The 55,719-nt window shown below is 71.7% G+C and carries 57 protein-coding genes, 1 tRNA gene and 1 pseudogene (1 of these 59 only partly in view); 24 read left to right on the top strand and 35 right to left on the bottom strand.

The genetic code is table 11. The features are described from left to right. Nucleotides 1-129: 129 nt before the first annotated feature. The 5 genes from ABZS40_RS20935 to ABZS40_RS20955 form a co-directional block, all read right to left on the bottom strand. Nucleotides 130-585: a DUF4383 domain-containing protein gene (locus tag ABZS40_RS20935; RefSeq protein ID WP_354944970.1), complete on the bottom strand. Its 456-nt coding sequence runs from the start codon at nt 583-585 to the stop codon at nt 130-132. 100 nt (nt 586-685) lie between these two features. After that, nucleotides 686-2,491, bottom strand: coding sequence for an ABC-F family ATP-binding cassette domain-containing protein (locus ABZS40_RS20940; protein ID WP_354944971.1), 1,806 nt, complete (start codon nt 2,489-2,491; stop codon nt 686-688). 120 nt (nt 2,492-2,611) lie between these two features. Beyond that, a complete protein-coding gene (locus ABZS40_RS20945; RefSeq protein ID WP_354944972.1) occupies nt 2,612-3,559 on the bottom strand; it encodes a 4-(cytidine 5'-diphospho)-2-C-methyl-D-erythritol kinase in 948 nt (315 codons plus the stop codon). Between the two features lie 86 nt (nt 3,560-3,645). Continuing rightward, on the bottom strand, nt 3,646-4,515 hold the full coding sequence (gene rsmA, locus ABZS40_RS20950; protein WP_354944973.1) for a 16S rRNA (adenine(1518)-N(6)/adenine(1519)-N(6))-dimethyltransferase RsmA: 870 nt from the start codon (nt 4,513-4,515) through the stop codon (nt 3,646-3,648). Beyond that, nucleotides 4,509-5,408: a TatD family hydrolase gene (locus ABZS40_RS20955; RefSeq protein ID WP_354944974.1), complete on the bottom strand. Its 900-nt coding sequence runs from the start codon at nt 5,406-5,408 to the stop codon at nt 4,509-4,511. The genes rsmA and ABZS40_RS20955 overlap by 7 nt, the downstream gene beginning before the upstream one ends. A 129-nt stretch (nt 5,409-5,537) precedes the next feature. On the opposite strand from ABZS40_RS20955, the gene ABZS40_RS20960 reads away from it, so the two are divergent. Continuing rightward, on the top strand, nt 5,538-6,785 hold the full coding sequence (locus ABZS40_RS20960) for a hypothetical protein (protein WP_354944975.1): 1,248 nt from the start codon (nt 5,538-5,540) through the stop codon (nt 6,783-6,785). 46 nt (nt 6,786-6,831) lie between these two features. Here ABZS40_RS20960 and metG read toward each other — a convergent pair whose 3' ends face one another. Further along, a complete protein-coding gene (gene metG, locus ABZS40_RS20965; protein WP_354944976.1) occupies nt 6,832-8,634 on the bottom strand; it encodes a methionine--tRNA ligase in 1,803 nt (600 codons plus the stop codon). 158 nt (nt 8,635-8,792) lie between these two features. Here metG and ABZS40_RS20970 point away from each other — a divergent pair, with 158 nt between their 5' ends. After that, nucleotides 8,793-9,890 carry a hypothetical protein gene (locus ABZS40_RS20970; protein ID WP_354944977.1) on the top strand — a complete coding sequence of 366 codons (1,098 nt, stop codon included), beginning with the start codon at nt 8,793-8,795 and terminating at the stop codon, nt 9,888-9,890. Nucleotides 9,891-9,921: 31 nt separating this feature from the next. Here the strand turns inward: ABZS40_RS20970 and rsmI are convergent, their stop codons facing one another. Beyond that, entirely contained in the window at nt 9,922-10,770 is an 849-nt protein-coding gene (gene rsmI / locus ABZS40_RS20975; protein WP_354944979.1) for a 16S rRNA (cytidine(1402)-2'-O)-methyltransferase, read from the bottom strand. 209 nt (nt 10,771-10,979) lie between these two features. On the opposite strand from rsmI, the gene ABZS40_RS20980 reads away from it, so the two are divergent. The 3 genes from ABZS40_RS20980 to ABZS40_RS20990 all read left to right on the top strand — a co-directional run bounded on the left by ABZS40_RS20980 (nt 10,980) and on the right by ABZS40_RS20990 (nt 14,988). Continuing rightward, nucleotides 10,980-12,563, top strand: a complete 1,584-nt coding sequence (locus tag ABZS40_RS20980) for a phospholipid carrier-dependent glycosyltransferase (protein ID WP_354945096.1) — start codon at nt 10,980-10,982, stop codon at nt 12,561-12,563. 365 nt (nt 12,564-12,928) lie between these two features. Next, on the top strand, nt 12,929-14,206 hold the full coding sequence (locus tag ABZS40_RS20985) for a VWA domain-containing protein (protein WP_354944980.1): 1,278 nt from the start codon (nt 12,929-12,931) through the stop codon (nt 14,204-14,206). Then, nucleotides 14,206-14,988: a peptidase gene (locus ABZS40_RS20990; protein WP_354944981.1), complete on the top strand. Its 783-nt coding sequence runs from the start codon at nt 14,206-14,208 to the stop codon at nt 14,986-14,988. Before ABZS40_RS20985 ends, ABZS40_RS20990 begins: the two co-directional genes overlap by 1 nt. Before the next feature lie 46 nt (nt 14,989-15,034). Here the strand turns inward: ABZS40_RS20990 and ABZS40_RS20995 are convergent, their stop codons facing one another. Continuing rightward, nucleotides 15,035-15,304 carry a hypothetical protein gene (locus tag ABZS40_RS20995; protein ID WP_354944982.1) on the bottom strand — a complete coding sequence of 90 codons (270 nt, stop codon included), beginning with the start codon at nt 15,302-15,304 and terminating at the stop codon, nt 15,035-15,037. Between the two features lie 198 nt (nt 15,305-15,502). Here ABZS40_RS20995 and ABZS40_RS21000 point away from each other — a divergent pair, with 198 nt between their 5' ends. Beyond that, a complete protein-coding gene (locus ABZS40_RS21000) occupies nt 15,503-16,159 on the top strand; it encodes a 4'-phosphopantetheinyl transferase superfamily protein (protein WP_354944983.1) in 657 nt (218 codons plus the stop codon). Between the two features lie 202 nt (nt 16,160-16,361). After that, nucleotides 16,362-17,132 (top strand): hypothetical protein, encoded by a 771-nt coding sequence (locus ABZS40_RS21005; RefSeq protein WP_354944984.1) that lies wholly within the window; start codon nt 16,362-16,364, stop codon nt 17,130-17,132. 9 nt (nt 17,133-17,141) lie between these two features. Here ABZS40_RS21005 and ABZS40_RS21010 read toward each other — a convergent pair whose 3' ends face one another. Next, nucleotides 17,142-18,227, bottom strand: coding sequence for a Gfo/Idh/MocA family oxidoreductase (locus ABZS40_RS21010; protein WP_354944985.1), 1,086 nt, complete (start codon nt 18,225-18,227; stop codon nt 17,142-17,144). A gap of 59 nt (nt 18,228-18,286) precedes the next feature. Here ABZS40_RS21010 and ABZS40_RS21015 point away from each other — a divergent pair, with 59 nt between their 5' ends. Continuing rightward, nucleotides 18,287-19,021, top strand: a complete 735-nt coding sequence (locus ABZS40_RS21015; RefSeq protein ID WP_354944986.1) for a hypothetical protein — start codon at nt 18,287-18,289, stop codon at nt 19,019-19,021. A 151-nt stretch (nt 19,022-19,172) separates the two neighbouring features. Here ABZS40_RS21015 and ABZS40_RS21020 read toward each other — a convergent pair whose 3' ends face one another. The 7 genes from ABZS40_RS21020 to ABZS40_RS21050 form a co-directional block, all read right to left on the bottom strand. Continuing rightward, nucleotides 19,173-22,469 carry an RHS repeat-associated core domain-containing protein gene (locus tag ABZS40_RS21020; RefSeq protein ID WP_354944987.1) on the bottom strand — a complete coding sequence of 1,099 codons (3,297 nt, stop codon included), beginning with the start codon at nt 22,467-22,469 and terminating at the stop codon, nt 19,173-19,175. Nucleotides 22,470-22,787: 318 nt separating this feature from the next. Continuing rightward, nucleotides 22,788-22,861, bottom strand: a tRNA-Ala gene (locus tag ABZS40_RS21025). A 264-nt stretch (nt 22,862-23,125) separates the two neighbouring features. Continuing rightward, nucleotides 23,126-23,908: a hypothetical protein gene (locus ABZS40_RS21030; protein ID WP_354944988.1), complete on the bottom strand. Its 783-nt coding sequence runs from the start codon at nt 23,906-23,908 to the stop codon at nt 23,126-23,128. A gap of 200 nt (nt 23,909-24,108) precedes the next feature. Then, nucleotides 24,109-24,759 (bottom strand): GNAT family protein, encoded by a 651-nt coding sequence (locus ABZS40_RS21035; protein WP_354944989.1) that lies wholly within the window; start codon nt 24,757-24,759, stop codon nt 24,109-24,111. Between the two features lie 111 nt (nt 24,760-24,870). Further along, nucleotides 24,871-26,184, bottom strand: coding sequence for a gephyrin-like molybdotransferase Glp (gene glp / locus ABZS40_RS21040; protein ID WP_238680433.1), 1,314 nt, complete (start codon nt 26,182-26,184; stop codon nt 24,871-24,873). Beyond that, nucleotides 26,181-27,143: a UTP--glucose-1-phosphate uridylyltransferase gene (locus tag ABZS40_RS21045; protein WP_354944990.1), complete on the bottom strand. Its 963-nt coding sequence runs from the start codon at nt 27,141-27,143 to the stop codon at nt 26,181-26,183. The genes glp and ABZS40_RS21045 overlap by 4 nt, the downstream gene beginning before the upstream one ends. Nucleotides 27,144-27,152: 9 nt before the next feature. Further along, nucleotides 27,153-29,507: a diguanylate cyclase gene (locus ABZS40_RS21050; RefSeq protein WP_354944991.1), complete on the bottom strand. Its 2,355-nt coding sequence runs from the start codon at nt 29,505-29,507 to the stop codon at nt 27,153-27,155. A gap of 85 nt (nt 29,508-29,592) precedes the next feature. Between ABZS40_RS21050 and ABZS40_RS21055 the strand changes: the two genes are divergently transcribed. Beyond that, nucleotides 29,593-30,270 (top strand): 5-formyltetrahydrofolate cyclo-ligase, encoded by a 678-nt coding sequence (locus ABZS40_RS21055; protein ID WP_354944992.1) that lies wholly within the window; start codon nt 29,593-29,595, stop codon nt 30,268-30,270. After that, nucleotides 30,267-30,473 (top strand): annotated as a pseudogene (locus ABZS40_RS21060) (FmdB family zinc ribbon protein); the annotation flags it as partial. The gene ABZS40_RS21055 and the pseudogene ABZS40_RS21060, both read left to right, overlap by 4 nt. A 14-nt stretch (nt 30,474-30,487) precedes the next feature. Here ABZS40_RS21060 and ABZS40_RS21065 read toward each other — a convergent pair. Beyond that, nucleotides 30,488-30,769 carry a hypothetical protein gene (locus ABZS40_RS21065; protein WP_354945103.1) on the bottom strand — a complete coding sequence of 94 codons (282 nt, stop codon included), beginning with the start codon at nt 30,767-30,769 and terminating at the stop codon, nt 30,488-30,490. 233 nt (nt 30,770-31,002) lie between these two features. On the opposite strand from ABZS40_RS21065, the gene ABZS40_RS21070 reads away from it, so the two are divergent. Next, nucleotides 31,003-31,245, top strand: coding sequence for a hypothetical protein (locus tag ABZS40_RS21070; RefSeq protein ID WP_354944993.1), 243 nt, complete (start codon nt 31,003-31,005; stop codon nt 31,243-31,245). 119 nt (nt 31,246-31,364) lie between these two features. Here the strand turns inward: ABZS40_RS21070 and ABZS40_RS21075 are convergent, their stop codons facing one another. Further along, entirely contained in the window at nt 31,365-31,547 is a 183-nt protein-coding gene (locus ABZS40_RS21075; RefSeq protein ID WP_145787501.1) for a hypothetical protein, read from the bottom strand. Between the two features lie 141 nt (nt 31,548-31,688). Here ABZS40_RS21075 and ABZS40_RS21080 point away from each other — a divergent pair, with 141 nt between their 5' ends. Further along, nucleotides 31,689-32,060 (top strand): hypothetical protein, encoded by a 372-nt coding sequence (locus ABZS40_RS21080; RefSeq protein ID WP_354944994.1) that lies wholly within the window; start codon nt 31,689-31,691, stop codon nt 32,058-32,060. A 34-nt stretch (nt 32,061-32,094) separates the two neighbouring features. Here the strand turns inward: ABZS40_RS21080 and ABZS40_RS21085 are convergent, their stop codons facing one another. Next, the gene (locus ABZS40_RS21085) at nt 32,095-32,577 is read right to left on the bottom strand and encodes a hypothetical protein (protein WP_354945097.1); all 483 of its coding nucleotides are present in this window, start codon (nt 32,575-32,577) and stop codon (nt 32,095-32,097) included. A gap of 201 nt (nt 32,578-32,778) precedes the next feature. Between ABZS40_RS21085 and ABZS40_RS21090 the strand changes: the two genes are divergently transcribed. Further along, entirely contained in the window at nt 32,779-33,207 is a 429-nt protein-coding gene (locus ABZS40_RS21090; protein WP_112581661.1) for a Fur family transcriptional regulator, read from the top strand. Nucleotides 33,208-33,285: 78 nt separating this feature from the next. Next, nucleotides 33,286-34,149 carry an oxygenase MpaB family protein gene (locus tag ABZS40_RS21095; RefSeq protein ID WP_354944995.1) on the top strand — a complete coding sequence of 288 codons (864 nt, stop codon included), beginning with the start codon at nt 33,286-33,288 and terminating at the stop codon, nt 34,147-34,149. Between the two features lie 20 nt (nt 34,150-34,169). Here ABZS40_RS21095 and ABZS40_RS21100 read toward each other — a convergent pair whose 3' ends face one another. The 11 genes from ABZS40_RS21100 to ABZS40_RS21150 form a co-directional block, all read right to left on the bottom strand. Continuing rightward, complete coding sequence (locus tag ABZS40_RS21100; RefSeq protein WP_354944996.1) at nt 34,170-35,090, bottom strand: PD-(D/E)XK nuclease family protein; 921 nt, start codon at nt 35,088-35,090, stop codon at nt 34,170-34,172. A 43-nt stretch (nt 35,091-35,133) separates the two neighbouring features. Then, the gene (locus tag ABZS40_RS21105) at nt 35,134-35,748 is read right to left on the bottom strand and encodes a MarC family protein (protein ID WP_091394729.1); all 615 of its coding nucleotides are present in this window, start codon (nt 35,746-35,748) and stop codon (nt 35,134-35,136) included. A gap of 41 nt (nt 35,749-35,789) precedes the next feature. Then, the gene (locus ABZS40_RS21110; protein ID WP_354944997.1) at nt 35,790-36,662 is read right to left on the bottom strand and encodes a PHP domain-containing protein; all 873 of its coding nucleotides are present in this window, start codon (nt 36,660-36,662) and stop codon (nt 35,790-35,792) included. A gap of 62 nt (nt 36,663-36,724) precedes the next feature. Continuing rightward, a complete protein-coding gene (locus ABZS40_RS21115; RefSeq protein WP_354944998.1) occupies nt 36,725-37,987 on the bottom strand; it encodes a hypothetical protein in 1,263 nt (420 codons plus the stop codon). Continuing rightward, a complete protein-coding gene (locus ABZS40_RS21120) occupies nt 37,984-38,754 on the bottom strand; it encodes a SigE family RNA polymerase sigma factor (RefSeq protein ID WP_354944999.1) in 771 nt (256 codons plus the stop codon). The genes ABZS40_RS21115 and ABZS40_RS21120 overlap by 4 nt, the downstream gene beginning before the upstream one ends. Nucleotides 38,755-38,857: 103 nt before the next feature. After that, nucleotides 38,858-39,733: a PH domain-containing protein gene (locus ABZS40_RS21125; protein WP_088951386.1), complete on the bottom strand. Its 876-nt coding sequence runs from the start codon at nt 39,731-39,733 to the stop codon at nt 38,858-38,860. Nucleotides 39,734-39,739: 6 nt separating this feature from the next. Continuing rightward, on the bottom strand, nt 39,740-39,898 hold the full coding sequence (locus ABZS40_RS21130) for a hypothetical protein (RefSeq protein WP_007455302.1): 159 nt from the start codon (nt 39,896-39,898) through the stop codon (nt 39,740-39,742). 116 nt (nt 39,899-40,014) lie between these two features. Continuing rightward, nucleotides 40,015-40,761, bottom strand: a complete 747-nt coding sequence (locus ABZS40_RS21135; RefSeq protein ID WP_354945000.1) for a DUF6758 family protein — start codon at nt 40,759-40,761, stop codon at nt 40,015-40,017. 11 nt (nt 40,762-40,772) lie between these two features. Then, entirely contained in the window at nt 40,773-41,396 is a 624-nt protein-coding gene (locus tag ABZS40_RS21140) for an RNA methyltransferase (RefSeq protein ID WP_354945098.1), read from the bottom strand. A 51-nt stretch (nt 41,397-41,447) separates the two neighbouring features. Then, entirely contained in the window at nt 41,448-41,984 is a 537-nt protein-coding gene (locus tag ABZS40_RS21145) for a hypothetical protein (RefSeq protein WP_354945001.1), read from the bottom strand. A gap of 93 nt (nt 41,985-42,077) precedes the next feature. Then, nucleotides 42,078-42,593, bottom strand: a complete 516-nt coding sequence (locus tag ABZS40_RS21150; protein ID WP_030486570.1) for a MaoC family dehydratase — start codon at nt 42,591-42,593, stop codon at nt 42,078-42,080. A 548-nt stretch (nt 42,594-43,141) separates the two neighbouring features. Between ABZS40_RS21150 and trxA the strand changes: the two genes are divergently transcribed. The 3 genes from trxA to ABZS40_RS21165 all read left to right on the top strand — a co-directional run bounded on the left by trxA (nt 43,142) and on the right by ABZS40_RS21165 (nt 45,066). Next, nucleotides 43,142-43,504 carry a thioredoxin gene (trxA, locus tag ABZS40_RS21155; protein ID WP_354945002.1) on the top strand — a complete coding sequence of 121 codons (363 nt, stop codon included), beginning with the start codon at nt 43,142-43,144 and terminating at the stop codon, nt 43,502-43,504. Nucleotides 43,505-43,657: 153 nt separating this feature from the next. Beyond that, complete coding sequence (locus tag ABZS40_RS21160) at nt 43,658-44,098, top strand: hypothetical protein (RefSeq protein WP_354945003.1); 441 nt, start codon at nt 43,658-43,660, stop codon at nt 44,096-44,098. Next, on the top strand, nt 44,095-45,066 hold the full coding sequence (locus tag ABZS40_RS21165; protein WP_354945005.1) for an HTTM domain-containing protein: 972 nt from the start codon (nt 44,095-44,097) through the stop codon (nt 45,064-45,066). The genes ABZS40_RS21160 and ABZS40_RS21165 overlap by 4 nt, the downstream gene beginning before the upstream one ends. Here ABZS40_RS21165 and ABZS40_RS21170 read toward each other — a convergent pair. Further along, entirely contained in the window at nt 45,030-45,449 is a 420-nt protein-coding gene (locus ABZS40_RS21170; RefSeq protein WP_354945007.1) for a DUF393 domain-containing protein, read from the bottom strand. The two genes, ABZS40_RS21165 and ABZS40_RS21170, sit on opposite strands and share 37 nt — an antisense overlap. Before the next feature lie 93 nt (nt 45,450-45,542). On the opposite strand from ABZS40_RS21170, the gene ABZS40_RS21175 reads away from it, so the two are divergent. Continuing rightward, nucleotides 45,543-47,609, top strand: a complete 2,067-nt coding sequence (locus ABZS40_RS21175; RefSeq protein WP_354945008.1) for an intein-containing Rv2578c family radical SAM protein — start codon at nt 45,543-45,545, stop codon at nt 47,607-47,609. 19 nt (nt 47,610-47,628) lie between these two features. Continuing rightward, a complete protein-coding gene (locus ABZS40_RS21180) occupies nt 47,629-48,036 on the top strand; it encodes a CoA-binding protein (RefSeq protein ID WP_354945009.1) in 408 nt (135 codons plus the stop codon). Between the two features lie 103 nt (nt 48,037-48,139). Here the strand turns inward: ABZS40_RS21180 and ABZS40_RS21185 are convergent, their stop codons facing one another. After that, nucleotides 48,140-49,336: an acyl-CoA dehydrogenase family protein gene (locus ABZS40_RS21185; protein ID WP_354945100.1), complete on the bottom strand. Its 1,197-nt coding sequence runs from the start codon at nt 49,334-49,336 to the stop codon at nt 48,140-48,142. 177 nt (nt 49,337-49,513) lie between these two features. On the opposite strand from ABZS40_RS21185, the gene ABZS40_RS21190 reads away from it, so the two are divergent. After that, nucleotides 49,514-50,053 (top strand): DUF4190 domain-containing protein, encoded by a 540-nt coding sequence (locus ABZS40_RS21190; RefSeq protein ID WP_354945010.1) that lies wholly within the window; start codon nt 49,514-49,516, stop codon nt 50,051-50,053. 27 nt (nt 50,054-50,080) lie between these two features. Here ABZS40_RS21190 and ABZS40_RS21195 read toward each other — a convergent pair whose 3' ends face one another. Then, nucleotides 50,081-50,986, bottom strand: coding sequence for an SDR family NAD(P)-dependent oxidoreductase (locus ABZS40_RS21195; RefSeq protein WP_354945011.1), 906 nt, complete (start codon nt 50,984-50,986; stop codon nt 50,081-50,083). Between the two features lie 118 nt (nt 50,987-51,104). Here ABZS40_RS21195 and ABZS40_RS21200 point away from each other — a divergent pair, with 118 nt between their 5' ends. Beyond that, nucleotides 51,105-51,662 carry a DUF4190 domain-containing protein gene (locus tag ABZS40_RS21200; RefSeq protein WP_354945012.1) on the top strand — a complete coding sequence of 186 codons (558 nt, stop codon included), beginning with the start codon at nt 51,105-51,107 and terminating at the stop codon, nt 51,660-51,662. Nucleotides 51,663-51,737: 75 nt separating this feature from the next. Here ABZS40_RS21200 and ABZS40_RS21205 read toward each other — a convergent pair whose 3' ends face one another. Continuing rightward, entirely contained in the window at nt 51,738-52,694 is a 957-nt protein-coding gene (locus ABZS40_RS21205; protein WP_238680411.1) for a CoA ester lyase, read from the bottom strand. Between the two features lie 128 nt (nt 52,695-52,822). On the opposite strand from ABZS40_RS21205, the gene ABZS40_RS21210 reads away from it, so the two are divergent. Both ABZS40_RS21210 and ABZS40_RS21215 read left to right on the top strand, forming a co-directional pair. Next, complete coding sequence (locus ABZS40_RS21210; protein ID WP_354945101.1) at nt 52,823-53,647, top strand: SDR family NAD(P)-dependent oxidoreductase; 825 nt, start codon at nt 52,823-52,825, stop codon at nt 53,645-53,647. Next, nucleotides 53,640-53,933: a hypothetical protein gene (locus tag ABZS40_RS21215; protein ID WP_354945013.1), complete on the top strand. Its 294-nt coding sequence runs from the start codon at nt 53,640-53,642 to the stop codon at nt 53,931-53,933. Before ABZS40_RS21210 ends, ABZS40_RS21215 begins: the two co-directional genes overlap by 8 nt. A 65-nt stretch (nt 53,934-53,998) precedes the next feature. On the opposite strand, the gene ABZS40_RS21220 is transcribed toward ABZS40_RS21215, so the two are convergent. Beyond that, the gene (locus ABZS40_RS21220; RefSeq protein ID WP_354945014.1) at nt 53,999-54,943 is read right to left on the bottom strand and encodes a DMT family transporter; all 945 of its coding nucleotides are present in this window, start codon (nt 54,941-54,943) and stop codon (nt 53,999-54,001) included. 107 nt (nt 54,944-55,050) lie between these two features. Here ABZS40_RS21220 and ABZS40_RS21225 point away from each other — a divergent pair, with 107 nt between their 5' ends. Further along, nucleotides 55,051-55,719, top strand: the 5' portion of a protein-coding gene (locus tag ABZS40_RS21225; protein WP_354945015.1) for an HAD family hydrolase. The gene runs 51 nt beyond the window's last position; the window shows 669 of its 720 coding nt (coding positions 1-669); it begins with the start codon at nt 55,051-55,053; its stop codon lies off the right edge, out of view.

A 55,719-nucleotide genomic window follows, 5' to 3' on the forward strand; every position in this document is an offset into this window, starting at 1 on the left:
GCGTCGTCGGTGACCGGGTCGGCGGGGTCACGCCGCCGCTCGGCGCCGAGCTGCGCAGGGATCAAGCCTGACCGCCCGGAGCAGCTCGGGCTCCGGCGGAAAATCCACGACCGCAACCAAGGAAGAAGATCAGAGGACCAGGCGAGCCTTGTGGAACGCCTCCGCCTCATCCTCAGAGCCGACCTTGCCGTACATGCCGACCATCAGCAGCACCAGGGCGGCCGTCATCACCACGACCACTGTGGTGATGCTGAAGTTGAAGATGTTGGCGTCGGTCCGGATGAACGCGAGACCGGCCAGGCTGACCACCATGAGGCTGTACGCCAGCCACTGGTTGATCGCTACGTCGATGTTGCGGCCGAGCGCGGTGCCGACCAGCACGACGATCCCGAGCAGCACGCTGAGCAGCGAGAAGCCGAGGTTGGTGCCCTGACCGAGGACGCGGGTGTCGTCTTGGGCGAGGATCTCGTTGCCGGTGCTCGCGATGATGCCGAGCACACCGAAGACGACCAGGTACAGACCGGTCAGCCCGCCGATCGCCCGGTAGATCGGCCGCGCGGGGTGGTTGACGGGGGTGTGTGCCATGTCTGTCTCTCCAACGCCGTGGGGTAGGTGTCGCCGACGATTGTCTCGCATGTGGTGGTGTGACGCCGCACACGGGGCCCGGGCCGGCGCGCCCGACCGGTCAGCTCTCGGGCAGGTCCTCGGCGAGGGTCATCCAGCTCTCCTCGATCCGCTCCCGTTCGGCGCGCAGATCCTTGAGCTGGGTGTCCAACTCGGCCACCCGGGCGTAGTCGGTGGCGTCCGCCGCGAGCTGACCGAGCAGCGTGGTCTCGCGCTGGTCGAGCTTGCTGAGTTGCCGCTCCAGCCGGGTCAGCTCCTTGCGGGCCTGCCGGACCTCGGCGGCGGACATGCCACCTCCCGAGGGGGCAGCGGGCGCGGAGGTCGAGGTGACGCCCGGCCGGGGAGAGCCGGCCCGCTCGGCGGTCCGCGTGAGGTACTCGTCCACGCCGCCCGGCAGGTGCACCAGCCGACCGTCGCCGAACATCGCGTACGCCGTGTCGGTGACCCGCTCGATCAGGTACCGGTCGTGGCTGGCCACGATGATCGTGCCGGGCCACGAGTCGAGCAGGTCCTCCAGCGAGGCGAGGGTGTCCGTGTCCAGGTCGTTGGTGGGCTCGTCGAAGAGCAGCACGTTGGGCTCGCCGGCCAGCAGCCGCAGCATCTGCAACCTGCGGCGTTCGCCACCGGAGAGGTCACTGACCGGGGTCCAGAGGCGGCGGTCGTCGAAGCCGAACACCTCGGCGAGCTGCGAAGCGGAGACCTCCCGGTCGCCGAGCTGAACCCGGCGGGCGACCTCCTCCACCGCCTCCAGCACCCGCAGGTGCCCGGGCAGCTCGGTGAGCTCCTGGGAGAGGAACGCGGGCCGCACTGTGGAGCCGGTGCCGAGGCGGCCGCCATCGGGGCGGGTGATGCCGGCGAGCATCCGCAGCAGCGTGGTCTTGCCGGCGCCGTTCGCACCGAGGATGGCGATCCGGTCGCCGGGGCCGACCTGCCAGGTGACGTCGCGAAGGATCTCCTTCGGGCCGGCGTGCAGCTCGACGTTCTCCAGGTCGTACACCTGCTTGCCCAGCCGGGAGGTGGCCATGCGCTGCAGCGACATGGTGTCGCGCGCCGGCGGCACGTCGGCGATCAACGCGTTCGCTGCGTCGATGCGGAACTGCGGCTTGGAGGTCCGCGCGGGCGGGCCACGGCGCAGCCAGGCGATCTCCTTGCGGAGGAGGTTCTGCCGGCGGGCCTCGGTGGCGGCGGCGACCCGCTCGCGCTCGGCGCGGGCGAGGGTCCAGGCGGCGAAGCCACCCTCGTAGGCGCGGACGGTCTGGTCGGCGACCTCCCAGGTGTTGGTGCAGACCGCGTCCAGGAACCACCGGTCGTGGGTGACCACGACCAGGGCGCCCTTGCGGCCGACCAGGTGCCGGGCCAGCCAGTCGACCCCGCCGACGTCCAGGTGGTTGGTGGGCTCGTCGAGGATGAGCAGGTCGGAGTCGCGGACGAGCAGTGCGGCGAGCGCCACCCGGCGGCGTTCGCCACCGGACATCGGACCGACCGGCTGGTCGAGGCCGAGGTGCGGCATGCCGAGGCCGTCGAGGATGGCCCGCACCCCGGAATCGCCGGCCCACTCGTGCTCCGCGCCCATGCCCTCGGCGAGCCAGGCGGTGCCGAGCACCACGTCCCGGACGGTGGCCTCGGGGGCGAGGGTGAGCTGCTGCGGCAGCCAGAGCACACGCAGGTCACGGCGGTGGGTCACCCGACCGTCATCGGGGTCCTCCTGCTTGGTGAGCAGCCGCAGCAGGGTGGACTTGCCGGCGCCGTTGAGGCCGACCACGCCGATCCGGTCGGCGTCGTCCAGGCCGAGCGAGACGTCCGTGAGCAGCCGCCCGGCGGCGCCGTACCCCTTGGACACCCGGTCCAGATTGACGATGTTCGCCACGTTCCACCCTTCATGATCAAGGCGCCCCGGTGCCGGCGGGCACCTGGACGCCTGCCCCAAGGGTACGCGGAAGCCCTGAACGCCCGCGCCGCGCGCCAGCAGCTCCGGTGGAACGCGTCGTCAGCCGACGCGGGCGCCGGCTACCGGACCGTGCGCGACCCACGCCTCCCGGCAGACGCCCGCGGCGGTCAGCTCGGCCGCGATCCGCTCCGCGTCGGCCGCGTTGGCGGCGAGAAAAACGCAGGTCGGGCCGGAGCCGGAGACGATGCCGGTGAGCGCGCCGGCCGCCTCACCGGCCTTGAGCGTGTCGGCCAGCGCCGGGCGCATGGCCAGCGCGGCGTCCTGGAGGTCGTTGCCGAGCGTACGGGCGAGCACCCGGGGGTCACGCTGGCGCAGCGCGCCCAGCAGCGCGTCGGTGCTGCCCAGCGGGGCGCCGGCGGCACCGGAGTCGCGGAGCCGATCCAGCTCCCGGTACGCGGCCGGGGTGGACAGGCCGCCGTCGGCGATCGCCACCACCCAGTGCCAGGAGGTGGGGCGGGCCAGCACGGGGCTGATCGCCTCACCCCGGCCGGTGCCCAGCGCGGTGCCACCGTAGATCAGGAACGGCACGTCGGAGCCGAGGTCGGCGGCAATGCCGGCCAGCTCGTCGCGGGACAGACCGGTGCCCCAGAGCGCGTCGCAGGCCACCAGCGCGGCGGCCGCGTCGGCGCTGCCACCGGCCAACCCACCGGCGAGCGGGATCTGCTTGCGCAGGTGCAGTCGGGCGTGCGGCAGCACCCCGGCGTACCCGGCGAGGGCGTGCGCGGCGCGGATCACCAGGTTGGTGTCGTCCAGGGCCAGCTCGCCGGTGCCCTCACCCTCCATGGTCAGGGCGAGGGTGTCGCCCCGGCGGGCCGTCAGCTCGTCGTAGATCGAGATGGCGTGGTAGATCGTGTTCAGCTCGTGGTAGCCGTCCCGACGCAGCGGGCCCACCCCGAGGTGCAGGTTGACCTTCGCGGGCACCCGCACCCGCACCGGGCCGATGGCCCCGCGTCGCTCGTCGTCGTCCGATCGCCAGGCCTCGGTCACGGGGTGACGTCCCGGACGCGCAGACGGATGTCGAACGGCTTGGCCACGATCAGCTCCTCAGCGTCCTGGGCGGGCACGGCGTCAGCCTACTTCCCGGCCGGCGTACCGACCGGAGCCGACGCGGCGATGGCGGCGAACTGCTCGACGGTCAGTGACTCCCCGCGGGCGCCGGGGTCGACGCCGGCGGCGGTGAGCGCCGCGGCGGCCCGGTCCGCGCCACCGGCCCAGCCCGCCAGCGCGGCCCGCAGCGTCTTGCGCCGCTGCGCGAAGGCCGCGTCCACCACGGCGAAGACCCGCTCCCGCGGTACGTCGGTGCGGGGCGGCTCGTGGCAGGTGAAGGAGACCAGGCCGGAGTCGACGTTGGGCACCGGCCAGAACACGTTCGGTGGCACCTTGCCGGCGCCCCGGGCCTGGGCGTACCAGGCGAGCTTCACCGACGGAATGCCGTACACCTTGGAGCCGGGACCGGCGACGAGCCGGTCGGCGACCTCCTTCTGCACCATCACCAGACCGTGTCGCAGGGTGGGCAGCACGGCGAGCAGGTGCAGCACCACGGGCACGGCGACGTTGTAGGGCAGGTTCGCCACCAGCGCTGTCGGTGCCGGGTCGGCCAGCTCGGCGGCGGCGATACGCAACGCGTCCGCGCGGTGCACTGTGAGCCGGGCGGCGTCGGCCCCGGCGTGCCGCGCGGCGGTCTCCGGTAGCGCCCCGGCGAGCACCGGGTCGATCTCCACGGCGTGCACGTGCCCGGCGACCGGCAGCAGCCCCACTGTCAGCGAGCCGAGCCCGGGCCCCACCTCCAGGGCCACGTCGTCGGGGGTCAGGCCGGCGGTGGTCACGATCCGGCGCACGGTGTTCGGGTCGTGCACGAAGTTCTGGCCCAGCTTCTTGGTGGGCGCGACGCCCAGCCGGGCGGCGAGTTCCCGGATCTCCGCCGGGCCGAGCAGGCTCACCATGGGCCGAAGGCCCGGTCGCCGGTGGCGGAGATGGCCGCGCACAGCTCGTCCAGGTCGCTGCCGGTGGTCGCGGCGAGCGCGCGGACGGTGAGCGGAATCAGGTACGACGCGTTCGGCCGGCCCCGGTACGGCATCGGGGTGAGGTACGGGGCGTCGGTCTCCACCAGCATCTGGTCCACCGGGGTGAGCGCGGCGGCCTCGCGCAGCGCCGTCGCGCTGCCGAAGGTGACGGTGCCGGCGAAGCTCAGCAGGTAGCCGCGGCGGACGCACTCGCGGGCGAAGTCGGCGTCGCCGGAGAAGCAGTGCAGCACCACCCGGTCGGGAGCGCCGTCGTCGTCGAGGATCCGCAGCACGTCGGCGTGCGCGTCGCGGTCGTGGATGACCAGCGTCTTGCCGTACCGCTTGGCGATGGCGATGTGCGCCCGGAAACTCTGCTCCTGCGCGGCGCGCCCCTCGTCGCCGGTCCGGAAGAAGTCCATTCCGGTCTCGCCGATTCCCCGGACCCGGTCGCGGGCGGCGAGTGACTCGATCTCCCGCAACGCCTCGTCGAGGTCGCCCAGCCGGGGTGCCTCGTTGGGGTGCAGCGCCACGGTGGCCAGCACGGCGGGGTACCGGTCGGCGGTGTCCGCGCCCCACCGGGAGGAGGCGACGTCCACGCCCACCTGGACCAGCCGGTCCACGCCGACCTTCGTGGCCAACGCGATGGCCACGGCGACCGGGTCGTCGGCCGGCCCGCCGCCGGGCACACCGGCCTCCCTGACAGTGATGTCCAGGTGGGTGTGGCTGTCCAGCACCGCCCGGGGCAACGACTCGGGGGCGGGCGGAAACTCTCCGGCCCGCCGGGCGGCACGCTCGCGGCGGGATTCAGTGGGCTCGCTCATCAGCGACAGCATCACACACCGGGCCTGTCCATCTGCCCGCCACCCGACGTTCACCTCGACTACGTCGCGCGACTCTACGGTCGCTCACGAGCGGACGCGACAGCGTGCGAACCCCATCCCACCGAGCAGGGAGGCGACGGCGTGAGCGTCACCCCCCAGGCCGGCGGCAGCGCCGGCGAACGGACCGGACTGCACGTGGCGTTCGACGGCGGCGTGTACCCGGCCGAGGAGATCGCCCGAGGCGCCGCGTACGAGTTGTTCAGCGCCGACGAGGTGGCCGGCTTCGAGTGGGCGCCCCGCCCGGGTAGCGCCCTGCCGTGGCGCCGGTTCGTGCACGTCACCGAGGTGAGCGCTGTGCACGGGGCCACGGAGCCGGCCGACGAGCCGGAGACGCCGCTGCTGATGCCCGCCCACCGCGAGCGGGGTTGGGCGTACCTGCACCAGCTCAGCCAGCAGCCGGCGGCGGCGGGCGACCCGATGCTGGCGGCGGCGCGCGCGTCGGCTTTGGTCCGAAGGGGCACCCGGATGATGAAGGTGCTCTCGGCCCAGCAGCTCGCCGGCTTCGTACGGGGTTGGCTGCCGCACGGCTTCTGCTACCGCGAGCACGATGTGGCGCACCTGCGTACGCCGGCGGCGACGACGGTGCTGCGTACGGATGGCGACGCTGGCCGGGAGGGCCCGGACGTCGCGTACGCGCTGCGCTGGCGCGCGTCCGACCCGGGTGACTACGACGTGCCGGTGGGCCCGGCACACCGCGGCCTGACCGCGCTGGCCTCCCGGGACCGGCTCGGCGCCCCGGTGCTCGGCACCGGCTTCGTGCCCAGCAACGGTCAGCTCATCCCGGAGTTCATCACCCGGGACTTCGCCGACCTGCCGATGCCGGCGAACGCCTCCCTCATCGCGTACCCGGCCGAAGGGTTGGAGGTGGTGCTGTACACCTACCAGGCCGAGCAGCGCGGGTGGCTGCGGATGGTGGGCCCGCAGTGGCGGCACCTGCTGGCCGCGGCGCCGGACCTCTCCCCGGACCAGGAGTACGTGCCGAACGCCGACGCCCCCCGCTCCACCCAGCTGGTCGGCATGTACGGCGACACCGAGTACGAGGCGGTCGCCGACCTACCCGGCGGGTTCCGGGTGCTGGCGATGACCCGGGCGGCCCGCTACCCGGTGGACGCGGTGGCCCGCCGGGTCCGGTTCGCCCAGTGGCGGGGGGTGCCGTGCCTGGTACTGCGGGAGGAGGCCGGCTGGCTGCGGCTGCGCCTGCGCTACCCGAACCCGGACACCGTGGTCACGACCGGCGCGCAGTGTCAGGAACGTGGCGTCTACGAGGCCTGGGCGCCGGGCGCCGAGGTGACCGACGACCAGGTGATGGACACCCGGTACGCGATGTGACGACGCGCGGCGGCAGGGCATCCGGCCGCCGCGCGTCGTGGTGTGCTCAGTCTGCGAGCCGGGCCAGCTCCTCGTCGACGATCGACGGGTCGAGCTTGCGGAACACCGGCTTCGGCGCGGCCAGTGGGCGACCCGCCTCGATCGACACCGACTCCCAGCGCGCGCCGACTGTGTAGTCCCCGGTGAGCACTGGGTACGCCGGACCGCCGTCCAGGTCGTCGACCTGCTCGATCACCGGCATCGGCGCGTGCACGCCGGTGCCCCCGAGCAGGTCGTGCACCTGCTGCGCGGAGTGGGGCAGGAACGGGGTGAGCAGCGTGTTGGCATCGCTGATCACCTGAAGGGCGACGTGCAGGATGGAGCCCATCCGGGGCTTGTCGGCCTCGTCCTTGAGCTTCCAGGGCGCCTGCTCGGAGAGGTACCTGTTGGCCTCGGCGACCACCTTCATGGCCTCACCGATCGCCTGCTTCTGCCGGTGCCGGCCGATCAGGTCGCCGACAGTGGTGAAGCCGGTCCGGGAGACAGCGAGCAGCGCCTCGTCGGCCTCGGTGAGACCGGCCGGATCGACCGGCGGGATCGCCCCGAAGTTCTTCGCGGCCATCGAGACGCACCGGTTGACCAGGTTGCCCCAGCCGGCGACCAACTCGTCGTTGTTGCGGCGCAGGAACTCGGCCCAGGTGAAGTCGGTGTCGTTGCTCTCCGGGCCGGCGGCGGCGATGAAGTAGCGCAGCGCGTCGGCGTCGTAGCGCTCCAGGAAGTCGCGGACGTAGATGACCACCTTGCGGGACGAGGAGAACTTGCGCCCCTCCATGGTCAGATACTCGCTCGACACCACCTCGGTGGGCAGGTTGAGCCGACCCAGCTCGCCCGGCTCACCGTCGCGGGAGCCCTCGCCGGAGTAGCCGGAGAGCAGCGCCGGCCAGATCACCGAGTGGAAGACGATGTTGTCCTTACCCATGAAGTAGTAGGACTGGGCGTCCTTCCCCGCGCCGTCGGCGGACCAGTACCTCCGCCACGCGTCCGGGTCGCCGGACCGGCGGGCCCATTCGATCGAGGCGGACAGGTAGCCGATCACGGCGTCGAACCACACGTAGATCCGCTTGTCCGGCCGGTCGCGCCAACCGTCGAGCGGGATCGGTACGCCCCACTCCAGGTCCCGGGTGATCGCCCGGGGCTGGAGGTCGTCGAGCAGGTTGCGGGAGAACCGCAGCACGTTGGGCCGCCACCCCTCGCGGGTGTCCAACCACTGCCGCAGCACCTCGGCCAGGGCCGGCAGGTCCAGGAAGAAGTGCTCGGTCTCGACGAACTTCGGGGTCTCCCCGTTGATCCGCGACTTCGGGTTGATCAGGTCGATCGGGTCGAGCTGGTTGCCGCAGTTGTCGCACTGGTCACCGCGGGCGCTGTCGTACCCGCAGATCGGGCAGGTGCCCTCGATGTAGCGGTCGGGCAGGGTGCGCCCGGTGGACGGGGAGATCGCGCCCATGGTGGTCTTCGGCACGATGTAGCCGTTGCGGTACATCCCCTCGAACAACTCCTGCACCACCGCGTAGTGGTTGCGGGTGGTGGTGCGGGTGAACAGGTCGTAGGAGAGACCGAGGCCGTGCAGGTCCTCGACGATCACCCTGTTGTACCGGTCGGCCAGCTCGCGCGGGGTCACCCCGTCGGCGTCGGCCTGCACCTGGATCGGGGTGCCGTGCTCGTCGGTGCCGGAGACCATGAGCACGTCGTGGCCGGCCATCCGCATGTACCGGGCGAAGACGTCGGAGGGAACGCCGAAACCGGAGACGTGGCCGATGTGGCGGGGGCCGTTGGCGTACGGCCAGGCCACTGCCGCGAGAACGTGACTCATGAGCAGTGAGCCTAGTGACCCGTGCGGGGCGTCCGCGAACCAATGGGGGGTGCCCGACCGGCGGACCGGGTCAACCACCTCGCCCGTTGGTCCGATTTGTCGTCGACACGCGGCTCAGCTGCCGGTTTCACCTCCTGGTGCGGTGTGCAATGAACGTCGTGACGGGCAGAGGAGCGGCGCGGGACCACGAGGACCGTCCCACCGGGCCGGCGGTCGGCGACGACCCGGGGCCCGAGCCCGCCGCGCCCCGGGTGGCCGGGGTCGCGCCGCAGCCCCGGCTGGTGCCCAGCGCCGACCCGGGTGCGCAGCGGCCCACCCCGGCGGGGAGGTCCGCCGCCCCGGCCCGCCCCACGCCGGCGGCGCCGTCGCCCACCCCGACCCGGCCGACCCCGGGGGCACCCGTACCCAGCCCGGTCCGGCCCGGCTCGTCGGGCCCGCCGGCCGGCGCGGCACCCGCCGGCGCGGCACCCGTCGAGGTGGAGCCCGTCGAGGTGGAGCCCGTCGAGGTGGAGCCCGTCGAGGTGGAGCCGACCACCGGCGCGCCGGTGGACGCGGTGCCGCGTCGGGTGCCGGTCCGGCAGCAGGGTCGCCGGCAGCGGGACCATGGGCCCGACGGCGACCCGCCGGACGACGACGGCGGCGCTTTCTGGGCCCCGATCGAGCAGGTGCACTGGGACGGCACCCCGGTCCGCAAGGACGCGGCACCGGCCCGGCTTCGCGGCTTCCGACTGGCGCGGCGCCGGGCACCCAGCCGCACGCCCCCACCGCCGGATCCGCTGCCCGGGCTCGCCGCGCTGGTGGTGCTGAGCCTTGTCGCTGCCTTCTTCGCCTGGGTCAGCGCCGGCCCGTTCTGGCTCGCGGCCGGGCACGCCCGGACGGGCACTGTGGTGATCGACGACTGCTCCGGCGGCGGGCTGACCCAGCGGTGCCGGGGGATCTTCACAGCCGAGAACGGGCGGTTCATCGCCCATGGTGTCCGGGTCAGCGGCGTGCCCGACGAGGGGAGCGCGGCCGGCACCTCGCTGCCGGCGCGGATGACCGGCCCGGACAGCGGCACCGCGTACGCGGACGTCGGAGTGGGCCGGCACCTGCGGTGGCTGCCCGGTCTGCTGGCCGTGCTGGCCTGTACCGCCGGCATCGTCCGGTGGACCGGGTCGGCCCGGCTGCCCGGTCGCCGACACCGTCACTGGGCGGTGGCCGCCGCCGTCGCCGGCCCCACGCTGATCACCGTCGGCTTCCTGGCCGCCGCGTGGTGAATTCGCCGTCCGGCGCGCCGGACCACAGTGGTCAGCTGTGCACGATCGTGTAGACGTCCCGGCGGCGCATCGCGTACTCGGTGGCGACGTCGGTGACGGCGTCCCGGCGGGACCGGCCGGCGGCCTCCCGCTCGGCGACGGCGGCGCGCAGGGTGTCGTCGTCGGGGCGTTCGGCCGCGGTCACCGGGGCTCCGGCCACCACCAGGGTGATCTCTCCGCGCGGGTCCCCCTCGGTGGCCCACCGGGCCAGCTCGCCGAGGGGGCGGCGGAGCACCTCCTCGTAGGTCTTTGTGAGTTCGCGGCAGAGCGCGGCCGGCCGGTCCGCCCCGAACGTGTCGGCCAGGTCGGTGAGCGTCGCCCCGATCCGGTGCGGTGCCTCGAAGAAGACCAGGGTGCGCTCCTCGGCGGCGAGCGCGCGCAGCCGGGATCGACGCCCGCCGGGGGTGCGGGGCAGGAAGCCCTCGAAGCAGAACCGGTCGCAGGGCAGCCCGGAGACGGCCAGCGCTGTGGTGACCGCGCTGGGCCCGGGGGCGACGGTGACCGGCGCCCCGACATCCAACGTGGCACGGACCAGGCGGTAGCCGGGGTCGGAGACGCTGGGCATCCCGCCGTCGGTGACCAGCGCCACCACGTACCCGCCGAGGATGGCCTCGACCAGCTCGGGGGTGCGCCGCTCCTCGTTGCCCTCGAAGTAGGAGACGATTCGACCGCCGACGGTGAGGTCGAGATCGCGGGCCAGCCGGGTGAGCCGGCGGGTGTCCTCGGCGGCGACCACGTCGGCGCTGATCAGCACCTCCCGGAGCCGGGCCGACGCGTCGGAGGGGTTGCCGAGTGGAGCACCGAGCAGAATCAGGCGCCCAACTTCGGACATTTCACCCACGGATTCGTCTCCTTCATTGCTGGGAATACCGGTATCAGGGACGACGGACGCCACCGGACACCTTGGCAGCCTACGATCGCCCGGTGACGAGTGCGTCGACAGCGCAGAGCCCGAGCGCGGATCCGGACAAGATGATCCAGGTGACGGGCGAGCCCAGTGCCACCCAGGAGCCGACGGCACCGAGCGCCGAGGGCGGCGGGGTGGCCGCCATGGTCCGGCGACGGTTCGCCACCGTCGACACCCAGGTGGACCGGTTCTCCTGGCTGGCCACGGCAGTGGTGGTGGCCATCGCGGCGATCCTGCGCTTCGTCGGGCTGTCCAGCCCGAAGGGCAAGATCTTCGACGAGACGTACTACGCCAAGGACGCCTACGGGCTGATCTCCCGTGGCGTGGAGTGGAACTACAAGGACAACGTCGCGTCGTACGTGGTGCACCCGCCACTGGGCAAGTGGTTGATCGGCGTCGGCGAGTGGGCCTTCGGCTATCAGGACGCGGATTCCAAGGTCTCCGTCCCGGGCCACCTGATGACCACCGCGCCGGAGTTCGGCTGGCGATTCTCGGCGGCGGTGATCGGCACGCTGTCGGTGCTGCTGCTGGTCCGCATCGGTCGGCGGATGTTCCGCTCGACGGTGCTCGGCTGCGCGGCCGGCCTGCTGCTCGCCCTGGACGGCTTCCACCTGGTGCTGTCCCGCGCGGCCCTGCTCGACATCTTCCTGCTCTTCTTCGTGCTGGCGGCGTTCGGAGCGCTGGTGCTCGATCGGGACGCCCGCCGTCGGCGCTGGGCTCGGGCTCTGGACGACGGGCTCGATCCGAGCCGGCCGGGCCGGGCCGGCCGCCCGCCGGCCGGTTGGCGCACCTGGCCGTGGTGGCGGCTGGCGGCCGGGGTGCTGATCGGCTGCGCCTGTGCGGTGAAGTGGAGCGCCCTGTACTTCGTGCCGGCCTTCGCGCTGCTGGTGCTCTTCTGGGAGGTCGGCGTCCGCCGCTCGGCGGGGGTCCGCCGGCCCTGGCGGGACACGCTCGTCGACGAGCTGCCCTGGCTGGTGCTCGCCGGCGTGGTCATGGTGGGCACCTACCTCGCCACCTGGTCGGGCTGGCTGCTCACCGACGACGGTTACTACCGGCTCGCGTCGGCCCACCCCGGCGCCCCGCTCAGCGACCGCCCGGTGATCGGCCCGCTGATCAATCTCTTCGAATACCATCGCGCGGCGTACGGCTTCCACGCCCAGCTCGACGACTCGCACAAGTACCAGTCGTGGCCGTGGCAGTGGCTGCTGTTGGGCCGGCCGGTCGCCTTCCACTACGCCCAGAACGGCGTCTGCGGCGCAGCGACCTGCTCCTCGGAGATCCTGCTGCTCGGCACCCCGCTGCTCTGGTGGTCGTTCCTGCCCGCCCTGGTGGCGCTGGCCTGGCTGGGTGTGGCCCGTCGGGACTGGCGGGCCGGCGCGATCCTGCTCACCGTGGCCGCCGGGCTGCTGCCGTGGTTCTGGTTCGCCCTCGACGGCCGGACGATGTTCTCGTTCTACGCCGCGCCGGTGGTGCCGTTCCTGGTGCTGGCCGTGGTGTATGTGCTGGGCGCGCTGATCGCGCCCGCCGGGGGTGACGTGGGTGCTGTGGCGCCGCTGGTGCCCGGTGACCCGAGTTATGAGCGCCGACTGGTGGGCAGCATCGCGGCGGGGGCGTACGTGCTGCTGGTGGCGCTCTGCTTCGCGTACTTCTATCCGATCTTCGTCGGCCGGGTGATTCCGTACTCGGACTGGCTGTCCCGGATGTGGCTCGACGGTCGGTGGATATAAGCATCGACAGGCGACGCGCCGTGTAGCGCGACGGAAGAAGGGCCCGCACGCCGAAGCGTGCGGGCCCTTCTTGACAAAGACGCGCGCCCCGATCGCCTGCCACGGGGGAAGCGGGCGATTGGGGCGCGCATGAAGAGCTTAACCACCGCGCACCACCGGCACAACGGGTCGACTTGGGTCAGATTTCCGACGGATGCTGGCCGAACCGACACCTCCCCTCGCGCAGTTGACCGAGGGTGACCCGGCGTGGACCCTGAGCGCGGGCACGGCCGGTCAGAGGCGGTCCCCGACCCGGCTGGAGCCGTCGGTCCCGCTCCCCCGCACCCGAACGATCATCCAAAGTGGATCTCACTACACTGCGGATCGTGATCAACTTCAGACGATCGACGGCGGTCCTTCTCGGACTGCTGGCGACCACCGCGCTGACCGGGCCGGCGCAGGCCGACGAGGAGCCGGCACCCGAGCCGCCCCGGGTCGAGCTGGTGCTCGACGTCAGCGGTTCGATGCGCGCCGCCGACATCGACGGACGCACCCGGATCGCGGTCGCCCAGCAGGCCTTCAACGAGGTGGTGGACGCGCTGCCCGAGGAGACACAGCTCGGCATCCGGGTGCTCGGCGCGACCTACCGCGGCAAGGACAAGAAGGTCGGTTGCCAGGACACCCAGCAGATCGTGCCGGTCGGCCCGGTGGACCGGTCCGCCGCCAAGGCGGCGGTGGCGACACTTCGGCCGACCGGATTCACTCCGGTCGGGCTGGCGCTGCGCTCCGCCGCGCAGGACCTGGGCACCGGCACCACGACCCGGCGAATCGTGCTGATCACCGACGGCGAGGACACCTGTGCTCCGCCGGATCCGTGCGAGGTGGCCCGGGAACTGGCCGCCCAGGGCACCAGCCTTGTCGTCGACACCCTCGGCCTGGCCCCCGACGAGAAGGTTCGCCGGCAACTGCTCTGCATCGCCAGCGCGACCGGCGGGACCTACACCGCCGCGCAGAGCGCCGAGGAGCTGATCGACCGGATCAAACAGCTCGTCGAGCGGGCCGCCGACACGCACACCCGAGCCCCGACCGTTGTCGGCGGCACGAACGCCTGCGACTCGGCGCCACTGCTCGCCCCCGGCGTCTACGCCGACCGGGAGGCGTTCTCCGAGCATCGCTACTACCGGGTGCCGATCCGCCCCGGGCAGGAGCTGCGGGCCTCGGTGAGCATGGCGTTGGACCGGGCCGTCAACCGGGACTACGGGGTGCTGCTGCGGGCCACCGCGGCCGACGGCCGGGAACTCGTCCGGGGCGCCGATGCCGGCAGCGGACGAGCCGACGTGCTCTCCGCCGGGCTGCGCTGGTCGGCCGCCGCCGACGACGAGGATGCCGCCGAGACCGAGGAGAGCGCGGCGCCGGTCATCGAACCCACCACCGTCTGCCTGGTGGTCAGCAACTCGTTCGCCCCGCGTCCCGGCACCGCGGCCACCCCGGGCATGCCGGTGGAGCTGACCATCGACGTGGTCGCCGCGGCACCCGCACCGGACGGGCCGGACCTCGGTCGGGGCTGGGTGCTGCTCGCCCTGCTCACCATCGCCGGGCTGATCACCGGTCTGCTCGCCGGTCTGCTCACCCGCTGGTGGGTCGCCACCTGGAGGGAGAACTGATGGGTACCGCACTCTTCCGGTCGATGGCGGCGCTGCTCGCTGCCGGCGGGGCCGCTCTGTTTCCCGCTGCGGCCATCGCCGCACCGACCCCCTCCCCGGGTGCCACGCCGGTGAACCGTGCCGGCACGTCGTTCCTCACCGCCACCCCGATCACCGCCGGACAACCGGTACGGGTGGACGCGTCGATCGGCGACCACCTCTACTGGTCGTTCCCGGCGACGGCCGGCCAGGTGCACGAGATCAACGCCACCGTCACCTTCCCGAAGGGACGCAGTGGCGCGTCAACGTGGACGGTGGACGTCTTCGACGGGTTGCGCCGGCGCCAGGCGTGCACTGCGGGAGCCCAGACCCCGACCGTGGACGCGAAGGCGTCGAACGTGGTGCTGGGCTGCACGCTGCGCGAGGTGCGGCCGTGGGCCGAGCCCTGGTCGGCCGACCCACTGCCCGGCACGTACGTCGTCCGACTCTCCGTGATCGAGCTGCCCGAGCCGGATCTGGGTGCGCCGATCGACGTCGACCTGCTGGTCGGCACCGTCGCCGACCGTGGCGCCTCGGCTGACGACGGCGAGTTGGCCGCCCCGCTCGTGCCGAACACCAAGGCCGGCACTGTGCTCAACGCCGTACCCCCGGTGGACGCGGAGGCCGACGACGAGAGCGGCTCGCTGACGGGCTGGTTGCCGGATCTGGGCTCGCGCTGGGTCTGGACCGGCATCGGCGGCGCGCTCGCCGCGGTGGCTGGCGTGTTCGGCTTCGCGGTGACCCGGCGGCCTCGACGTCGCTGAGGCGCCTCCTCTGGTGGCCCCGCCCAGCGGCGGAGCCACCAGAGGCTCAGCTACGCCGGGAGCCGCGCGGCAACCAGCCGATGAACCGGTTCTGGAGCGACATCACCGGGGCGGCGCGCAGATCCTCGGTGGCGGCGGCGAGACAGGAGCCCAGATAGACGCTGAGCATTGCGCGGTCACCCCCGTACTCCGCCAGCAGCCGGGTGCGCTTCGTCGCGCACGGCCACTCGTCGCCGCAGGAGCCACAGCTCCAGCAGGGGGTCTTCGGGGCGTGTTCGTCAGCCCGCACCCCCGGCCGTTCCAGGCCATCGGTCATCGCACGTCCTTCCAGATGTCCACGGGACTGGCGGCTGCCGTGCCGGCCAGCATTGATGGTGGTCCCCCCGGAGCCATCAGGGAGGGCGCTGCGCGTCCCTCCGGTGTTACATCTTTGCGGTACCGTCGGCGGTCGTGGGAGTCGGAAATTTGACGGTTGACTCGATGCGTCATTCCTACCGACCAGTAGGTCGCCGGAATGCGTGACCTGCTGCCATCGACGGTCGCGGTCGCCGTCGCCGGGCCCGCGGACTGGACGGGCGAACTGCTCCCCGCTGAGCAGGCATGTCTCGGTGAGCGGGCCGTGCAGACCCGTCGGCGGGACTTCGCCGCGGGAAGGATCTGCGCCCGCAGGGCATTGCGCGACCTCGGCCTGCCGGCGACCGCCGTGCCGGCCGCGGCCGACCGCGCGCCGGTCTGGCCGGCCGGGGTGGTCGGCAGCATCACCCACACCGCCGGCTATTGCGCCGCCGCGGCGGCGCACACCACCGACATCCGGTCCGTCGGGATGGATGCCGAGCAGCACCGCGAGGTCAATCCGGGGGTGCGCAGACTCGTGCTGCTGCCCGAGGAGGAGGCCGCCTGCGCACGCCTGCCCACCGGCATCTGCTGGCCGGTGGTGCTGTTCAGTGCGAAGGAAACCGTCTACAAGGTGTGGTACCCGATCGTTCGCGGCTGGTTGGACTTCCACGACGCCCGACTCGACATCGATCCGGATGCCGGCACATTCACCGCCCAGATCGCACCGGCCCGGCTCGACGCGGCGGGGGTCGACGACGCGCCGGCATCGATCAGCGGCCGATTCGTGATCAGCGACGGGCTGGTCCGCACCGCCGCCACGCTTCCGGCGCGTTGACCTCGCACGGTTACTCATGGCTATGAATGGAACACCGATCCACATTGGCGTTCGGTGACCATCTGAACACCGTCCACGCTGGCCAGAGCGGTTTCGCGCCCTCGTGGTGGGAAGCCCTCCGCCGTGGCGGCTGGACGTTCCGCCACCCACGGTAACGTCGAAGAGTTCCCGCACCGCACGTACCGAAGCGTCAAGGAGTACGGTGACCCACCCCCAGCCCCCCGTCAGGCCGCACGACCCCCGACAGCCGAACTCGCAGCCGCCGACCCGCTCGTTCGCGGCGACACCGCAGCCGCCGTTCTCGGGGGCTGCGTACCCGGCGGCCAGCGGGTACGCGGACGCTGGCGGCGGATATCGGGCACCCGGTGGCCCCGGCTACCCGATCATCGCACCGCCACCGGCGCAGACAGAGCGCGCCAAGAGGTCTGTCGTGGTCGTCGCGGTCACCGCGGCCGTACTCACCCTGCTCTCCTGCGCCGGTGGCATCGTGGCGGTCGTCATCGGCACCAAAGGCACCTCGACCACTGTGAGCGAGGCGCGGGCCACCCCGCCGACGCCACCGTCGACGAGCGGCGACACCCGTGGCATGTCGCCGGGCGACACGCTGGTCGTCAACAGCGACGCCGGCACCGTCGAGATCACCGTGACGAAGTTCAGCAGCGCCACCAAACCCTGCAAGTCCCACGGACTGAGGCCCGGCGAGGGCATGTACGTGATCGCCGACGTGACGGTGGCCGTCACCAAGGGCACCGCGTCGACGAACCCGCTCTACTTCCGGTGGGTCGCCGCCGACGGCACCAAGACCACAGCGATCGGTGGGGCCTTCTCCGGTTGCGGCAAACCGATGCCGGCCGTCGACGATCTGACCGCCGGCACCAGACGCACCGGCAGCGTGGTGTTCGACGTGCACGACACCTCGGGCGCGTTGGAGTACCAGGACCAGTTCCAGACCGCCGGTTCCTGGAAGCCGTGACCGTCCGGGCTAGCGCCCCCACGCCTCGGTGGCGGTGACGACCGGCCGGCCGGTGCGTACCGATTCTTCGATGGCGAGGCTGACCAGGTGGTCCTGGCAGGCCTCGGCGAGCGGGTACGGCGCAGGACCCTCCTCCCGCGCCCACGCCCCGGCGCGGGCGACGATGTCGGCCACCGCGATGTCGTCGTCGGACATCCCACTGCCGACGAACGGGTTGCGGTAGACCACGTCGCCGTCGAAGCTGATGTGCTTCAGGTCTAGCCCCTCCAGGTTGAGGTCGAGACCCGTCTGGCGTCGCACGAGCGATGACTCCACCGGCGTGGTCGGGTCGACCAGGCGGACCACCCGGTCGTCCACCAGCTCACCGCGCGAGCCCCGGACCACCAACCGGCGGGTACGCAGCGGATTCCACCACTGGTTGTCGGTGAAGTCGTACAACCCCATCCGCCCGCCGAAGTCGATGCTTGCCAGGGTGGTCGTGAGCTGCTGTGGGGTGTCGTCGCCACTCCAGCCGGCCGGCGAGAGCGGGTTGGCCAGCGGCGCGACGAAGGCACGCGCGCTCACCTCGGCGCTCTCGTGACCGACGCCGAGCAGACCCCGGATCAGTGAGACCGCGTGGTATAGGTGGGTCGAGGAGATCTGCACCGAGGTCGGCTCACCGAGCACCCCGGCGCGGACCAACGCCAGGCGCGCGGCGTGCCCGGGCATCAGCAGGTACTGCTCGGCGACCTGCACCAGGCCGCTGCCTCCGACGTCGGTCCAGAGCGAGCGCAGACCCGCCAGGTCGGGGGCGGGCGGCGTCTCGGCGAGCACCGGTACGCCGGCCGCCACCAACTCCCGGGTCACCTCGGGCGTCGCCGGCCACGGCACCGACACGAGAACGAAGTCCGGCCGCTCGTGGGCGAGCAACTCCGCCGTCGTGCGGTAGGTCGGCACTCCCCATTCGGCCGTCACGGCAGTTCCCCGCGATTCGGTTCGCGTCACCACCCCGGTCACCCGGAACCGCTCGGGGAGCAGCCGGGCCAGGCGAAGGAAGAACTCACCTCGCCAACCGCTGCCGACGATGCCGAACCGGGTCTGGGCCACCGAAGTCATCTGGGCTCCTCACGTAGAGGTCCGGATGCTAACCGTTCTCCTTCGCTACGGTTGAGTTGATGACCACCGACCCGTTGCGCGCTGTGCCCGTGCTGGTGACCGACGCGGGACCGCGCCTGGACTACTACCTGGTCCTACCTCCACTCGGCGACCGTGACCCGGGCACCACTGTGGAGGGAATCGTGGTCGAGGAGTTCACTCGCCACCACGACTTCTCGACGACAGGGCTGGGCAGCGCTGGCTGGACGCCGGAGACCGGCTGGTGGAGTTCCGCCGCGCTGAGCCGCGGCATGCGCACCGACCCCGAGGTGTTGGCGCGGGTGGTGCCCACCTCGCGCCGCGAGGCCGAGAACGTCTACCGCGCGCGCGGTGGTGGGCAACTGCCGGACGAGTCGGTGCTGCGTACGCACTTCCTCGACCATCAACCGATCGCCATCGCCCCGCCGCTGCGGCTCGGCCCCGCGCAGGCATCGGCCGGCTTCCACGAGCGGCGCGTGTACCGCGTCCTCTTCGCCGGGGATCTCCGCGCCGAGCCGGTGGCCAGCCTCCGGACGGCCTGGCGAACACCGGCGGGCGGCACGAGTACTGCCGCCGCGAGCGGTCGGCTCGACAGGGGTCTCGACCGGATCACCTGGGACCTGCGACGGGTTGGCGGCCGCCTCGCCTGGGGTCTCGACGTGAGAGTCCTGCTGGGCACCGACGCGGCCGACACGGTGGGCTCGACCCTGACCGACCTGACCAATGTCCTGCGCGAGTACGGTCTGATACCCGTGACAACCGAACGCTTCTCCTAGCACGGGCGTTGCTCTCACCTCGCTGAGCACCGCAACAGCGCAACGGAGGGATCGGTGAACACTCACCACTCCCTCCGCGGCCTTGGCACCTACCTCCTTGTCAGCAGATGACGCGAGCCGTCTCACTGACGGCGCACGGCCGCCGGCTCGGTCAGGAACATGCCTCCTTGATCTCGGCCGCTGAAGCAACTCCCGCGATACCGGTGAACCAGAGGGAGGCGGACGCCAAAGCGGCGACGCTCGCCCCACCGGTCGGAACAGCTAGGGCGACGCCTGTCACGGTCGCACCGGCTGCGGCGAGCGCAGTGATCACGGTGGTCGCGCAGTCCAAGCCAGTGGGATCGACGTTGTTGACCGGGTTGTCCGCGGCGTAGGCGTAGCGGTTGCCCTCGTTCGCGTCCCCCAAGAGCTCAACGGCGTCCTGCTGGGTGAAGCGGCCGGTGTTCGGGTCGTACCAGCGCCGACCGAACTTGGTCAGGTCGTCGTGACGGGTGCCGCTGGCGAAACCGATGGCGTTGTCGATGATCTCGTTGCTGCTGCCGACCGTCTTCACCACCTTGCCGTACGGGTCGTAGGTGTACGAGCCGGACAGCGAGCCGTCGTACTTGATCAGGGCGACCACCGAACCCAGCCCGTCGAACACGTAGAAGTAGTGGTGGAAGGTGCTCCCGGTCTTGCCTCGGAAGCCGAGCGGCGTGCCGAGCTGGTCGCGCTCGATGTAGTGCCGGCCGTAGGTGCCCGGCACTGTGTAGCTCTGCACCACGCTCTGACCGTTCTGGTCGTTGCGGCCGAAGAAGTACTCGTACTCGAACCGGGGCGTGCCCTTCCAGCCCAGCTCGATCTGGTCGGCCCCGTTGTACGCCCAACCCAGCTCCGCGCCCCCGGCGGTGAAGCCGCGCATCAGCTGCCCGGCGGAGTTGTACTCGAAGTCGCGCAGCGCCGAACCGCCGAGCTGGTTACCGGCACCGTCGTACTGGTAACCCGAACTGGTGATCTGGTTGCCCGGGTTGTACGTCAGCGTCTGCCTGGTGACCCCGTTCACCTTCTCCGAGGTGCGGTTGCCGTTGCTGTCGTACGTGTAGTCGTAGGTCTTGCCGTCGATGTCGGTGGCCCGGGTGAGCCGGTTGCCCTTGTCATAGGCGTAGGAGCTGACCGCGCCCCCGCGGTGGTGGTCGGTCTGCCACTGCCGCAGGCCGGTGTCGTCGGTCTTGGCGGTGGAGCAGGCGGCGGTGCCGACCCGCTTGGCGTAGCAGTAGGAGACGTCGAAGACGGTGCTGGCCGTGCCGCCCTGCCACCGCTTGCTGGTGGTGCGGCTGATCCGGCCGGACTGGTCGAGGGCGTTGACGGTCTCGGCCACCTTCACCGCGGAGACTGCCAACGTGGTGGAGGTGCGGCGTCCCTCATCGTCGTAGCCGAAGGTGTAGGTGCCGTTGGCGGCCACCAGCTTGGTGAGCAGGTTGCGGGCGTTGTAGGTGTAGAAGGAACTTCCCCGCTCGTCCTGCTGCTCGATGAGGTTGCCGACCGGGTCATAGACGTACCACAGACCGCCCACGCTGCCGGTGCGCCGCCCGGTGAGCCGGTTCAGCCGGTCGTAGAAGAAGTTCTGGTACGCGTTGCCGTCGATGCGGGCGTAGACGTTGCCGCCGCCGTCGTACTCGTAGGCCACGTCGGGGATGTCCGGGTACTTGATCCGGGTGACGCGGTCGTCCAGGTCGTACTCGTACTCCTGGGTCCGCCCGGTGCCGTCGGTCGTCGTGCGTACCCGGCCGAACTCGTCGTAGCTGAACTGACGGGTGCCGAGCGTCGTCCCCGTCGGTGGAGTGATCGAGGTCAGCTGCTTGTTGGCGTCGTACTGGTGGGTGGTCCTGTTCGTGCCGTTGCCGGGATCGGTCGACGAGGCGATCGTGCCGTCGGTGTTGTAATCCACCTTCGCCTCGGCGGCCAGGGCGTCCGTCGCCGACAATCGGTTACCCGCCCCGTTGTAGGTGTAGAGGCTGGCGTTCCCCTGGGTGTCCGCGCCGGACGACGGCTGGAAGTTCGCCGTCGGGTTGGTCGGTGTCGCCACGTTCGCATAGGCGAGGGAGGACTTCGCCCCGGTCGGCGCGACGACCACTGTCGGCGACTGCCCACCGTTCGCCTCGTACGAGATGCTGGTGACGCCGCCGGTGCCGCTCTGCGTCGACGCCACGTCGAGGCTGGGCGTGTAGGAGATGCTGCGGGCCTTGCCGTCGGGGTCGACCAGGCCGGTCACCCGCTTGTCGGCGTTGACCGTGTACGTGCTGTGCGGCACCGACGTGACCGGCTGCGACTGGTTGGTGTTGGCGTCGGCGACGAGCGTCTGGGTGGCCGACTGGTACGCCCACCGGGTGGTGGCGCCCACCGACGGGTTCTCCGGCTGGAAGGCCCGGGTCAACGAGGTCACCCGGTGTGCCGCGTCATAGGTGATCGTGGTGGCGTTCCCGAGCGCGGAGCCCTGGATACCGCCCGAGATCCTGGTGACCCGCCGGAACGAGTCGTACTCGAAACGGGTGTCCGTTCCGGTGGCGGAGCGGATCTGGGTCAGGTTGCCGTTGCTGGCGTAGCTGTACCTGACGCTGCGGTACTGCCCACCGGCGACGGTCTGCTCGATCGCCGAGAGGTAGCCGTTCGAGCCGTAGAGCACCTTCGCGGTGCGGACGCCCGTGGCGCCTCGGTTGGAGGTCACAGTGGTCAACCGGCCGCTGCCGTCGTAGCTGTAGTCGGTCACGCCCTCGTTGCGGTCCTGGCTGCGATCCAGCTGCCCGGCGGAGGTGAAGAAGAGCTTCCGGCCGCTGTCGTGCTCGACCAGCTTCCAGCCGGCGCCGTCGGTGGTGAGCGTCGCCTTGAACTCCTTCGCGGCGGTGTAGCCGGACCCGCTCGGGGTGAACCGCCCGATGACGCCGTCGGACGCGACGTACGTGACGGAGTTGTCGTCCGCCCTGATCAGCCTGACGTCCACACCGGCCCGGGTACGCCAGCTGTAACCCAACGAGCCGGCGGGGACCTCACTACCGGTGAGAAGGCTGTTGTACGCGGCACCCAGCACCACGTTGTCCGCGATGCCGGGCAGGGCCAGGTCGGTGCTGCGGATGAGCAGGTTCCCCGAGCCGGTGTTCACCTGGGCGGTCAACCGGTCGGTCAGGTGAAACGTGCTGAACGTTCCGTTGCGGACCGGCCCGGTGCCGATCGGGACTGAAATCGGCCCGGCGAGTTGGCTGACCGGAGCGTTCGACGGTCCGAGCACCCGCTTCTCCGGCGAACCGGGTGACGCGGGCTGGGCCGGTGGTGCCGAGGCGGGCTTCGCAGCCGCCTGCGGCGGTGCGGCGTGCGCCGGCACGACCACCACACCGGACGTGGACACCAGTAGGACACCCAGCGCGACTCCGGTGGCACGTCGTCGGCCACCCGCCCTTGGTAGGAACCTGAGCATGCAACTCCCCCTTGACGATCCTCGAGACAGGAAGGGCTCCGCGGACGCGTTGGTACGCCGCGCCTCCGTATGAGCTGCGGTGGTCGCCGCTGGTCAAGGACCCGCGCATGCCGTCGGCCGCACTCCCCGATCATCCGATCAGGACTGGGACGACCCGCCGCGAGATCGAGTAGAGCATCGATGATCGCCGTTTCCGACAGATAGGCTGTTCGGGACCGTTCGGGCCAGTTCGGGCCCGTTCGGGACGCACCGCGCCTGCCGCTACGCAAGATCGAAAAAGGCCGCCTCCCACACGGGAGACGGCCTTTTTACCTGGGGTGGAGCTGAGGGGATTTGAACCCCTGACCCCCTCGATGCGAACGAGGTGCGCTACCAGTCTGCGCCACAGCCCCCCGCCGGCGAACCGGCTTCGGTCCCACCCGGCTTACACCGGGCGGGCCGGCAGCAAGGCTAACAGGTCGCCGGGCTCCACCGCGAATCCGCCCCCCGCCCGATGCTCCGGCCTTTGCGAAGATCGACTCGGGTTCCTGGAAATCGGGGCATCCCGGACGCCGCGACCACACGACTTTCAGGAACCCGAGTGGATCAAGCCAGCCGCCGCGACCGAGCCCAGGCCGGGGGACGGCCGCGACCAGGGCACGGTCGGCGGGACCGGGTCAGGCGCCTCGGCCGGCCTCGTAGGGGCGGCCGCGCAGGCCGCCCGACCGCCGGTACGAGACCGATCCGCCGTTGACCGCTGCCGGCAGGTCGCCCGGCCGGTCCAGGCCCATGGCGGCTCGGCGTACCCCCTCGCGCTGGGCGGCCAGGCGGCGCTGCGCCTCCCGGCGGGCCGCAGCCCGGCGGGCCTGCTCCCGGCGCACCTCGGCCTGCCGGTCGGCCAACCAGGCGGCCTCCCGGGCTCGGGCACGGCGGCGGCGACGCCCGGCGAGGGCCTGACCCCGCAGGTGGACGACGTACAGGGCCAGGAGCAGGAAGGTGACCCCGAAGCCGACCCAGAAGCCGGGGCTGACGAACAGCACGCCGATCAGCTCGACGACGTTGAGGAGCAGCAGGGCGGCGAGCACCCGGCGACGCCGGTACACGGCGGGGGTGTGCTGTCGGCGCGGTGGCGGGCGGCGACGGGACCGCTTGGACGCGGCGGGCACGGCGCGCAGCCGACCGGAGCGGCGGCCGGCCGGGGGCGCGGAGACCGGCGCGCTCAACGCGCCAGTAGTCGCGTTTTCACTCAGGGTGACGACCAGTGAGCGCGGAAGATGGACGGGTCGCCGTCCCGGCACAGTGCGGCGCCGCCGGCGGCGCTGGAGCACCCGCGCCGTCGACTGCGCCCGCTCCGCCACCAGCCGCTCGGTGGCGTCGTACCGGCGAACCAACGCCGGAGCCAGGGCGAGCAGGCCGGCGGCGGCGAGGACGGCGAGGAGCACCGAGGTCGGCACCCTCACCCCTCCCGTCACCGAATTCGAAGCAACCGCCATCCGGCCGCAGGATCTTCCACCGATCGCGCCTGGGCGCGTGGATCGTCCAGCCGGGGAGCGCTTGCCGCAGCTTGCAGTTACTTGAGGTTACGGCGCGCCGACCGGGATGCCACCGCGCCGCGCCGATCCCGTCCGTGGGACGAGTGGGCGGAGGTCGGGAAATCCTCCTACCGCGCGTTGGCGCGCAGCCGGTGCCAGCGTGCCAACAGGCCACCCTCGGCGGCGATTTCCTCACTCGTCATCGCGTACCCGATGTGGTCCCGCCACGCGCCGTCGATGTGCATGTAGCGCACGTGGTACGACTCCTCGCGGAAGCCCAACTTCTCCACCACCCGCCGGGACGGCCGGTTCTCCGGACGGATGTTCACCTCCACCCGGTGCAGCCCGCCCGGGCCGAACGCGTGGTCCACGGCGAGCGCGAGCGCCGTCGGGATCACACCCCGGCCGGCGACCCGCGCGTCCACCCAGTAGCCGACGTAGCCGGAGCAGAGCGCCCGCCGCACGATGCTTCCCACGTTGACGTGCCCGACCAGCCGGTCCCGGTCGGCCTCACGCAGGCAGACCGCGAACGGCAAGCCCTCACCCTCGCGGGCCGAACGTCGCTGGTCACGGTGCACCCAACGGAACGCGGCGGGCGAATTCAACTCGTCCCAACCGCCGGGCAGCGACGACTCCCAGGGTGCCAACCAGGCCCGGTTGGCCCGCCGCACCTCCGACCACGCCGCAGCGTCGGAGCGCCGGTAGGGCCGCAGCAGCACCGGGCCGTCGGCCAGCTCCACCGGCCAGCCGGGTGCCCGCGCGGGTCCGAAGAGACTCACCCGCACAGTCTCCCGCGCGGGACCGTGTCGCGCGCAAGTGGCCCCACCGCGTTCACCGCACGGATCCGACGAGCGCCCGACGCGGGCCGCGAGCGGACCGGCCGGGACGCGTCACCGGCGGCGGTCCAGTAGCAGGACGTCCACTGTGGAGCCGGCCGCCGCCGTGGTGACCCGCTCCCCGAGCACCAGCAGCCCGTTGGCCTCGGCCAAACCGGAGAGGGTGAACGGCCCGCCGCTGAGCGGCTGGACCGTGTACCCGCCGCCGCGCCGCTCGGCGACGTGCGCCGGCCGGAACTCGCGCAGCCCCGTCGGCGACGACACGGTCTCCAGCAGGTGTGCGCGCACACTGGGTCGGAACACCGGCTCGGCGCCGGCGAGCAGTTGGATGGCGGGGCGGGCCAGCACCTCGAAGCCGATCAACGCAGCGCCCGGGTCGCCGGGCAGGCAGACCACCGGCACCTCCTCGGCGCCGACAGTGCCGAACCCGAGCGCGGTGCCGGGATAGAGCGCCACGTCGGTGAAGGTGACCGGCCCGACGCGACCGCCCTCGCGGCGGGAGAGGATCCGGCGCACCATGTCCCCGGGGCCGGTGCCGGTGCCACCGGTGGTGATGATCAGGTCGGCGCGCAGCGTCTGGTCCTCCAGCAGCCCGCGCAGCCCCTCCGGGTCGTCGTCGCAGATACCCACCCGGTACGCCAGCGCGCCCACCTCGGCCGCGGCGGCGGTCAGCGCGTGCGAGTTCGCGTCCACCACCTGACCGGGCTGACTGCCCCGGCCCACGTCGACGAGTTCGTCACCGGTGGCCACGATGACCACCCGTGGACTGGGCCGGACCACCACGTGCCCGATGCCGGTCGCCGCGAAGACGGCGACCAGGGCCGGGGACACGTAGGTGCCGGCCCGAGCGAGCAGGGTGCCGGCGGGCAGCTCCTCACCCGCCCGGCGTACTCCGTACCCCCGTTTGGGGGTTCGGAAGATCTCCACCGCGGCCATGCCCTGGTCGGTCCACTCCACCGGGACCACGACGTCCGCGGCGACCGGCAGCGGCGCCCCGGCGGCCACCGAGAAACACGAGCCGGGGGTGAGCCGGACCGGCCGCCAGCTCGCGGCGCCGAGATCGCCGACCACGTTGAGCCGGATGGTGCGGCCACCGGGCGTGCCGGAGGGGGCCGGGACGTAACTCGGCCCCCGGCCCCCTCCGGAAATGTCCTCCCAGCGCGCGGCGTAGCCGTCCACGGCCGCCTGGTCGAAGGCCGGGAAGGCGTGCGGCGCGACGACGTCCTCGGCGAGGACGTTGCCATGCGCCTGGGTGAGGTCGAGGTCGAGTGGCGGCAGCGCGCGCAACCTGCGCAGCACGCTGCCCAGGTAGTCGGCGAGCGGCGTCAACTCGTTCGCGGCCGCCTCGGCGTCGGCCGTCGCGGTCATGTACCAGATCCGCCTGCCGCGTCGGCCTTGACGAAGTCGGCCAGCCAGGACCGGAACTCGGCGCCCAGGTCGTCGCGCTCGGCGGCGATCTGCACCACGGTCTGGAGGTAGCCCAGCGGCATGCCGGTGTCGTAGCGGGTGCCCCGGTAGACGATCGCGTGCACCGGGATGCCCTCGGTACGCAGCAGCTCCATCGCGTCGGTCAGCTGGATCTCGCCGCCGCTGCCCGGCTTGGTCCGCCGGATCGCGTCGAAGATCTTGCCGGGCAACACGTAGCGGCCGAGCACCGCGAGGTTGCTCGGGGCGTCCTCGGGCTGCGGCTTCTCCACCATCCCGGTCACCTTGACGACCTCGCCGATGTCGGTCAGCTCCGACTCGGCCGGCTCGACCGAGGCGATCCCGTACCGCTTGGTCTCGGCCGGGTCGACCTCGAAGAAGGCGAGCACCACACCGCCGGTGCGGGCCTGCAGCTCCAGCATCGCCGGCAGCAGCGGCTCCGACGGCTTGACGAACTCGTCGCCGAGCAGCACCGCGAAGGGCTGGTCGCCGACGTGCGACTCGGCGTACCCGATGGCGTGGCCGAGCCCGAGCTGCTCGGGCTGCCGCACCGTGTAGATCTCGGCCAGCTCGCTGGGCCGACGCACGGCGGCCAACCGCTCGGAGTCGCCCTTCTCCTCCAACCTGGTCTCCAGGTCCGGGCGACGGTCGAAGTGGTCCACCATCGACGTCTTACCCCGACCGGTGATCAGCAACACGTCACCGATGCCGGCCTGCGTGGCCTCCTCGACGATGTACTGCAACACCGGCCGATCCACCACCGGCAGCAGCTCCTTGGGCACCGCCTTGGTGGCCGGCAGGAACCGGGTGGCCAGTCCGGCGGCCGGGATGACGGCCTTGACCGCCAGGGGACGGCCGTTTGCGGCGACCGTCGATGAGGGGTTCGCTGAGTGCTCCGACATGCCGCGAGACTATCGGCCACGGCTCTGCCGCGGCGGGTGTGGCCCAGAAGACGCGCCGCCACCCGGCCCCGGCCGGGCCGCGTCCGGGCCGGCCCGCGCCGCGCCCGTCGCGCTGTCCGGCGTGTCGTCGGCCGAATCCGGTCGGGCGTGCGCCGGGCCCGCCAGCGCTGATTCCGGTACGCCCACCGCCGGGTCGGACCGGGCGGGCCCGCCCGGCTCCCGACTGGCCTGCACCGGCTGGCCGGCGCGCGGTAGCCCGTCGGGTGGGCTCACCGCACACGCGAGCACCGGAATCTCCCGGGTCGGCAGATCCGAGCGCACCTCGGCGACCCGGTACGTGTCGCGGCCCGCCGCCTTGGCCGCGTAGAGCGCGTCGTCGGCGGCCTCCAGCACCTCCCGCCCGGTGCTGCCGTGGTCCGGGAACACGGCGATGCCCACCGACACGGTGACCAGGACCGGCCCGGTGTACGCCTCGACGGCGATGGGCGTGTCGCGCACCGCCGCGCCGAGCCGCTCGGCCACGATCGCCGCGCCCCGCGCGTCGGTCTCCGGCAGCAGCAGTACGAACTCCTCACCGCCCTGGCGGAACGCCAGGTCGACCTCACGGATCTCCCCGCGCACCCGGCGGGCGAACTCGGCCAGCACGGTGTCCCCCGCGGCGTGCCCGTAGGTGTCGTTGACGTCCTTGAACCGGTCCAGGTCCAGCGCGAGGACGCTGAGCATCCGCCCGAATCGGCTGGCCCGTTCCACCTCCCGCCGGATCGACTCACGCAGGTACCTGTAGTTCCACAGCCCGGTGAGCGGGTCGGTGAGGGAGAGCCGCTGCGCCTCCTCGTGCACCCGGACGTTGTCCACCGCCACGGCCGCGTGGCCGGCGAAGGTGCGCAGGGTGGCAAGGTCGTCGTCGTCGAACTCGTCGGCGCCCAGCCGGTCGTAGAGGGCCAGAACGCCGAGCGCGGCCGCCGCGCCCGCCTCGTCGACCGGCCCCGAGGGTCCGCCGAGGGTGGCCGTGGCACCGCCGGGCGGGGCGGCGAACGGAACCGCGACGTAGGTCCGGCAGCGTGGCTCACCCGTTGGCGCCTCGGTCGGCTCCGCCCTGCCCCGCTGCGGTTCCCCGGTTGCCGCGACCTCACCGACCACGCCGACGCCGACCGGCACCCGGAGCGTCTGCGACCCGTCGGCCGCCTCGGCCGGCCAGCGCCCGTCCAACCCCTCGGTGCACTGCGCGACCAGCACCCCGCCGGTCTCCACCAGCAGCACGGCACCGGCACGCGCACCGGTGGCCCCGATGGCACTGCGCAGGATCACCCGCAGGATGCGTTGCAGGTCGTGCGTGCTGGCCAGGGTGTCGCCGAGCACCGCGAGGTGCCCGCGCAACTGATCCCGGTTGCTGGTCAACGCCGCGACGTAGGAGCCGGTCTCCCGGGTCATCCGGTTGAAAGCGGCGGCCAACCGTCCCAACTCGTCGCGACTGCGTACCGGCACCCGGGCGGTCAGGTCGCCCTGCGCCACCCGGTCGACAGCACCGGCCAACTCCGCCAGCGGCCGGGTGGTCACCCGGGCCAGTCTCCAGGCGGTCAGCACGGCGAGCAGCCCGGCCAGCACGACCACCCCGACCAGCGTGGCGTGCAGCCCCGGTGGCCGTTTGCTGGGCACGGAGAGCACCAGCGGCAGCGGCTGCGCGTCGGTGGGCCCGAGCCGGCGCACGTACCGACCCTCGTTGGTCTCGGTGACCTGCTCGCCCCGAACGCCGACGGCGGCGGCCAGTACCGCGTCGCGGACGTCACGGGACTCGGTCGTGTGGGTGACCCGCGCGGTGCTCGTCCCACTGTCGAGCAGTGTGACCGCCACCCCGGTCACCGCCGCCAGTCGGGCCACGAAGGCCGGGTCGACCAGTTGCGCGGCGGTCACCGTGCCCAGCCGGGTGCCGGCGCGATCGTGCAGGTCGACCTGGGCTGCCAGCGCACGGACCGGGCCGGTCGAGCCTGGGTCCGAGCTTCCGTTCGTGCCTTCGGTCGAGCCGGCGCAGTCCTGCCACGGGGTCGACGGCGCACCGGGCGAGACGTAGGTGACCTGACCGGACACGTCGGTGATCAGCACCGCGGCGGCCAGACCCCGGCCGACCAGTTGCGCGGCGGCGACAGCCGGATCGGCGGTGAGCGCCACCGCGTCGGCGGTGGCGCGTAGCTGTTGGCAGAGCGCGTCGACCGAGGTCCGCACTGTGGACGCCGCCACCGCCAGGCGCTCGGTGGAGCGGCTGCGGTCGACAGCAGCGACGGTGGAGGCGACGAAGAGTGCGCCGAGCAGGACCGGCCCGAGCACCACAACGAGGAAGGCTGCCGTCAACCGCCCGCGTAGCGTCACTCGGTCCCCCCGGAAGTTCCGCCTCCGTTGCTTGCGATGCTGACACAGAGCAACCGTGGGAGAGGCGTTGCGTCAGGAGTGTTGCGTGCCGGAATTTTCTGATGGAGCGGAAGTGACCCGAATGGCGAAGCGGGACACCCGTGTCGAACTGCTCGCTCGTCGCCGGTCGCTGCCCGCCGAGACCCGGGCGGCCGCCGCCGGGCGCGTGCAGGCCGAGCTGGTCGCCCTGGTACGCCGGCTGCGCCCACACCGGATGACGGCGTACGTGCCGGTCGGCTCCGAACCGGGCGGCGCCGACCTGCCCGAGGTACTGCGGGCAGCCCTGCCGGCGGACGCCGAGTTGCTGCTGCCGGTGCTCCTCGCCGATCTGGATCTGGACTGGGCGGCGTATACCGGGCCGGCTGCCTTGATCGCCGCGGGTCGGGGTATCCGAGAACCAGTCGGTGCCCGTCTCGGGGTGACCGCCGTGGCACACGCGGAGCTGGTGGTCGTACCGGCTCTCGCGGTCGACCACAACGGTCGGCGGCTCGGGCGCGGCGGCGGCTCGTACGACCGCGCACTCGCCCGGGTACCCGAGGCGGCCCTGACCGTGGTGCCGCTGCACGACGGTGAGCTGGTCGAGGCGCTGCCGGCGGAGCCACACGACCGTCGGGTGCGCGCGGTCGTCACCCCCGCCGACGGGGTGCGTACGCTTGATGGCGGCCCGGATGCGGCGGACGGTGTCGCGCCCCACACGTCCGCTGGACGAACCCGGGCCGAATGACGCACCATTGGCACTCGAATACGTCGAGTGCCAACTGGCCGAGCCCAGATCCGGAGGAGAACGTGCCCACGTACCAGTACGCCTGCACCACGTGCGGTCACCAGCTCGAGGCGGTGCAGTCCTTCTCTGACGAGCCGCTGACCGAGTGCCCGGCGTGTCAGGGGCGGCTGCGCAAGGTCTTCAACTCGGTCGGCATCGTCTTCAAGGGTTCGGGCTTCTACCGCACCGACTCCCGGGCGTCCGGTTCCGAGGCGACGGCCGGCGGCACGGCCACCAAGCCGGCGAAGTCCGAGTCGTCCTCCGGTGACAGCTCGTCCTCGTCGTCCTCGTCGGGGTCCTCGTCCTCGTCCGGGTCGTCCTCGGGCTCGTCGTCCTCTTCGGGGTCGTCGTCGGGCTCGTCGTCCTCCTCGGGTGGATCGGGCGGCGGCAAGGCGGCGGCGGCAAGCTCCACGTCCTGATCGCCGAAGGCCCGACCCACCTCGGGTCGGGCCTCAATCAACTCAGGTTTTAGGAAGTCGGCCTGTTCCCACCGCTCCGACCGCCCAGATTCCTTGATCCCGAGTCGGTCGAGGCGGGTGCCGTAGCAGATCGCACCGACGGATGGGCGTTATCCACAGGCCACGCGGTTGTCCACAGGCGTCGGCCAGAGGGTCTGCCGCGGCGGTTGGAACTGCCTAGCCTGCCGTCCAGGGGTGCCACTGTGGCGCTCGGGGACGGGAGGCGGCAGAGGCGATGCTCGATCCGGATTCCGCGCGGGCGTTGCGCCCGCTGCGCCAGCTCACTCGGCCCGGCGGCCGCGCCCTGCTCCGGGCCGGTCTGGTCGCCGCGCTGCTCGGCCTGGCCGCCGCAGTCCTGCACACCCCGGCCGGATGCCCGCCGGCCGCCGTTCCCTCCGACGCACCCTCGATGGCAGACCGAACCCCGCCAGCACAGACTCCGCCGCCGTCACCGGGGGCCGCAACCCGAGGGCGCTGACCCGCTCACCGACGGGTACGACCACGACGGGGCAGGTTCCGCTGCGAGACCGTCCGACCCGGTCATCCCACTGTCGGCTGTCGGATCGATGTCGTGAGGGTCTGGCCGCGCCGCCGGGGTCAGTCCCAGTGCGGGGGGCGTTCCGCGAGCAGCCAGTCGTCGTTGCCGCCCGACCGCTCGCCCCAACCACGGTCGGTGTCGTCAGTGGTCTGCTCGGGCAGCACCACGAAGTCTTCGCTCAGGTCGACGGCGCGGTCGTCGTCTCCAGGTGCGCCGTGCGTGCCAGGGTCCTCGGTGCTCACGAGCGGCAAGACTAGCGCAGCCGACGGCGGTGGACCGGCCATCGACAGTGGGCGCGGCGGCCAGAACCAGCCGGACCACCGACAGTGGCACGCCGGCCAGAAGCGACCGGGCCGCCGGTCGCGTTGGTAGCGTCGGACGGCGTGACGACCCCCAGCGGTGGCAGCACCCCGGACGACTACTGGCGACGGCCCGACACCGGTGACGACGCGCTGGCGGACCAACCTGCCGCCGGGCCCGCGACCACCCCACCGACCGGGCAGACCGGCCCACCGCCGACGGGGCGCACTGCCAGCGGATACTCCGGCCCGCCACCGAGCGTGCCGCCGCCGGCGGGTTGGCGTCCACCCGTACATCTGCAGCCGGCGGCACCGCGACAGCTGCCACAGCAGGACATGGCCGGCCTGGACGCGGCCGAGCAGCGTTCGCAGCGGGTCACCTACGGCTTCGGCGCGGCGGCCGGCGTGGTGCTGCTGGTTCTGCTCTGTCTGCTCTGCTCGCGAGTCGTCTTCTGATGCCCACCCCCGGGCAGCAGCAGAGAGCGGCAGCTCAGAGGGTGGTGCCCCAGACGGTCTCGGTGCCGGAGTGACCGGTCAGGTAGACGTAGATCAGGGCGGCGATGGCAAGGCCCACCGTCGCTACCGCCAGCACCGGGATGACCAGCGCGGGCAGTTGCGGCACCCGAGGGTGCCCACTCGTCGCCACGAGCAGCAGGATGGCCACGATCCCGAGCGGCACCACGATGCGGAACAGGATGTCGCCGTAACGGGAGTGCTCGAAGATCTGATCGAGGATCGGCCCCTGGAAGCCCCGGACCACCAGCGCGTCGGTGAGTGCCTCACCCGACTTGACCGCGACGTAGGCGGTCACCGGCGCGGCCACGGCGAGGAGGCCCAGGGCCCAGTCCAGCCGGTGCCGCCACCGCGGCAGCCCCACGTACGCGATGGCCAGCACCGCCAGCAGCGGCACGAACACGACGACCGCGTGGATTACCAGGACGTGCACCGGTAGACCCAGGATCTCCTCGAACATCGAACCCTCCAGGTGGATCATGGTCAGGGGTGGTCAGCCTATGGTCCGCCGATCGTCCCCAGGCTCTCGACCGGTGACACGCGCGCCGCGTCGATCGGGTTCATCCGCTGGGCCGTACTCCCGATCCTGCCTTGCTGTGTCGGTGGCCACCCGGAGCGGGCGACGGTTGTCGATGCGGACCGGGCGTGCTGTCATTGGCCAATGTCCGGTGCCGAGGAGCTCCTGCGGTCGAGGGGCCTGCGTGTCACGCGGCCACGCCTCGCGGTGCTCGACGTGCTGGCCGGCGGCGGCCATCTGGAGGTCGACGAGATCACCCGGCGGGTTCGCGAACGCCTCGACTCGGTCTCCACCCAGGCGGTCTACGACGTGCTGGGCGCGCTGTCCCGGGCCGGGCTGTCGCGCCGGATCGAGCCGGCGGGCAGTCCCGCCCGCTATGAGGCGCGGGTGGGCGACAACCACCACCACGTGGTCTGCCGGGGCTGCGGCGAGATCGCCGACATCGACTGCGCGGTGGGCAGCGCCCCGTGCCTGGAGCCGAACAGCGCGCACGGGTTCGAGGTGGACGAGGCCGAGGTGACCTTCTGGGGCCTCTGCCCTGGCTGCCGGGCCCGCCGCTCCGCCGACGTCTGACCGGCGACGCCGCAGTCCAGGCACGGCACCGGCGGCAGGTGAACGGCGAGGCCGGCTCGACCGTGGCACTCTTGGACGGTGAACTCCGATGACCTCGGCCTCTTCGGTCCGGGTTCGGTCACGTGGAAGGTGCACGACGAGCCGATCCTGATCGTCGCCGGCCTACGCTCGCTCTACCTTCAGGCGTTGCACCCCCGGGCCATGGCCGGGGTCGCGCAGAACAGCAACTACCGCACCGACGCCTGGGGCCGACTGATCCGCACCGCCACCTACGTGGCGACCACCGTCTACGGGACCACCGCCGAGGCGGAGGCCGCCGGGGCCCGGCTGCGCCGCCTGCACGACCGGCTGCGGGCCACCGACACGCTCACCGGTGAGCGGTTCCGGATCGACGAACCGGACCTGCTGCGCTGGGTGCACGTGACCGAGGTCGAGTCGTTCCTGAGCACGGCCCGACGTGCCGGGCTGCCGCTGAGCGACGACGAGGTGGACGGCTACTACACCGAGCAGCGCCGCGCCGCCGCCCTGGTCGGCCTGGACCCGGCCACCGTCCCGGGGACCGCCGCCGAGGTCGCGGACTACTACAGGGCCGTACGGCCACAGTTGCGGATGACCCGGGAGGCCGCCGAGACGGCGGTATTCCTCACCGCCCCACCGCTGCCGTGGAAGCTCAGCCTGCCGGTCCGGCTGGGGCTCACTCTGGGCCCGCCACGCTGGGCGTACCTGGGTATCGCCAGCACCGCGTTCGCGCTGCTGCCGACGTGGGCACACCGGATGTACGGAGGTCTCGGTCTACCGACGACGGCGCTGTCGGCGGACCTGACAGTGCGCGCACTGCGGCTCGCGTTCGCCGCCGTCCCCCGCCGCTACCTGGAGGGGCCGTTGATACAGGCAGCCAAGGAGCGAGCCGCGCGGCACGCCGCGGCCTCGCTGGCCGGCTGACCCGACCCTCGGCGGCGGGATCAGCCGTCGGCGGGCCGGTCCATGGCCGCCCACGGCTCCTTGCCCGGGACCTGCGCGCCCGTCGGGCAGTGCCGCCGGAAGTCGCACCAGCCACAGCGCGGGCCGGGTGCCACCGGGAAAGCCTCGTCCGCGTCGGCGCCGTCGGCGACTGCCCGCTCGGCGGCCATGATGTCGCGGGCTGTCTCTTCCGCACGGGTCAGTTGTCGGGCCAGTGACTCGACGGTGTGGTCGTGGCCGGCGACCGTGCCGGTCGGCAGGTGGTGCAGCTCCACCCGGCGGCACGGGCGACGGAACACCCGCTCGGCGGCGTACGCGTAGAGCGCCAGCGCCTGCGAGCCCCGGGCGTCGTCCGTGTCCAACCCGGTGCGACCGGTCTTGTAGTCGACGATGACCAGCTCCGGCCCCTCCGGGCCCGGCCGCGAGTCGATCCGGTCGGCGCGGCCGTTGAACGCCAGCACCGCGGTCTTGACCGCCACCACCCGCTCCACACCGAGCGGGTCGGAATCCGGCTCCAGCGTCTCGACGTACGCCTCAAGCCACCCCAACGCCCGCCGGTAGGCGGCCCGCTCCTGCTCGTCGTCGCGGTAGCCCTCGCGGACCCAGGTGCCCTTGAGCAACGTGGCCAGCGCCTCGGGGCGCCGCCGGTCGGCGGGCAGCGCATACCAGTTCTTCAGGGCGGTGTGCACGCTGGCGCCGAGCGAGTTGTGCGCCCACGGCGGGCCCTTGGGTGGGGCGGGCCGTTCGACGTAGGAGTAGCGGTAGCGACGCGGGCAGTCCGCGTACGCGCCGAGCTTGCTCGGGGTGCAGACGAACAGCCGCTCCGGCATGCCCTCGAAGCCGAGCTGCTCGGCGTCGCCGGCGCGCTGCCGAGGGGCCCGGCCGCCGGCGGCCGGCCGCCCCGCTGATGAGGATCGTCGCACGCCTGCGATCCTGCCATCCGCCCCCGACATCGCGCGCGTGCCGTCAGGCCATGTTGACGTACTGCGTGACGAAGGCGGCCACCGCGTCGGCGATGAGCTGCACGGCGATCGCGGCCAGCAGCAGGCCGGCGATCCGGGTCAGCACCTCGATCCCGCCCGGCCGGAGGATCTTCACGATGCCGCCGGAGAAGCGCAGGACGATCCAGACGGCGACCATCACGGCGAGGATCGCCACGGCGATGGCGCTGAACTCTCCCAGCCCGTCGGCCTGCTGGACGAAGAGCATGGTGGCCACGATGGCGCCCGGGCCGGCCAGCAGCGGCGTGCCCAGCGGCACCAGCGCGATGTTGGAGGTGACCTGCTGGCTCGGGTCGTCGGCCTTGCCGGTCAGCAGCTCCAGCGCGACGAGCACGAGCAGCAGCCCGCCGGCCGCCTGCAACGCCGGCAGGTCCACGTGCAGATAGTCGAGCAGGGTCTGCCCCGCCACCGCGAAGATCACGATGACGCCGAGCGCCAACGCGACGGCCTGCCAGGCTGCCCGGTTGCGGTCGCGGGCGGGCAGCGGGCCGGTCAGCGCCAGGAAGATCGGCATCATGCCCGGCGGGTCGGTGATCACCAGCAGGGTCACGAAAACCTCGCCGAACAGCTTCAGATCCACGTGATCAACCTAGCCGCGCCGCGATGGGCGAAATACCCGGATCAGCCCGAAGCGACCTCGGTCACCCCCTCGGCGACGATCCGCTCGTACGCCTCGACGCTGGTGCTGAACGCGCCGAGTTGAACTGTCTTGTGGGTGCCGTGAAAATCCGAGGAGCCGGTGACGAGCAGACCCAGCTCGGCGGCGAGCGCCCGCACGTGTTCCCGCTCGGCCGGGCTGTGGTCCTCGTGGTCGGCCTCGAGCCCGGCGAGCCCGGCGGCGGCCAGCTCGGCGATCAGCTCGTCGGGCACCACCCGGCCGCGTTGGGTGGCCCGCGGGTGGGCGAAGACCGGCACGCCTCCGGCCGCCCGGACCAGTCGGACGGCCCGGAACACGTCGATGTCCTCCTTGGGCAGCCGGTACCGCTCGCCCAGCCAGTCCGGGCCGAACGCCTCCCGGACGCTGCCGACCAGGCCGACGCGGATGAGTGCCTGCGCGAGGTGCGGGCGTCCCACTGTGCCGCCACCCGCGCCAGCCAGGATGTCCGGCCAGTTCACGTCGATGCCGTCGGCCCGCAGGAGGTCGACCATCCGTTCGCCGCGCTCTTCCCGGGCGGCCCGGACCCGCGCCAGCTCGGCCACCAGCTCCGGGTGGTCGGAGTCGAACAGGTACGCGAGCAGGTGCAGCGGCACCGCCGGCTGCGCACCGGACCAGCGGCACGACAACTCCGCACCCCGGATCAGACGCAGACCCGGCGGCAGCGCGCCGACGGCCGGCGCCCAGCCGGCCGTGGTGTCGTGATCGGTGATCGCCAGCACGTCCAGCCCGGCGTCGGTGGCCGCGCCGACCAGCTCGGCCGGGGTCAGCGTGCCGTCGCTGGCCGTCGAGTGGGCGTGCAGGTCGATCCGGGGGGCGGGGCCGGTACGCGAGGTCACCGCCCGACGCTACCGAGGAAACAGCGAACCCGGCTCACATGGGTCGCCCAGGTCACCCGGGATCAGAGGTCCTTCACCAGGATCGGGCGCTCTCCGGCTGGCACGCCGGGCACCGCAGCGGGGCTGGCGGGCTTTCCCGCCCGCACCTGACCGACGTCGACCCGAACCAGCTCGCCGGCGCCGTCGAGGTAGGAGGCCTGGTTCTCGTCGCTCCACACGATCGCCCCGGTCATCGGCGGCCCGGCCCCGACAGCTGTCGCGCCCGGCCCGAGGCGCTGGAGGTCGACCAGCAGGGACCGACGCGCCTTGCCGCTCCCCCCGTTGACCAGCAGCCACCGCCCGTCCGGCGAGACCCCGCCGACGCCGTCCTGGCTCAGGTCTGGACCGCAGCCGGTGCGTACCGGGTCGAGGTGACGTGTCGGGGCGAGGATGGCGAGGCAGGTTCGGCCCGGGTCGGTCGTGGTGACCTGGCCGACGAGCCGCCCGTCGGGCAGCCCTCCGTAGACGTTGAGGCTCAACCGGTCGAGGGCGTCGGGCAACGGCCCCGCACCGGGCCGCCAGAGCGTGTGACCGGCGCTGGCCGGGTCGAGTCGGACCAGCACGCTGTCCGCGACGAACCGGACGGGCTCCGCCGACGTGGGCACCGGGGTGCGCACCGCCCCGATGAGTTGGGTGCCGACCACGCCTGCCACCAGCAGATCGTCTCCTTCGAGCCAGGCGACCTGGCGGCTGTCCGGAGCCAGGACGATCGCGCCGGCCCCGGCCAGCAGCACCTGCACCAGGCCGTCGTCCTGCACCACCGACAGCGAGCGTCCTGCGATGCTCGGCGTACCGATCACCAGCCAGCCGCCGCCGCTGGGCAGCGGCTGGACGCGTTCGGCCGGCCCGATGTCGGGCAGCACCAGCCGCCGCCCGTCGGCGTTGACCAGCGTCTCGCCGACGAGGTGAGAGGACGACGTCGCGGGCGAGGGGGCGGGGCCGGGAATGCTGGGCGTCGGGAGCGGTCGGTTGGTCGGGTCCGGGTCGCCGATCACCACGATGGGTGGGCCGTCCCGCCTGGTTTCGGTGCCGAGCTGGGCCATGCCGGCGCTGAGCAGCACCGTGGTGACCGCCGCGAGGGCGACGCCGACGGCGGTGCGTCGACGACGGATACGGTTCGCGTGGCGGATGGCCTGGCCGGCCGGATCGACGCGCAGTGGGCGGGCAAGAGCGACGTGGTGCGAGAGTGTCTCCCGCACCGCACCTTCCAGCTCGTCTGGCCGCACCTGGTATGAACGCTGCGGGCCGGCCGTCAGGTTGTCGCGCCGGCCTGGGAACTGACTCACTGCTGTTCCCCGGAGCCCGTGCCGACGGGCACGGCCGCCGGGGCGGTGGGGAGCACGACCTGCGGTGTGATCGCACGCGGCACGGCGGGGCGCGACGCGGCCGGGCGGGGCACGGGTTGACTGGCGGCCCGTCCGGGCCGGGGTGCGGCGGCACCGGTCGGGACCCGCCCGGTCCGGGAACCCGAGCCCGTGCTCCGGCCGGCGGCACCGGTAGCGGCCCCGGCGGCAGCGGCCGGGCGGGCGGCGATGCCGGCGGCAGCGGCGAGTTCCGGTGCGTCCGCGCCGAGCCGCCGACGCAGCGTGGCGAGCGCCCGGGACGCCTGGCTCTTCACAGTGCCCGGGGAGATGTCGAGCATCGCGGCGGTCTGCGCCTCCGACATGTCCTCGTAGTAGCGCAGCACCAGAACTGCCCGCTGCCGGTTGGGCAGCTCCCGGAGATGCCGCCAGAGCAGGTCACGGTCCAGTTGCTGCTCGATCTCGTCGACGCCGGCCCGCTCGGGCAGCACCTCGGTCGGGCGTTCACCGTGCCAGCGTCGCCGCCACCAACTGGTCGACGTGTTGACCATCACACGCCGGGCGTACGGCTCGACCGCCTCAATACCGCCGAGCCGCTTCCACGCGAGGTAGGTCTTGGTCAGCGCCGTCTGGAGCAGATCCTCGGCCGTGGCCCAGTCCCCGGTGAGCAGATAAGCGGTGCGTAGCAGCGCGGCGGAGCGGGCCGCGACGAACTCGCGAAACTGCTCCTCCAACGAGTCCTTGCTCGCCACCGCCCACCTCCACACCCCTGCCGTCCTGGCAGAGTGCCACGTCAGGAGCGCTCTGGTCCATGACGAAAGGTGCGCACTTGCTCCGATGTTCGGTCGAAAACCTTCACGCCCCGTCGTCGGCCTTGGCCTCGTCGGCCTCCTTGCCGAGCCGTGCCTCGACCGCCTGCGGCTCGTACATCTCCTCGACGACGCGCAGGTAGAGCTCGTTCGGGTTGGGCAGGTTCTTGATCTCGCGGAGCGCCTGCTCCTGGCCGGCGGACTCCAGCACGAAGGTGCCGTAGTTGAGCGCGCGACCGGTCGGGGTCTGCTCGTACTTCATGTCGGTGACCCGGACCAGCGGCATCATCGCCACCTTGCGGGTGACGATGCCGTTGACCACCATGACCCGCTTGTTGGTCAGGATGAAACGGTCATACCACCAGTCGGCGACCTTCCACGCCACCCAGCCCATCACCGCGAACCACAGCAGAACGGCGATGGTGGTCAGCGCGCCGACGTCCTGGCCGGCGAGGAAGCCGGAGAGGTAGCCGAGCACGAAGGTCGCCGCGACGCCGATCAACAGCGGGTTGGTGAGGTGGATCCAGTGTCGCTTCCACTCACCCCGGTAGCGCTCGGTGGGGAAGAGGTAGCGAGCCACCAGTGAACTGGGCTCGTCTTCCAGTGGCAGCACCCGCCGGGGGGTCGAGCCGGTCGCGTCGGCACGCAACCCGGCCAGCTCGTCCTCGGAGATCTGCGGCGGCTGGTAGCTGGCCTCCGGATCACGGATCCACCCCCGACCGGAACGACCCTGGCCGGCATAGCCGGGCCCGTCGCCATAGCCGACGTCGTCCGAAAGGGACGGACCGTCGGACAGGCCGGGACCGGCCCCGTAGCCCGGGCCGTCATCAGGCCCGATCCGCGGGATCGGCTCGGTGTCGCGCTCGCGGCGCTCCCGGTCGGGGTCGTCCGGGTCGAAGGGTGGTCCGGAGGGGCTGCCCATCGGCGGCTAGGCGACGAGGCTGGTGAAGAAGTCGCCAAACCCCTGGGCGATATCCATGATCCCGCCGCCGAGCGACTTGAACACGTCCGCCGCAGAGTTTGGCCGGTAGGCGACGAAGAAGATCAAGAATGCGATTCCGGCCCAGGTGAGGACCTTCTTGACCATGGCGGGCCATCCTCTCGCGCGGCGCCGGGTCCCATTACCGCAGCGGCACCCAGAGTATCAGTGTGGTGTCGTACAGTGAATATCTGCGTCCGTTCTCCGTCAATCCGGAAGAGTTGTCAAGCTCTACCGGGTAGATACGGGGACGGTGCGCCGTACACGAGCTCGGGCGGAGTCCACTCGGTCAGGTCGTGTAGCACGACGTCTTCCGCGAGCAGGTGACCCGCACTCGCCGGCCAGGCTATCGCATGGAGCCACATTCCCCGAGCCTCGCCGGCGTACGCGCTTCGATCCGTCGGTGAATTCACCAACCACAGTGGAGTAGGGTGCCCGCCGACCTTGATCTTCGCCTGTCCGACGTGGTCAGGGTGACCCGAGCCCGGGTCGGTCAACGCATCCACCAACTCCGGTCCCGGATCCGGGCCGGCCAGACCGGCGAGCCGGGTGCCCAGGCCGACACCGGGTTCCTCGGCCACGAAGACCAGATCGGCCGGGCCGCCACCGAGCGGCGCCGGGCCCGCGCAGGCCACCACTGTCGCCCGCACGCCCGTCCGTTCGTCCCCGGCGTAAGCCACGCCGGTGAGTGTCCAACCGGGCGGCAGCGGCCACGGGCACCACAACGGTGTCACCGGCGGATCGCCGGTCGCGGTGATCCGTTCCACCACGCTCGCCACGATGTCCGCTCCGATGTGCTCCGGCACGTGCAGCGGCGGCACCGGGCCGCAGCGCACACACCTCGAGTCGGTGTTCATCAGATCCGGCGCCCGTACCGGGCCCCCGCATCTCGGACAACTCACCGCGACACTCACATCCCCACCGTCTCCCCGGAGCGGCGGCGCGTCAAGCCGGAACGTCCGATTCGGCACCGTACGTGGGGTCAGTCCGGCGGCGTACCGGCGTGCGCACGGATCCAGGCGTGCATGGCGATCCCGCTGGCCACGCCCGCGTTGATCGACCTCGTCGAGCCGTACTGGGCGATGGAGTAGAGCTGGTCGCACGCGGCACGGGCCGGCGCGGAGAGGCCGGGCCCTTCCTGACCGAACAGCAGCACGCAGTCCCGCGGCAGGGCGCCGGTCTCCAGGGGACGCGACCCGGGCAGGTTGTCGATGCCGAACACCGGCAGCTGCCGCTCGGCCGCCCAGGCCACGAACTCCTCGATCGTCTCGTGGTGCCGTACGTGCTGGTACCGATCGGTCACCATCGCACCGCGCCGGTTCCACCGTCGCCGTCCGACGATGTGCACCTCGGCGGCGTTGAACGCGTTGGCGTTGCGCACCACAGTGCCGATGTTGAAGTCGTGCTGCCAGTTCTCGATCGCGACGTGGAAGCCGTGCCGGTGCCGGTCCAGGTCGGCCACGATGGCCTCGTGCCGCCAGTAGCGGTAGCGGTCGACGACGTTGCGCCGGTCCCCCTCCGCGAGCAGCTGCCTGTCGTAACGGGGGTCGTCCGGTGGGCTCCCCGGCCAGGGGCCCACACCCACCTCAAGCTGGTCGTCGGTCACGGTCATCAGAGGGTACGGACCCCGTCGGCACCCGCCGCGACGACCTGCCGGTCAGCCCAGGTCGAGGGCGGCACCGAGCCCGTCCAGGAAGCGCCGGTCCGCCGGGCTGGCCGGTGGGTCCACCCGGCGCGCGCCGGCGCCGGGCACCGCGCGACAGACCCGGGCCGCGACCGACTGCACCCACTGGCGGTACGCGGCCGAGTCGGCGGGGTCGGCCCGCCGCCGGAGGACCCGGCTCGCCGCCCGGCAGGCGGCCAGCAGGTCCACCAGGTCGGTGAGCCGTTCGGCGGGTTGCGGGGTGCCGTCGTGGCGGGCGTAGATCGTGGCGACCACCGCGCGGACCAGGTCGCTGTCGGAGGCGCGGCCGGCGGCCACGGCATCCAGGCCGGCCAGGCTTGCCAACACGCCACGCTCCGTTCGGCCGGGACCGGGTGCCGCGGCGGCCACGAGAACCCGACCGGGCAGGCTGGTGAGCAGATCCCACTCGGCGGCGGAGTAGACATCTGTGGTCAAGGGTGCGGCTCGGCGGCCGGCAGAGGACGGCTCTCCCGCTACGGAGTGGCTCATCGGAACCTCCGGCGTCAGCATATGGCCTCAAGACGGGAACAGGGCCCCTTCCTCGGCAGACCCGCGGTGAGGAAGGAGGCCCGTGTTCGTCGACGGTCGAGCCCGCCGCGACGGTCAGCGCGGTTCGGGGAAGCTGGGCCGCTCCGGATCCACGCCGTCGGGCACCGCAGCGGCCGCGTACTCCCGCTTGGGGACCATGACCTTGCGCCGGAAGACGCAGACCATCGTGCCGTCCTGGTTGTAGCCGCGGGTCTCCACCGACACCACGCCCCGGTCGGGTTTCGAGCCGGACTCACGCTTGTCCAGCACCGTGGTCTCGCCGTAGATGGTGTCGCCGTGGAAGGTCGGCGCGACGTGCCGCAGCGACTCGACCTCCAGGTTGGCGATCGCCTTGCCACTCACATCGGGCACCGACATGCCGAGCAGCAGTGAGTAGATGTAGTTGCCGACCACGACGTTGCGCTTGAACTGACTGGCTGTCGCGGCGTAGTGCGCGTCCATGTGCAGCGGGTGGTGGTTCATGGTGAGCAGGCAGAAGAGGTGGTCGTCGTACTCGGTGACGGTCTTGCCCGGCCAGTGCCGGTAGACCGCGCCGACCTCGAACTCCTCGTAGTAGCGACCGAACTGCATGCTGGTCCCTTCGACGGGCGGCGATGGAGTTCGGCACAGCATGCCTTACCGATGGTTAAGGCGACCGGAGGGGCGCGGCGTCGGCGGAAATGTCACACCGGTCACTCACCTGGGGGGAGACGCAATGAGCGGCGGGGCCCTCCCCGGCACCCGCCGCCCACGCTCTGATGTGAGGAATTCTGCCCTACGACTGCGTAGGTTCAACAGAGATCGCGGTCACATTTATCTTTTTGTAACACTACTGTCCGTGACGAAGTGGGAGTTGATCAGCGATCTCCGCAGGCCGGATAGCTCCTTGTCAAGGCCCAAGTTACCGATTCGTAGTGCTCAAGCGCGTGGATCTCCCTGGAAACGCTCCCATCACGGCAGGTCACGCAAGTGCGTCGTGCACTTGCGTTCCGCAGGTCGGGTGTGAACAGATGCGTGTCGATGACCCGGGGGACCCGCCGGCAGGCCCGAGCACGTTTCGTGCCCCACCGCCCGGGAATTCGATACGGTCAGCCCTGGTTCTACGGGACGTAGATAAACCGCGGTGATCGGAGAGTGCAATGGCAACCGTTGAGCTGACCTCGACGAACTTCGACGAGGTGACCGGCAACGACGGCATCGTCCTGGTCGACTTCTGGGCCGACTGGTGTGGTCCGTGCAAGCGGTTCGCCCCGGTCTACGAGCGCTCCTCGGAGAAGCACCAGAACATCGTCTTCGGCAAGGTCGACACGGAGGCCCAGCAGGATCTGGGTGCCAAGTTCGACATTCGCTCGATCCCGACGATCATGGCGATCCGTGACGGCGTCATCGTCTTCGCCCAGCCGGGCGCCCTTCCCGAGTCCGCGCTGGAGAACCTGATCGAGCAGGTCGAGGCGCTGGACATGGACGACGTCCGCAAGCAGCTGGCCGAGCACAACCACTGAGTCGTCCCGACGACGACGGACGAGGCCGGGCCCGATGCGGGCCCGGCCTTCGTCGTACCCCCACCAACTCCGCATGATCACCTGCCTGGTCAGGCCGAACTGGCCGTCGGAGGGACCCGAGGCCGTCGGTACATCCCGTATCGTCACGACCCGATGGAGAACCTGACCACCCGCGGGCGCGTGACCCGACTGGGCGCGACCGCACTGGGTCTCGTCCTGCTCGTCGTCGGCACCTTCTGGGGCAGCGACGACGACTTCCCGTTCGGCCCGTTCCGGATGTACTCCACCTCCAACCCGCCGAACGCACCCGCGCCCGACACCCGCGTCGAGGGGGTGAACAGCTCCGGGACGGTGATCGACCTCGACCAGAACGCGACGGGAATCCGCCGCGCCGAGATCGAGGGTCAGCAGGCCCGATACGCCGCCGACCCGACGCTGCTCACCGAGGTCGCCGACGCGTACGCCGAACGCCACCCGGACGCTCCCGCGCTGGTCGAGGTCCGCATCGTCATCCGCTGGCACGGCATCCGCGGCGGCCGGCCGACCGGCCAGCACACCGACCAGACCGTCGTCCGCTGGCAGGCCACCCGATGAACCGCTGGCTGACCGAGGCCGTACCCCGGGGCCGGGTGGCCGCCTTCCGCACCCTGATCTACCTGTTCGTCGCCGCCGATCTGGTGATCTTCACTCCCTGGGTACGCACCCGGGTCAGCGTGCCCGGCGACCTGTACCAGCCACTCCTGATCGGCCGCCTGCTCCCACTGCCGACGCCAACCGAGACGCTGGTGACGGTAATCTTCTGGGCGCTGCTGTTGCTCGCCCTCCTCGCCGCCACCGGACGGGCACCCCGGCTGCTCGGCTGGGCGGTGTGCGCGCTGTACCTGGAGTGGATGATCATCGCGATGAGCTACGGGAAGGTCGACCACGACCGGTTCGGGCTGCTCGTCGCGCTGGCCGTGCTGCCCACCGCCGGTCGGGCCCGACACGGCGACACCACCCGCACCGAGGCCGGCGGCTGGGCGCTACGCGTCACCCAGATCGCGGTCATCTGCACGTACTTCCTGGCCGCCTTCGCCAAGCTGCGCTTCGGTGGTCTGGACTGGCTGACCGGCTCGGTCCTCGCCCGCGCGATCATCCGGCGCGGCACCGACCTGGCGGACCTCATCGCCCAGGTGCCGCACCTGCTGATCGTCGCCCAGTTCGGCATCGTGGCGTTCGAGCTGCTGAGCCCGGTGGTCTTCCTGCTGCCACCCCGCTGGCGACTCGCCATGGTCGGCTTCTTCTACTCCTTCCACGCGGTCACCATCGCGACCATCACGATCTCGTTCGCGCCGCACCTGGCCGCGACGACCAGCTTCCTACCGCTGGAGCGGGTGCGCCCGGTGGTCTGGGCCCGCCGGCTCATCGGCCGCGGCCCTTCCGGGGCGGCGACGACGGATGCCCCGCAACCGCGCCCGGCCGCAGTCGACCCGGCACCGGCTGACCAGGACCCGGTGGCAGCCGGCGCGGAGCGGACGCTCGACGATCAGGCGCCGGTGGTCGGGCGGCCGGCCGGCCCGTAGAGCCGCTCCCGGGCCTCCTGCGGCAGAGAGCAGGCAGCCGTGCCACCCGGAAGCCGGTGCCGGTTGCGCGCCACCCAGCGGTACAACGGCCAGGCCGCAACGCGCACCGGAGGAATCCGCAGGCCGGCGCCAGCGACCCGCCAGAGCGGACCACTCGCGGCGATCAGCTTCGCGATGGCGTCCGGACCGGCCGCGCGCGAGCCGTCCGCGCCGACCCACTGCACGGCCTCCTCGCACTCGGCCATGGTGAGCCCGAGCGCGTCCAGGTCGGCGAACTGCCAGGGCACCACCCGGGCCGCGGTGGGGATGCGGCGCTTGATGAACTCCGCACAGCTCGTGCAGAACGCGCAGTCCCCGTCGTAGACGAAGGTCGACGTCTCCATGGCGTCCATCCTCCCCTCTCCAACCATCCGAACGCCCACCGGTGTACGGCGGGTCACTTGCGCTTGCCTCGTACACGTGTTCGAATAATGGCTATGCGCTGGGACAACCTCACCGCTCCCCCGGTCGAGGGAGACCCCGAGCGGGCAGCGCCAGCGACGCCACCCCTGCCGCTGGCGCTGCCCGGCGCCATCGCCCGCACCTTCGACACCCCCGAGTTCGCCGGGATGACCTTCTACGAGGTGCAGGCCAAGTCCATCCTCAACCGGGTGCCCGGGCAGTCCCGCGTCCCCTTCGAGTGGACGATCAACCCCTACCGAGGCTGTTCCCATGCCTGTGTCTACTGCCTCTCGGGCGACACCCCGATCCTGATGGCGGACGGTCGCACGAAGCCGATCAGCGCGCTGGAGCCAGGCGACCGCATCTACGGGACCGAGCGGCGCGGCGCCTACCGTCGATACGTGATCACCACCGTCCGCGACAAGTGGTCCACGGTGAAGCCGGCCTACCGGGTCACCTTGGGAGACGGCACGACACTCATCGCCAGCGGAGACCACCGGTTCCTATCTGAACGTGGGTGGAAGTACGTCACCGGGTCCATGCAGGGCAACGCCCGACGCCCTTACCTGACCACCAACAACCGCCTGATCGGCACAGGTCGTTTCGCCGAAGGGCCCAAGGAGTCACTCGACTACCGCCGGGGCTACCTCTGCGGCATGATCCGCGGAGATGGAAGCCTCGGCACCTACTCGTACTCGTACGGGGTGGTGCATCGGTTCCGGCTGGCATTGGCCGATGACGAGGCATTGAGCCGCAGTCAGCGGTACCTCGCCCTCGAAGGGATCACAACGCAGCGTTTCATTTTCACGCGGGCCAGCACCACGCGACGTGCGATGACCGCCATCCGCACCTCGAAGCAGCGGGACACCGAGACGATCAGTGGGCTTATCCGCTGGCCGGTCGAGCCCAGCGATGACTGGCGCCTCGGCTTCCTGGCCGGCATCTTCGATGCGGAGGGCAGTTGCAGCAGAGGCGTCCTGCGCATCAGCAACAGCGACGACGCCATCCTCGACCAGACGACTGCAGCACTGCGCCATTTCGGGTTCGCCTGCGTGCGGGAAGACCGCGGCCGACCCAACCGGGTGCGGGAGATCAGGCTGCCCGGGGGCCTCGCCGCCCGGCTCCGATTTTTTCACCTGACCGACCCTGCCATCACTCGGAAGCGGTCGATCGACGGTGACGCGCTCAAACATCAGGGCGCCCTCCGGGTTGTCGGCATCGAGGCACTCGGGCTTGAACTGCCGCTCTGGGACATCACCACTGGCACCGGGGACTTCATCGCCAACGGAGTGGTCAGCCACAACTGTTTCGCCCGAAACACGCACACCTATCTCGATCTCGACGCCGGTGCCGACTTCGACCGGAAGGTGATCGTCAAGGTCAACGCCGGCGAGCTGGTCCGGCGGGAGCTGGCCGCGCCGCGCTGGCGGGGCGCGCACGTGGCGATGGGCACCAACGTGGACTGCTACCAGCGGGCGGAGGGTCGCTACCGGCTGATGCCGCAGATCATCGGCGCCCTGCGGGACTTCGCCAACCCGTTCTCGATCCTCACCAAGGGCACGCTGATCCTGCGCGACCTGCCGCTGCTGCGCGAGGCCGCCGAGGTGACCACTGTGGGCATCTCCTTCTCGGTGGGGTTCGTTGACGAGCACCTCTGGCGCAGCGTCGAGCCGGGCACACCGCACCCACGCCGCCGACTGGACGCCATCCGGGCACTCGCCGACGCCGGCTTCTCCGTCGGAGTGCTCATTGCCCCGATCCTGCCCGGCCTCAGCGACAGCGACGAGTCGATCGACACCACCGTCTCGGCGATCGCCGCCGCCGGCGCGACGAGCGTGACAGCCCTGCCGCTGCACCTGCGTCCCGGCGCCCGGGAGTGGTATGCGCACTGGCTTGCCCGCGAGCACCCGCACCTCGTGCCCCGTTACCGCGAGCTCTACCGGGCCGGTGCGTACGCCCCGCAGGCGTACCAGCGGGAGTTGACCGCGCGGGTGCGGATCGCCGCCCGTCGGCACGGGCTGCACCGCGGGGAGCGGGGCGACAACCGCAGCCTGCCCGAGCCTCCGCAACCGGCGGCGGCCGAGCAGCTGACGCTGCTCTAGTCGGAGCTACAGTCGGCGGGTGCGTACCGCTCAGCAGATCCTCGCCGACTCCGCCGTGATCGCCGTCGTGGGCGCGTCCCGCGACCCGTTCAAGGCCGCGCACGGCGTGCCGTTGCAGATGCAGCAGCACGGCTGGCGCATCATCCCGGTCAACCCGACGGTCGACGAACTGTTCGGGGAACGGGCCTACAGGACCCTCGCCGACATTCCGCACCCCGTCGACCTGGTGGACGTGTTCCGACCGGCGGCCGACGCCGTGCAGGTGGTCCGGGACGCGGCGGCGATCGGCGTCCCCGCGGTCTGGCTCCAACTGGGCATCGTCTCGGCCGAGGCTCGGCGGATCGCCGAGGAGGCCGGCATGGACTACGTCGAAGACCGCTGCCTCATCGTCGAACGCGCCGCCGCCAACCTGACCCGCCTGCCCTGACCTGCCCACCCCTCCCCCGCGATCTTGCACTTACTGTCCCGGCATAGCCGGCATAAGGGTCAATCGGGCAACCGAAAGTGCAAGATCGCGAGGGCGGGGCGGGTTAGAGCTTGTATTCCTTGAGGAGACCTCGGGAGATGATGGTCTTCTGAATCTCCGAGGTGCCCTCGCCGATGAGCAGGAACGGGGCCTCCCGCATCAGCCGCTCGATCTCGTACTCCTTGGAGTAGCCGTAGCCGCCGTGGATGCGGAACGCCTCCTGGACGACCTCGGCGCAGTATTCCGAGGCGAGCAGCTTGGCCATCCCGGCCTCGACGTCGTTGCGCTGGCCGGCGTCCTTGAGCCGGGCGGCGTTGACCATGAGGGCGTGCGCGGCCTCGATCTTCGTGCCCATCTCGGCGAGCTTGAAGGCGATCGCCTGGTGCTTGGCGAGGGGCTGGCCGAAGGTCTTGCGCTGCTGGGCGTAGCTCACCGCCAACTCGAAGGCGCGGATGGAGATGCCGCAGGCGCGGGCCGCCACGTTGACCCGGCCCACCTCGATGCCGTCCATCATCTGGTAGAAGCCGCGACCCACCTGGTCGGCGCCGCCGAGGATCGCGGAATCGGGCACTGTCACGCCATCGAGCACCATCTCGGTGGTCTCGACGCCCTTGTAACCCATCTTCTCGATCTTGCCGGGGATGGTGAGGCCGGGGGCGGTCTCCCCGAAGCCCGGCTCCTTCTCCAGCAGGAAGGTGCTCATGTTGCCGTAGACCGACTCGGCGCCGGTGTCGGTCTTGACCAGGGTGGCGACCACCGAGGAGTACGCCCCGTTGGTGAGCCACATCTTCTGCCCGTTGAGCACGTAGCGGTCGCCGTCGCGGACGGCCCGGGACTTGATCGCCGAGACGTCGGAGCCGGTCTCGGGCTCGGACATGGAGAACGCGCCGCGCACCTCGCCGGTGGCCATTGCCGGCAGCAGCCGGGCCTTCTGCTCGGCGGAGCCGTGCTGGGAGATCAGGTACGCCACGATGAAGTGGGTGTTGACGATGCCGGAGATCGACATCCAGCCTCGGGACAACTGCTCCACCACCAGCGCGTAGGTGAGCAGTGATTCGCCGAGACCGCCGTACTCCTCGTCGATGGTGAGGCCGAACAGCCCCATCTCGCGCATGCCGTCGAGGATGTCGGTGGGGTACTCGTCGGCGTGCTCCAGCCGCTGCGCGTGCGGGATGATCTCCTTGTCGGCGAAGTCCCGAACGGTCTCCAGGATCGACTGTTGCACATCGGTCAGGCCGGGCGTCTGGGCGAGTCGGGCCATCTCAGCCTCCGGGGATCCGCGCACTACTCATGGGTAACTGAACGCTGGGTCAGTATCGGCCCCTCGGGTCGACGGGGCCAAGGTGACCAGTCCACACAACAGCTGTGAAAAGGTTCACCGCTGCGGGTAGCGTCCGGCAAGAGGGACTTTTCCGGCACCGGCAGGAGGAGGACAGCTGTGAGCTACCCGCCGCCGTCGGGACCGCCCGAGGACGAGCCGCCGCCGTCACCCTACGAGCCACCGAAGGACCAGTCGCCGTACGCGCCACCGCCGGCCGGCCAGCCGCCGTACGTGCCACAGCCGGACCAGCCGGCGTACGAGCTGCCAGCGGAACGCTCACCGTACGGGCCACCGGCGGGCGAACCGCCGCCGTACGGCCACCAGGGGCCGCAGCAGTCGGCGCACTGGAGCCAGCAACCGCCGTACCCCCCGCAGGGCCCCTACGGCCAGTACGGCCCACCGCCGGCCGGACCGGGTCGGGGCACCAACGTGCTGGCGATCCTGTCGCTGGTGTTCGCCTTCGTCTTTCCGCCGGCCGGCGCCGTCCTCGGCCACGTGGCCAAGCGGCAGATCCGCACCAGCGGCGAGGAGGGCGACCAGCTCGCGACCTGGGGGCTGATCCTGGGCTACGTCTTCACCGGGCTCACCGTGCTGGCCTGCTGTGGCTGGCTGGCGCTGGTGGCCTTCAGCAACAACGGCGACAGCGGCGGCTACTGACGAACGGGCCGGTGTGGCCCGTCGCGGTCAGCGGAAACGCGCCTCGCGAACGCTGTTGCCGCCGTCCACCACCAGCATCTGCCCGGTGATGTACGAGGCGGCCGGCGAGCAGAGGAAGCTGATCGCCGCGGCGACCTCGTCCGGCATGCCCGGCCGCCCCACCGGGGTGCCCAACCCCTGCTTGATCTCGGCCATCGTGGACGCCGCGGTGTAGATGGTGCCGGGCGCCACCGCGTTGACTGTCACGCCGTCGGCGATCATCTCCATGGCCAGCGCCCGGGTCAGCCCGACGACCCCCGCCTTCGCCGCGGCGTACGCGGCTTCGGTGGGCAGGGCGTTGACCGGGCCGGCCGTGGCCGACAGGTTGACGATCCGACCCCAACCCCGTTCGGCCATCCCCCCGATGAACGCCCGGCTGCACAGGAACGCGGTGGAGAGGTTGCGGTCGATCTCACCGCGCCACTCGTCGTAGGTAAGCTGCGCTACCGGCCGCAGCACCCCCTGGCTGGCGCGACTGGCCAGTCCGGCGTTGTTGACCAGCACCTCGACGTCGCCCAACTGCTCGGCGACCGCGTCGGCCAACGCGCCGACCTCGGACTCGTCGGTCAGGTCGGCGACGAAGCCGGTCACGCCCAGCTCGGTCGCCCGCTCGTGGATGCGTCGGGTGGTGGAGACGATGGCCACCCGCGCGCCCAGGTCGGCGAGTCGCCGGGCGGTGGCGTACCCGATGCCGTCCGGGCTGCCCGCCCCGGTGACCAGGGCGACCCGCCCGTCGAGGCGCATGGTGACCGGGTCGGTGAGCGCGACCGGCTCGTCGGTGCCGGGGCTGCCCGCCGGAGCGGCCGTTCGGGCGCGCCGGGCCGCGCCCGGGCGGCTGACGTCCCGTCGGGGTCGACTGCCGGAGCGGTCCGCGGCGCGCGCGTCGTATGCCATGCCAGGGATCCTGCCCGTTACGACCGGCCCGAGCAACGCGGCACCCGGAAGCAGGGGCGTCGGGTTTGGGCAGCGCTGGCTACCCTGTCTCCGCACCCCAACCTGACGGAGAGTCCGCATGACCAATCCCCCGCCGCCCGGCAACTGGAGCGACCCCACGTGGGCGGCCCAGCCGTCGAGCCCCGCACCGGATCCGACGCTGGTGGCCGGTCAGCCGGTGCCCGCACAAGCTGGCCCGGTCGACCCGTACGCCCCCGACCCGTACGCCCCGGCCCCCTACGCCCCGGACCCGTACGCCCCGGTCGACCCGTACGCCGGCGCGAAGCAGCCAGCTACCCAGCCGATGCCCGGATACGCCCCGCCCGGTTACCCCCCGCAGTACCCCGGCTACGGCTACCCGCAGCCACCGAAGACCAACGGGCTGGCCATCGCGGCGTTCGTGCTCGCCCTGATCGGTTTCACGTCCTGCATCACCGCGCCGATCGGCGCGATCCTCGGGCACGTGGCGCAGAAGCAGATCCGGCTCAGCGGCGAGGGCGGTGCGGGGATGGCGAAGGCCGCCATCATCGTCGGCTGGATTCTCACCGGGTTCCTGGTGTTGGTGATCGCCATCTACGCCGCCGCGATCATCTACGCGATCGCGACGAGCGACAACAACAGCAGCAGCAGCTACTGACCGGCGGGCGGGCCGGCGTACCGCCGATTGTCGGGTCGGACCGACAGCCGGCGGCGGTCGTCCCGGCCCGGCCGGTCACTGCTCCGGTGGGGTGAACGACGAGGTACGGCTCATCCCCGCGGCCCGGCCCTTGGCGGCGACCACCAGCGCCATCTTGCGGGACGCTTCGTCGATCATCTCGTCGCCGAGCATCACGGCGCCGAGCCGGCCGCCGGCCTCGGAGGTGTAGTGCTCGTACGCGTCGAGGATCAACTCGGCGTGGTCGTAGTCGGCCTGCGCCGGCTGGTAGACCTCGTTGGCGGCGTCGATCTGGCCCGGGTGCAGCACCCACTTGCCGTCGAAGCCCAGCGCGGCCGAGCGCTTGGCCACCTCGCGGAACGCGTCGACGTCGCGGATCTGTAGGAACGGGCCGTCGATGGCCTGCTTGTCGTGCATCCGCGCGGCCATCAGGATCCGCATCAGGATGTAGTGGTACGGGTCGCCCGGGTAGTCCGGGATCAGGCCGCCGACCACCATCGACTTCATGTTGATCGACGCCATGAAGTCGGCCGGGCCGAAGATGATGGTCTCCACGCGCGGTGAGGCGGCGGCGATCGCGTCCACGTTGACCAGACCGGCGGCGTTCTCGATCTGCGCCTCGATGCCGATCCGACCGACCTCCAGGCCGATCGTCTTCTCGATCTGGGTGAGCGTCAGGTCCAGCCACTGCACCTGGGCGGCGGTCTGCACCTTCGGCAGCATGATGCAGTCCAGGTTGGCGCCGGCGCCCTCGACGACCTCGATGACGTCCCGGTAGGTCCACGGTGTGGTCAGGTCGTTGACCCGGACCACCCGGGTCTTGCCGGCCCAGTCACCCTCGTTGAGGGCGGCCACGATGTTCTTGCGCGCGTCCGGCTTGGCCAGTGGGGCGACGGCGTCCTCCAGGTCGAGGAAGACCTGGTCGGCCGGGAGTCCCTGGGCCTTGCCGAGCATCTTCACGCTGGAACCCGGCACGGCGAGGCAGGACCTGCGGGGGCGACCGACTGCGGCCATGGATGCGCTCCTTCCAGCGTCCGGCGGGCATGCCGACGCCACCTGACGACAGATCCGAGACCTTAACGATCCCAAAGGGCGTTGTGACGCCACGGTAACCTCGCGCCATGACCGGGGTGAATGGACCTGTGGAAGATCTCACTGGGCGCCGACTGGTGGTGGTGACCGGGGCCAGCTCCGGCATCGGGCTGGCCGCCGCCGTGAATCTGGCCTGCCGGGGCGACCAGGTGGTGCTGGTCGGGCGCGACCCGGCCCGCCTACAGGCCGCTGCCGTTCGGGTACGGGAGAACTCCGGTGAACGTCCGGAGCTGTTCCGGGCCGACTTCGCGATCCTCGACGACGTACGCCGACTGGCCGAGCAGCTCCGGTCCGCGTACGACCGGATCGACGTGCTCGCCAACAACGCCGGCGCGATCGCGCTGCAACCACTGAGCACCGTCGACGGTTTCGAGGTGTCGATCCAGGCCAACCACCTGGCTCCGTTCCTCCTGACCAACCTGCTCGCCGATCGGGTGGGCCGGGTCGTGGTGACCGCCTCCGGCGCGCACCGCTTCGGCGCACTCGACCCCGACGACCTGAACAAGCCGCTGCGTGACTACCGGCCGATGGGCGCGTACGGCACCAGCAAGCAGGCGAACGTCCTGTTCACCGCCGAGGCCGCCCGGCGCTGGCCGGACGTTGCCGCGTACAGCTTCCATCCCGGGGTGGTCCGTACCCGGTTCGCCAACGACAGCAGGCTGGTCGCGTTCGGCATGCGGTTCATGCCGTTCCGCAGCCCGGAGAAGGGCGCCGAGACCCTGGTGTGGTTGGCCAACCAGGAGCGTTCCCGGCTGATCAACGGGGGTTACTACGTCGACCGTCGGCCGCGTCGACCGCTCCGGAAGGCGGCCGATCCGCAGCTCGCCGCCCGGCTGTGGGCGGCGAGCGCCAAGGCGGTCGGTCTCGATGACTGAGCGGGACGGTGTGCTGACACTCGTCGCGATCGTCGAGTTCGCCGTCCGGGCCGAGGCCGCCGGGCAGCGCTACGAGGACGCCGTGCTGGCCCTGCTCGACCGGCACGGCGGCCGGTTGGAGCGGCGACTGCGTGGCACCGACGGGCAGGCCGAGGTGCACGTGATCCGGTTCGACGGGCGGGCCGGCTACGAGTCGTTCCTCGCCGACCCGGACCGGGCCGCCCTGCGTGCCGCCCTCGGCGAAGGCGCGCCGACGACCCGGGTCATCGAGGTGCACGAGGCCTGACCCGCGAGATTGCTTCAGGAGTACGCACCCGTGGCTGAGCATTTCGCCGCGTACCTGTAAGGCCGTCAGTCGGCCAGCGGGGTCGGGTCGGCCGGCAGGGCTGTGGGTTCGCTCCGTCGGCCACCGAGCACCACCACCGCCACGCCGGCCAGCAGCAACGCCATGCCGAGCAGCGCGTACGGGCGGGGCAGCTGACCCAGCCAGGCCCAGCCGAGCACTGCCGCGCCGGGCGCCTCCAGCAGGATCAGCACGCTCACAGTGGTCGCGGGGATCTTCCGCAGGGCGTAGTTGAACATCGAGTGCCCGAGCAGTTGGGCGCCGGCCACCAGGGCCAGGATGGCCAGCCAGGTACGCCCGTCGAAGCCGGTCAGCCGTACGCCGCCGACCATGCACAGGGCCAGCAGGATCAGCGAGCAGATCCCGTAGCAGATGGTGGTGTAGGTGGTGGTGCTGATGCTGACCCGGGCCCGTTCCCCGAAGGCGGTGTAGACGGCGGCGAACATGGCGCCGATCAGCGCCAGGACGTCACCGAGGACGGCCCGGCCGGAGACTCCCACGTCGACCCCGGTGGCGACCGCCGCGCCGCCGACCGCCACCGCGATGCCGATCCACACCACCCGGGGCAGCGGACGTCCCTGGGCGCGGGCGATCAGCCCCTGCCAGACCGGTTGGGTGGCGACCAGGGCGGTGGACGTGGCGACCGAGGTGAGCTGGGCGCTCGGCACCCAGGTCGCGAAGTGCCCGGCCAGGGCGACCCCGGACAGAACGCAGAACAGGCCCTCCCGCCGGCCCGCGCCCACTGTCAGTCTGCGGAACTCGGCACGGCGTCGGGCCAGCGCGAAGGGGCTCAGCACGGCCACCGCGAGCAGGTTGCGCCAGAGGGCGATGGCCAGCGCGGGGGCGGCGGCGTACGCGATCAGCGGCGCGGACGACGACACGGCGACCACTGCCAACCCGACCGCGCCGGTGGTCAGCGGGTCCAGGGACGGCCGGGGTGAAGGTGGGGGCACGGGACGTAATCCTCACACGTATGACGGTCAGCACGGAGGGTCATCACTCCGTTACGATCACGCGGGTTCGCGCCGGCGACCCTCGACCGCCCGGAGGCGCTCCCCTCATGCCCAGCTACCAGGCGGTGCTGTTCGACTTCTTCGGCACCCTGACCCGTTCGGTACAACGCGGTGTCGCCCACGTCGGCACCGCCGAGCTGCTCGGGTGTCCCACCGAGATCTTGACCGAGGTGCTGAACCGCACCTTCTACGAGCGGGCCAGCGGCCGGCTCGGCGACGCGGAGGCGACCCTGCGCTGGGTGTGCGCCCAGGCCGGCGTACACCCCAGCGACCAGGCGGTACAGGCGGCGGTGGCGTCCCGGCACCGGGCGGTCCGCGCCGACACCTGGCTACGGGCCGACGCCGTGCCGGTGCTGGCGGCCCTGCGCCAGCGCGGCCTGCGCACCGGCGTGATCAGCGACTGTACGCACGAACTGCCGGCCTTCCTGCCGCAGCTCGCGGTCGCCCCCCTGCTCGACGTACGGGTCTTCTCGGTGCAGGTCGGGCGGTGCAAACCGGATCCGACGCTCTACCTGACTGCCTGCCACCGGCTCGGGCTCGCGCCGGGCGACTGCCTCTACGTCGGCGACGGCGGCAGCCAGGAGTTGACCGGCGCCGAGCGGGCCGGGATGACGGCCGTCCGGCTCGCCGCACCCGATCTGGCCACGCACATGGTGTTCAACGCCGACCGGGACTGGCGCGGCCCCACGATCGGCACCCTGGGCGAGGTGCTCGCC

It is taken from the genome of Micromonospora sp. NPDC005324, from assembly GCF_040607155.1.
Classification (GTDB): Bacteria; Actinomycetota; Actinomycetes; order Mycobacteriales; family Micromonosporaceae; genus Micromonospora; species Micromonospora trifolii.

Bases quoted from the DNA above. Each gene is read 5' to 3' on its own strand.
- ABZS40_RS20935 (WP_354944970.1), bottom strand. From the start codon at position 585: ATGGCACACACCCCCGTCAACCACCCCGCGCGGCCGATCTACCGGGCG.
- rsmA (WP_354944973.1), bottom strand. From the start codon at position 4,515: ATGGTGAGCCTGCTCGGCCCGGCGGAGATCCGGGAACTCGCCGCCCGG.
- ABZS40_RS20955 (WP_354944974.1), bottom strand. From the start codon at position 5,408: ATGCTGTCGCTGATGAGCGAGCCCACTGAATCCCGCCGCGAGCGTGCC.
- metG (WP_354944976.1), bottom strand. From the start codon at position 8,634: ATGAGTCACGTTCTCGCGGCAGTGGCCTGGCCGTACGCCAACGGCCCC.
- ABZS40_RS20980 (WP_354945096.1), top strand. From the start codon at position 10,980: ATGGTCCGGCGACGGTTCGCCACCGTCGACACCCAGGTGGACCGGTTC.
- ABZS40_RS20990 (WP_354944981.1), top strand. From the start codon at position 14,206: ATGGGTACCGCACTCTTCCGGTCGATGGCGGCGCTGCTCGCTGCCGGC.
- ABZS40_RS20995 (WP_354944982.1), bottom strand. From the start codon at position 15,304: ATGACCGATGGCCTGGAACGGCCGGGGGTGCGGGCTGACGAACACGCC.
- ABZS40_RS21000 (WP_354944983.1), top strand. From the start codon at position 15,503: ATGCGTGACCTGCTGCCATCGACGGTCGCGGTCGCCGTCGCCGGGCCC.
- ABZS40_RS21010 (WP_354944985.1), bottom strand. From the start codon at position 18,227: ATGACTTCGGTGGCCCAGACCCGGTTCGGCATCGTCGGCAGCGGTTGG.
- ABZS40_RS21015 (WP_354944986.1), top strand. From the start codon at position 18,287: ATGACCACCGACCCGTTGCGCGCTGTGCCCGTGCTGGTGACCGACGCG.
- ABZS40_RS21020 (WP_354944987.1), bottom strand. From the start codon at position 22,469: ATGCTCAGGTTCCTACCAAGGGCGGGTGGCCGACGACGTGCCACCGGA.
- glp (WP_238680433.1), bottom strand. From the start codon at position 26,184: ATGACCGCGACGGCCGACGCCGAGGCGGCCGCGAACGAGTTGACGCCG.
- ABZS40_RS21045 (WP_354944990.1), bottom strand. From the start codon at position 27,143: ATGTCGGAGCACTCAGCGAACCCCTCATCGACGGTCGCCGCAAACGGC.
- ABZS40_RS21070 (WP_354944993.1), top strand. From the start codon at position 31,003: ATGCTCGATCCGGATTCCGCGCGGGCGTTGCGCCCGCTGCGCCAGCTC.
- ABZS40_RS21085 (WP_354945097.1), bottom strand. From the start codon at position 32,577: ATGTTCGAGGAGATCCTGGGTCTACCGGTGCACGTCCTGGTAATCCAC.
- ABZS40_RS21090 (WP_112581661.1), top strand. From the start codon at position 32,779: ATGTCCGGTGCCGAGGAGCTCCTGCGGTCGAGGGGCCTGCGTGTCACG.
- ABZS40_RS21125 (WP_088951386.1), bottom strand. From the start codon at position 39,733: ATGGGCAGCCCCTCCGGACCACCCTTCGACCCGGACGACCCCGACCGG.
- ABZS40_RS21130 (WP_007455302.1), bottom strand. From the start codon at position 39,898: ATGGTCAAGAAGGTCCTCACCTGGGCCGGAATCGCATTCTTGATCTTC.
- ABZS40_RS21145 (WP_354945001.1), bottom strand. From the start codon at position 41,984: ATGCTGACGCCGGAGGTTCCGATGAGCCACTCCGTAGCGGGAGAGCCG.
- ABZS40_RS21150 (WP_030486570.1), bottom strand. From the start codon at position 42,593: ATGCAGTTCGGTCGCTACTACGAGGAGTTCGAGGTCGGCGCGGTCTAC.
- trxA (WP_354945002.1), top strand. From the start codon at position 43,142: ATGGCAACCGTTGAGCTGACCTCGACGAACTTCGACGAGGTGACCGGC.
- ABZS40_RS21160 (WP_354945003.1), top strand. From the start codon at position 43,658: ATGGAGAACCTGACCACCCGCGGGCGCGTGACCCGACTGGGCGCGACC.
- ABZS40_RS21165 (WP_354945005.1), top strand. From the start codon at position 44,095: ATGAACCGCTGGCTGACCGAGGCCGTACCCCGGGGCCGGGTGGCCGCC.
- ABZS40_RS21170 (WP_354945007.1), bottom strand. From the start codon at position 45,449: ATGGAGACGTCGACCTTCGTCTACGACGGGGACTGCGCGTTCTGCACG.
- ABZS40_RS21175 (WP_354945008.1), top strand. From the start codon at position 45,543: ATGCGCTGGGACAACCTCACCGCTCCCCCGGTCGAGGGAGACCCCGAG.
- ABZS40_RS21185 (WP_354945100.1), bottom strand. From the start codon at position 49,336: ATGGCCCGACTCGCCCAGACGCCCGGCCTGACCGATGTGCAACAGTCG.
- ABZS40_RS21195 (WP_354945011.1), bottom strand. From the start codon at position 50,986: ATGGCATACGACGCGCGCGCCGCGGACCGCTCCGGCAGTCGACCCCGA.
- ABZS40_RS21200 (WP_354945012.1), top strand. From the start codon at position 51,105: ATGACCAATCCCCCGCCGCCCGGCAACTGGAGCGACCCCACGTGGGCG.
- ABZS40_RS21205 (WP_238680411.1), bottom strand. From the start codon at position 52,694: ATGGCCGCAGTCGGTCGCCCCCGCAGGTCCTGCCTCGCCGTGCCGGGT.
- ABZS40_RS21215 (WP_354945013.1), top strand. From the start codon at position 53,640: ATGACTGAGCGGGACGGTGTGCTGACACTCGTCGCGATCGTCGAGTTC.